The organism is uncultured Roseovarius sp., from assembly GCF_947259555.1.
Taxonomy (GTDB): Bacteria; Pseudomonadota; Alphaproteobacteria; order Rhodobacterales; family Rhodobacteraceae; genus Roseovarius.
This window is the reverse complement of record NZ_CAMYMD010000019.1, coordinates 1-57,671: the sequence shown is the minus strand read 5'-3', so window position 1 is coordinate 57,671 and position 57,671 is coordinate 1. Positions and strand designations below refer to the sequence as shown.

45 protein-coding genes, 1 tRNA gene and 5 pseudogenes (1 of these 51 running past the window's edge) are annotated in these 57,671 nt (G+C 63.4%); 28 read left to right on the top strand and 23 right to left on the bottom strand.

Annotation, left to right across the window (positions count from 1 at the left end; genetic code table 11):
• The 10 genes from Q0X85_RS02945 to Q0X85_RS02895 all read left to right on the top strand — a co-directional run.
• Nucleotides 1-1,261, top strand: the 3' portion of a protein-coding gene (locus Q0X85_RS02945; protein WP_297768762.1) for a PepSY domain-containing protein. The gene continues 149 nt to the left of window position 1, outside the view; 1,261 of the gene's 1,410 nt are visible here — the last part of the coding sequence; its start codon lies beyond the left edge, outside the window; its stop codon occupies nucleotides 1,259-1,261.
• 748 nt (nucleotides 1,262-2,009) lie between these two features.
• On the top strand, nucleotides 2,010-2,513 hold the full coding sequence (gene mraZ / locus Q0X85_RS02940; RefSeq protein WP_297768759.1) for a division/cell wall cluster transcriptional repressor MraZ: 504 nt from the start codon (nucleotides 2,010-2,012) through the stop codon (nucleotides 2,511-2,513).
• A 3-nt stretch (nucleotides 2,514-2,516) separates the two neighbouring features.
• Entirely contained in the window at nucleotides 2,517-3,509 is a 993-nt protein-coding gene (gene rsmH / locus Q0X85_RS02935; protein ID WP_297768756.1) for a 16S rRNA (cytosine(1402)-N(4))-methyltransferase RsmH, read from the top strand.
• Nucleotides 3,509-3,853 carry a cell division protein FtsL gene (locus Q0X85_RS02930; RefSeq protein WP_297768796.1) on the top strand — a complete coding sequence of 115 codons (345 nt, stop codon included), beginning with the start codon at nucleotides 3,509-3,511 and terminating at the stop codon, nucleotides 3,851-3,853. Before rsmH ends, Q0X85_RS02930 begins: the two co-directional genes overlap by 1 nt.
• Entirely contained in the window at nucleotides 3,850-5,634 is a 1,785-nt protein-coding gene (locus tag Q0X85_RS02925; RefSeq protein ID WP_297768753.1) for a penicillin-binding protein 2, read from the top strand. The genes Q0X85_RS02930 and Q0X85_RS02925 overlap by 4 nt, the downstream gene beginning before the upstream one ends.
• Before the next feature lie 19 nt (nucleotides 5,635-5,653).
• Entirely contained in the window at nucleotides 5,654-7,135 is a 1,482-nt protein-coding gene (locus tag Q0X85_RS02920) for a UDP-N-acetylmuramoyl-L-alanyl-D-glutamate--2,6-diaminopimelate ligase (RefSeq protein ID WP_297768750.1), read from the top strand.
• Complete coding sequence (gene murF / locus Q0X85_RS02915; protein ID WP_297768748.1) at nucleotides 7,132-8,568, top strand: UDP-N-acetylmuramoyl-tripeptide--D-alanyl-D-alanine ligase; 1,437 nt, start codon at nucleotides 7,132-7,134, stop codon at nucleotides 8,566-8,568. The genes Q0X85_RS02920 and murF overlap by 4 nt, the downstream gene beginning before the upstream one ends.
• Nucleotides 8,568-9,650 carry a phospho-N-acetylmuramoyl-pentapeptide-transferase gene (gene mraY / locus Q0X85_RS02910; protein WP_297768745.1) on the top strand — a complete coding sequence of 361 codons (1,083 nt, stop codon included), beginning with the start codon at nucleotides 8,568-8,570 and terminating at the stop codon, nucleotides 9,648-9,650. The genes murF and mraY overlap by 1 nt, the downstream gene beginning before the upstream one ends.
• 425 nt (nucleotides 9,651-10,075) lie before the next feature.
• Nucleotides 10,076-11,491 carry a tetratricopeptide repeat protein gene (locus Q0X85_RS02905; protein ID WP_297768742.1) on the top strand — a complete coding sequence of 472 codons (1,416 nt, stop codon included), beginning with the start codon at nucleotides 10,076-10,078 and terminating at the stop codon, nucleotides 11,489-11,491.
• A gap of 769 nt (nucleotides 11,492-12,260) precedes the next feature.
• Entirely contained in the window at nucleotides 12,261-12,683 is a 423-nt protein-coding gene (locus Q0X85_RS02895) for a heme-binding protein (protein ID WP_297768740.1), read from the top strand.
• Nucleotides 12,684-12,703: 20 nt separating this feature from the next.
• Here the strand turns inward: Q0X85_RS02895 and Q0X85_RS02890 are convergent, their stop codons facing one another.
• The 8 genes from Q0X85_RS02890 to miaA form a co-directional block, all read right to left on the bottom strand.
• Nucleotides 12,704-13,153, bottom strand: a complete 450-nt coding sequence (locus tag Q0X85_RS02890) for a carbon monoxide dehydrogenase subunit G (RefSeq protein ID WP_297768738.1) — start codon at nucleotides 13,151-13,153, stop codon at nucleotides 12,704-12,706.
• Nucleotides 13,154-13,181: 28 nt separating this feature from the next.
• A complete protein-coding gene (locus Q0X85_RS02885) occupies nucleotides 13,182-13,937 on the bottom strand; it encodes an XdhC family protein (protein WP_297768736.1) in 756 nt (251 codons plus the stop codon).
• A gap of 1 nt (nucleotide 13,938) precedes the next feature.
• A complete protein-coding gene (locus Q0X85_RS02880; RefSeq protein ID WP_297768733.1) occupies nucleotides 13,939-15,114 on the bottom strand; it encodes a VWA domain-containing protein in 1,176 nt (391 codons plus the stop codon).
• On the bottom strand, nucleotides 15,111-15,989 hold the full coding sequence (locus Q0X85_RS02875) for a MoxR family ATPase (RefSeq protein WP_297768794.1): 879 nt from the start codon (nucleotides 15,987-15,989) through the stop codon (nucleotides 15,111-15,113). Before Q0X85_RS02875 ends, Q0X85_RS02880 begins: the two co-directional genes overlap by 4 nt.
• 68 nt (nucleotides 15,990-16,057) lie before the next feature.
• Entirely contained in the window at nucleotides 16,058-18,475 is a 2,418-nt protein-coding gene (locus Q0X85_RS02870) for an aerobic carbon-monoxide dehydrogenase large subunit (protein ID WP_297768730.1), read from the bottom strand.
• On the bottom strand, nucleotides 18,472-18,966 hold the full coding sequence (locus Q0X85_RS02865; protein ID WP_297768727.1) for a (2Fe-2S)-binding protein: 495 nt from the start codon (nucleotides 18,964-18,966) through the stop codon (nucleotides 18,472-18,474). Before Q0X85_RS02865 ends, Q0X85_RS02870 begins: the two co-directional genes overlap by 4 nt.
• Before the next feature lie 14 nt (nucleotides 18,967-18,980).
• Nucleotides 18,981-19,835: a xanthine dehydrogenase family protein subunit M gene (locus tag Q0X85_RS02860; RefSeq protein ID WP_297768725.1), complete on the bottom strand. Its 855-nt coding sequence runs from the start codon at nucleotides 19,833-19,835 to the stop codon at nucleotides 18,981-18,983.
• Between the two features lie 143 nt (nucleotides 19,836-19,978).
• Nucleotides 19,979-20,866, bottom strand: coding sequence for a tRNA (adenosine(37)-N6)-dimethylallyltransferase MiaA (gene miaA / locus Q0X85_RS02855; RefSeq protein WP_297768723.1), 888 nt, complete (start codon nucleotides 20,864-20,866; stop codon nucleotides 19,979-19,981).
• Between the two features lie 140 nt (nucleotides 20,867-21,006).
• On the opposite strand from miaA, the gene pyrH reads away from it, so the two are divergent.
• The 6 genes from pyrH to rseP are packed head-to-tail and all read left to right on the top strand — an operon-like array spanning nucleotide 21,007 to nucleotide 26,391.
• Entirely contained in the window at nucleotides 21,007-21,732 is a 726-nt protein-coding gene (gene pyrH / locus Q0X85_RS02850; RefSeq protein ID WP_297768719.1) for a UMP kinase, read from the top strand.
• A 48-nt stretch (nucleotides 21,733-21,780) separates the two neighbouring features.
• Nucleotides 21,781-22,344 carry a ribosome recycling factor gene (gene frr / locus Q0X85_RS02845; protein WP_297768716.1) on the top strand — a complete coding sequence of 188 codons (564 nt, stop codon included), beginning with the start codon at nucleotides 21,781-21,783 and terminating at the stop codon, nucleotides 22,342-22,344.
• Nucleotides 22,344-23,087: an isoprenyl transferase gene (locus tag Q0X85_RS02840; protein WP_297768713.1), complete on the top strand. Its 744-nt coding sequence runs from the start codon at nucleotides 22,344-22,346 to the stop codon at nucleotides 23,085-23,087. The genes frr and Q0X85_RS02840 overlap by 1 nt, the downstream gene beginning before the upstream one ends.
• Nucleotides 23,084-23,863: a phosphatidate cytidylyltransferase gene (locus Q0X85_RS02835; protein WP_297768710.1), complete on the top strand. Its 780-nt coding sequence runs from the start codon at nucleotides 23,084-23,086 to the stop codon at nucleotides 23,861-23,863. The genes Q0X85_RS02840 and Q0X85_RS02835 overlap by 4 nt, the downstream gene beginning before the upstream one ends.
• Nucleotides 23,860-25,038 (top strand): 1-deoxy-D-xylulose-5-phosphate reductoisomerase, encoded by a 1,179-nt coding sequence (dxr, locus tag Q0X85_RS02830; RefSeq protein ID WP_297768707.1) that lies wholly within the window; start codon nucleotides 23,860-23,862, stop codon nucleotides 25,036-25,038. Before Q0X85_RS02835 ends, dxr begins: the two co-directional genes overlap by 4 nt.
• Before the next feature lie 3 nt (nucleotides 25,039-25,041).
• Entirely contained in the window at nucleotides 25,042-26,391 is a 1,350-nt protein-coding gene (rseP, locus tag Q0X85_RS02825) for an RIP metalloprotease RseP (RefSeq protein WP_297768705.1), read from the top strand.
• 36 nt (nucleotides 26,392-26,427) lie between these two features.
• On the opposite strand, the gene glp is transcribed toward rseP, so the two are convergent.
• Genes glp through Q0X85_RS02800 form a run of 5 tightly spaced genes read right to left on the bottom strand, consistent with a single transcriptional unit; the run spans nucleotide 26,428 to nucleotide 30,485 of the window.
• A complete protein-coding gene (glp, locus tag Q0X85_RS02820) occupies nucleotides 26,428-27,600 on the bottom strand; it encodes a gephyrin-like molybdotransferase Glp (protein WP_297768702.1) in 1,173 nt (390 codons plus the stop codon).
• Nucleotides 27,597-28,073: a cyclic pyranopterin monophosphate synthase MoaC gene (gene moaC / locus Q0X85_RS02815; protein ID WP_297768698.1), complete on the bottom strand. Its 477-nt coding sequence runs from the start codon at nucleotides 28,071-28,073 to the stop codon at nucleotides 27,597-27,599. Before moaC ends, glp begins: the two co-directional genes overlap by 4 nt.
• Nucleotides 28,073-28,888 carry an indole-3-glycerol phosphate synthase TrpC gene (gene trpC / locus Q0X85_RS02810; protein ID WP_297768696.1) on the bottom strand — a complete coding sequence of 272 codons (816 nt, stop codon included), beginning with the start codon at nucleotides 28,886-28,888 and terminating at the stop codon, nucleotides 28,073-28,075. The genes moaC and trpC overlap by 1 nt, the downstream gene beginning before the upstream one ends.
• Nucleotides 28,885-29,907: an anthranilate phosphoribosyltransferase gene (gene trpD, locus Q0X85_RS02805; protein ID WP_297768694.1), complete on the bottom strand. Its 1,023-nt coding sequence runs from the start codon at nucleotides 29,905-29,907 to the stop codon at nucleotides 28,885-28,887. The genes trpC and trpD overlap by 4 nt, the downstream gene beginning before the upstream one ends.
• Complete coding sequence (locus Q0X85_RS02800) at nucleotides 29,904-30,485, bottom strand: aminodeoxychorismate/anthranilate synthase component II (RefSeq protein ID WP_297768691.1); 582 nt, start codon at nucleotides 30,483-30,485, stop codon at nucleotides 29,904-29,906. Before Q0X85_RS02800 ends, trpD begins: the two co-directional genes overlap by 4 nt.
• A 136-nt stretch (nucleotides 30,486-30,621) precedes the next feature.
• Here Q0X85_RS02800 and Q0X85_RS02795 point away from each other — a divergent pair, with 136 nt between their 5' ends.
• Together Q0X85_RS02795 and Q0X85_RS02790 are read left to right on the top strand one after the other, a co-directional pair.
• On the top strand, nucleotides 30,622-32,133 hold the full coding sequence (locus Q0X85_RS02795; RefSeq protein WP_297768688.1) for a divergent polysaccharide deacteylase family protein: 1,512 nt from the start codon (nucleotides 30,622-30,624) through the stop codon (nucleotides 32,131-32,133).
• 117 nt (nucleotides 32,134-32,250) lie between these two features.
• Nucleotides 32,251-32,745, top strand: a complete 495-nt coding sequence (locus Q0X85_RS02790; protein WP_297768684.1) for a hypothetical protein — start codon at nucleotides 32,251-32,253, stop codon at nucleotides 32,743-32,745.
• Nucleotides 32,746-32,761: 16 nt separating this feature from the next.
• Here the strand turns inward: Q0X85_RS02790 and Q0X85_RS02785 are convergent, their stop codons facing one another.
• On the bottom strand, nucleotides 32,762-33,304 hold the full coding sequence (locus tag Q0X85_RS02785) for a pseudouridine synthase (protein ID WP_297768681.1): 543 nt from the start codon (nucleotides 33,302-33,304) through the stop codon (nucleotides 32,762-32,764).
• Between the two features lie 44 nt (nucleotides 33,305-33,348).
• On the opposite strand from Q0X85_RS02785, the gene Q0X85_RS02780 reads away from it, so the two are divergent.
• Nucleotides 33,349-33,573: a hypothetical protein gene (locus Q0X85_RS02780; RefSeq protein WP_297768679.1), complete on the top strand. Its 225-nt coding sequence runs from the start codon at nucleotides 33,349-33,351 to the stop codon at nucleotides 33,571-33,573.
• 184 nt (nucleotides 33,574-33,757) lie between these two features.
• On the opposite strand, the gene Q0X85_RS02775 is transcribed toward Q0X85_RS02780, so the two are convergent.
• Genes Q0X85_RS02775 through Q0X85_RS02765 form a run of 3 tightly spaced genes read right to left on the bottom strand, consistent with a single transcriptional unit; the run spans nucleotide 33,758 to nucleotide 38,442 of the window.
• Nucleotides 33,758-36,835 carry an efflux RND transporter permease subunit gene (locus Q0X85_RS02775; protein ID WP_297768676.1) on the bottom strand — a complete coding sequence of 1,026 codons (3,078 nt, stop codon included), beginning with the start codon at nucleotides 36,833-36,835 and terminating at the stop codon, nucleotides 33,758-33,760.
• On the bottom strand, nucleotides 36,832-37,920 hold the full coding sequence (locus Q0X85_RS02770; RefSeq protein ID WP_297768674.1) for an efflux RND transporter periplasmic adaptor subunit: 1,089 nt from the start codon (nucleotides 37,918-37,920) through the stop codon (nucleotides 36,832-36,834). The genes Q0X85_RS02775 and Q0X85_RS02770 overlap by 4 nt, the downstream gene beginning before the upstream one ends.
• A gap of 21 nt (nucleotides 37,921-37,941) precedes the next feature.
• A complete protein-coding gene (locus tag Q0X85_RS02765; protein ID WP_297768791.1) occupies nucleotides 37,942-38,442 on the bottom strand; it encodes a LysR family transcriptional regulator in 501 nt (166 codons plus the stop codon).
• A gap of 234 nt (nucleotides 38,443-38,676) precedes the next feature.
• Here Q0X85_RS02765 and Q0X85_RS19770 point away from each other — a divergent pair.
• The 6 genes and pseudogenes from Q0X85_RS19770 to Q0X85_RS02735 all read left to right on the top strand — a co-directional run.
• Nucleotides 38,677-38,844, top strand: a pseudogene (locus Q0X85_RS19770) (hypothetical protein); the annotation flags it as partial.
• 64 nt (nucleotides 38,845-38,908) lie between these two features.
• On the top strand, nucleotides 38,909-39,466 hold the full coding sequence (locus tag Q0X85_RS02755) for an LLM class flavin-dependent oxidoreductase (protein WP_297768671.1): 558 nt from the start codon (nucleotides 38,909-38,911) through the stop codon (nucleotides 39,464-39,466).
• A gap of 336 nt (nucleotides 39,467-39,802) precedes the next feature.
• Nucleotides 39,803-39,892: transfer RNA gene (locus Q0X85_RS02750), tRNA-Ser, on the top strand.
• A 465-nt stretch (nucleotides 39,893-40,357) separates the two neighbouring features.
• Nucleotides 40,358-40,964 (top strand): annotated as a pseudogene (locus Q0X85_RS02745) (transposase); the annotation flags it as partial.
• Between the two features lie 215 nt (nucleotides 40,965-41,179).
• Nucleotides 41,180-41,794 (top strand): FecR domain-containing protein, encoded by a 615-nt coding sequence (locus Q0X85_RS02740; RefSeq protein ID WP_297768669.1) that lies wholly within the window; start codon nucleotides 41,180-41,182, stop codon nucleotides 41,792-41,794.
• Entirely contained in the window at nucleotides 41,791-43,635 is a 1,845-nt protein-coding gene (locus Q0X85_RS02735; protein ID WP_297768667.1) for an adenylate/guanylate cyclase domain-containing protein, read from the top strand. Before Q0X85_RS02740 ends, Q0X85_RS02735 begins: the two co-directional genes overlap by 4 nt.
• Nucleotides 43,636-43,844: 209 nt before the next feature.
• On the opposite strand, the pseudogene Q0X85_RS02730 reads toward Q0X85_RS02735, so the two are convergent.
• A pseudogene (locus Q0X85_RS02730) lies at nucleotides 43,845-44,346 on the bottom strand (IS3 family transposase); the annotation flags it as partial.
• A gap of 207 nt (nucleotides 44,347-44,553) precedes the next feature.
• Between Q0X85_RS02730 and Q0X85_RS02725 the strand changes: the two are divergent.
• The 3 genes and pseudogenes from Q0X85_RS02725 to Q0X85_RS02715 form a co-directional block, all read left to right on the top strand.
• Entirely contained in the window at nucleotides 44,554-45,972 is a 1,419-nt protein-coding gene (locus tag Q0X85_RS02725) for an MATE family efflux transporter (RefSeq protein ID WP_297768664.1), read from the top strand.
• A gap of 136 nt (nucleotides 45,973-46,108) precedes the next feature.
• The gene (locus Q0X85_RS02720; RefSeq protein WP_297768660.1) at nucleotides 46,109-46,732 is read left to right on the top strand and encodes a cyclic nucleotide-binding domain-containing protein; all 624 of its coding nucleotides are present in this window, start codon (nucleotides 46,109-46,111) and stop codon (nucleotides 46,730-46,732) included.
• A gap of 238 nt (nucleotides 46,733-46,970) precedes the next feature.
• Nucleotides 46,971-47,156 (top strand): annotated as a pseudogene (locus Q0X85_RS02715) (transposase); the annotation flags it as partial.
• Between the two features lie 10 nt (nucleotides 47,157-47,166).
• On the opposite strand, the pseudogene Q0X85_RS02710 reads toward Q0X85_RS02715, so the two are convergent.
• The 5 genes and pseudogenes from Q0X85_RS02710 to Q0X85_RS02690 all read right to left on the bottom strand — a co-directional run.
• Nucleotides 47,167-48,549, bottom strand: a pseudogene (locus Q0X85_RS02710) (recombinase family protein); the annotation flags it as partial.
• A gap of 220 nt (nucleotides 48,550-48,769) precedes the next feature.
• Nucleotides 48,770-50,755 (bottom strand): DNA/RNA non-specific endonuclease, encoded by a 1,986-nt coding sequence (locus Q0X85_RS02705; protein WP_297768657.1) that lies wholly within the window; start codon nucleotides 50,753-50,755, stop codon nucleotides 48,770-48,772.
• 24 nt (nucleotides 50,756-50,779) lie between these two features.
• Nucleotides 50,780-54,028: an ATP-binding protein gene (locus Q0X85_RS02700; protein ID WP_297768654.1), complete on the bottom strand. Its 3,249-nt coding sequence runs from the start codon at nucleotides 54,026-54,028 to the stop codon at nucleotides 50,780-50,782.
• Entirely contained in the window at nucleotides 54,025-55,866 is a 1,842-nt protein-coding gene (locus Q0X85_RS02695; protein ID WP_297768651.1) for a trypsin-like peptidase domain-containing protein, read from the bottom strand. The genes Q0X85_RS02700 and Q0X85_RS02695 overlap by 4 nt, the downstream gene beginning before the upstream one ends.
• Nucleotides 55,867-55,875: 9 nt before the next feature.
• The gene (locus tag Q0X85_RS02690) at nucleotides 55,876-57,504 is read right to left on the bottom strand and encodes a S8 family serine peptidase (protein WP_297768648.1); all 1,629 of its coding nucleotides are present in this window, start codon (nucleotides 57,502-57,504) and stop codon (nucleotides 55,876-55,878) included.
• Nucleotides 57,505-57,671 lie beyond the last annotated feature (167 nt).

The window sequence follows — 57,671 nt, the reverse complement described above, 5'->3', positions numbered from 1 at the left end:
CTGGATATCCTGGGTCGACGGGCGCGACGGCGAGCGCACGCCGGTGATCCCGCAAGAGGCGGCGCTCGCCGTCTCCGAGCAGGCCCAGGCGGCCACCGCCGCCATCCCCGGCGGCACCCTCAAGCAATACGTGGCCCCGCGCAGCAGAGATCTGGCGGCGATCTTCCGCGTCGATCTGGACGGCGAGGCCAATATGGTCGTCGTCGATCCCTATACGGCGCAGGTGCTGGAGATCTTCCCGCGCCGCTCCGGCTGGTATGATTTCGCCGACAGCATCCACAGCGATCTGATGCTCGGCGTGACCGGTGACCGGATGCTGGAAATCGCGGCCTCGCTCGGCATGGTGCTCATTGCCACCGGCCTTTACATGTGGTGGCCGCGCGAGGCCGGGTGGCGGGCGGCACTCATTCCCACCTTTGGCCGGGGCCGCGCGCTCTGGCGCTCCCTGCATGGCGTTCTGGGCTTCTGGATTTCCATCGTGCTGGCGTTCTTCCTCGTCTCCGGCCTCGCCTGGGCGGGCATCTGGGGCGAAAAGATGGTCCAGGCCTGGAGCCAGTTCCCGGCCGAGAAATGGGACAACGTGCCGCTCTCGGACGATATCCATGCCAGCATGAACCACGACCGCAAAGAGGTGCCTTGGGCGCTGGAACTCACGCCGATGCCCGCCTCGGGCAGCCATGCGGGCCATGCGGGCGTCGATGCCGAGGGCGGCAGGGCGGTGGATATCGACACGCTCGACGGGCTTGCGCGCGAGATCGGGTTCGACGCTCGCTACCAGCTCAACCTGCCGAACGGTGAGGCGGGCGTCTGGACCATCAACCGCGACTCGATGAACACCGACGACACCGACCCCACCAGCGACCGCACCGTGCATGTGGACCAGTATACCGGCAATATCCTCGCCGATGTGCGCTACGGCGATTATTCGCTGGCGGGCAAGGCGATGGCGGTGGGCATCGCGCTGCACATGGGCACGCTCGGGCTGTGGAGTGTGCTGGCCAACACCGTCTTTTGCCTCTCGGTGCTGTTCCTCTGCGTCAGTTCCGTGGTGATGTGGTGGAAGCGCCGCCCGGTCGGGGCAGGCGGACGTCTCGCCGCGCCACCCTTGCCGCGTGACATGCCGATGTGGCAGGGCGCGGTGCTGGTCGGGCTGGCGGTCTCGCTGGCCTTTCCTTTGGCCGGGCTGACGCTGATCACCGTGCTGGCGCTCGATGTGCTGGTGCTGCAACGCCTGCCCGCGCTGCGCCGTCTGGTCAGCTGATCCTCGCTCCGGTGCGGGGCGGCCAATCCTCGATCATGCGAAACCCCGTCCCGAAAGGGCGGGGTTTCGTCGTTTCTCCGGGATCGGACGGGAGATTGCGGGATCTACGGGAAATCATGGGCCGGATTGCGCTGGGCGGCACAGATGGCGCGCTCATGTCGAATCATTTCCCTGCGATTCAAGGTGGATTCGCCGAGTCAGCCACATGGTCCGCCCTTGCAAGGCCTGTTGATTTGGCCCGGAAAGGGCGGTATTGCTCGTCAAACCAAGCGTGATTGCAAAAAATTTTGGAAATCGTGGGAAATTTGAGGAGCATGATTTTTAGGCCATATATTGTGATACATCTTTCACAGATAACAATATAGGCCAAAAATTTCCCGAATCAGACCACATTATGTTGTTTTGAAAGGGCCTCAAAAGCAACATGATGTATCCACAAGGGCAAAAAAGCATTGCCATGGGACGACTTCCCATAGTATCAATAAACCACGATGAGGACGGGAACACAGAGGGGCAGCAAGACCCCAAAAACTCCCAAGTCAGGTTTCATACAGGCACCCGCTTTCATCGAACAAAGAGATCCGGCGCGCGAGCGAGCAGACATCCCCCCAGGTGGCGCGCGCAGTCGGACACCCCGCTCAAGCGGGACGAGGGCGGCGGGTTGATCAGTGGCAGCAGATCAACCCGCCGTTTCGTGTCTGAGGGGGCAGGTTTTCAGCCGGGGGCGTAACAAGGGACCAACGGGACAGTGGGCCGGATATTCAGAGGCGAGAGTCTCCACAAGGTGGATGGAAAGGGCAGGGTGTCTATCCCGGCTCTCTATCGCCGTGTGATCGAGGCCTCCGACCCGAACTGGACCGACGGCCTCAGCCCCGAACTCATCATCGTCTATGGCGACCACCGCCGCAATTTCCTCGAATGCTACACCGTCGAGGCGATGCAGGAGGTGGACGACAAGATCGCCGCCCTTCCGCGCGGCTCGCAGGCGCGCAAGCATCTCCAGCGCCTCTTTCACGGCCAGAGCTTTCCCACCTCGGTGGACGAGACCGGGCGGCTGGTGCTGCCCGCCAAGCTGCGCCGCAAGATCGACCTCGAAGGCGAGGCGTTCTTCATCGCTGCCGGCGACACCTTCCAGATCTGGAAGCCCGAGACCTACGAGGCCGAGGAGCTGGCCAAGACCGAGGAATGGCTCGACGACTTCCCCGAGGATTTCGACCCGCTCATCCTGCTCGACAACCCGGACGGGGCGTAAGCCATGGCCGCTGCCGCCGCCACATCCCCCGACGCCCCGCATATCCCGGTCCTGCTGCGCCCGCTTCTGGCGGCCGTGGCCCCCGTCACCGGCACCTGGCTTGATGGCACGCTCGGCGCGGGCGGCTATGCGCGCGGGCTGCTGGACGCCGGGGCGGCCCAGGTCATCGGCGTTGACCGTGACCCGCTGGCGCTCGATCTCGCGCGTGACTGGGGCGCGGAATACGGCGACCGGCTGCGCCTCGTGCAGGGCAATTTCGCGCAGATGGACGACTACGCCACCGATCTCGACGGCGTCGTGCTCGATCTCGGCGTCTCCTCGATGCAGCTCGATGAGGCCGCGCGCGGCTTTTCCTTCCGAAACGACGGCCCGCTCGACATGCGGATGAGCCAGTCCGGCCCCACCGCCGCCGATCTGGTCAACGAGACCCCCGAGGCCGAGCTTGCCAATATCATCTTTCTCTACGGCGAGGAGCGCGCCAGCCGCCGCATCGCCAAATCCATCGTGCGATCCCGCGAGGCCGCCCCCATCGACACCACGCTGCAACTGGCCGGGATCGTCGAGCGCTGCCTGCCGCGCCCCAAGCCCGGCCAGACCCACCCCGCGACCCGCACCTTTCAGGCGATCCGCATCGCGGTGAACGACGAATACGGCGCGCTCATCGAGGGGCTGGAGGCGGCAGAACGCGCCCTCAAACCCGGCGGGCAGCTGGCTGTCGTGACCTTCCACTCCATCGAGGACCGGATGGTCAAACGCTTCTTGCAGATCCGCGCAGGCGCCACCGGCGGCGGCAGCCGCCACGCCCCCAAGATCGAACAGCCCGACCCGCAATTCACCCTCAAGTCGCGCAAGGCCATCGTCGCGGACGCGCAGGAACTGGATGAAAACCCGCGCGCGCGCAGCGCCAAGCTGCGCGTCGCAACCCGCACCGGGGCCCCGTCGGGCCACGTTGACCGCAGCGCCATCGGCATGCCGATGCTCAAGGGGGGCAGATGATGCGCAGCCTGCTTTACGTTCTCACCGCTTTGGCCGTGATCGGCCTCGCCTTCTGGGCCTACCGCGAGAATTATCTCACGCAAGAGGCGCAGGCCGAGGCGCAGAAATTGCAACGTGACATCGGCGATGCGCGCGCCCGGCTGCGGGTGCTCAACGCCGAATGGGCCTATCTCAATCGCCCCGACCGTCTGATGGATCTGGTCGAGTTGAACTATGAAAAGCTCGGCCTCATGCCGCTTCAGCCCTATCAGTTCGGCCGGGTCGATCAGGTGTCTTTCCCGGCCCCGCCCGAATTGCCGATCACCAACCCCGTCGATGTCTCGAACTCGGAGCAACAGCCATGATCCGCACGCCGCTGCGTCCGCTCGCCCGTATTCTGGAGGCCCGCAGCCGGGGCGAGAATCCCGACGCCATCGAGCGCGAGAACATCCGCCTGCGGCACGAGGAAATGCGCGACCGCGCGCGCAGACGGGCCGAAGGGCGCCTGCTGGTCCTGGCCGCGGTGTTTTTCGCGGCGTTCACCGTGGTGGGCGGCCGCATGGCCGTTCTGGCCAGCTCCGAGCCGGCAGAGCCGGTGACGAGCGTTGCCGGCGCAAAGATCTTTGCGCAACGTGCCGATATCGTCGATCGCGAGGGGCGCATTCTGGCCACCAATTTCGACACCCATAGCCTCTATGCCCAACCTCCACAGATGATCGACCCGATCGACGCCGCCGACAAGCTGGTCGAGATCTTTCCCGATCTGGAGCGTGAGCGCCTGGTCAAGGATTTCACGGGCAAGCGCAAGTTCTTGTGGATAAAAAAGAAGCTGAGCCCGGAACAAAAGCAGGCGGTGCACGATATCGGCGAGCCGGGCCTGCTGTTTGGCCCGCGCGAGATGCGGCTCTATCCCAACGGTCGCCTGGCCTCGCATGTGCTGGGCGGTGCGAGCTTTGGCCGCGAGGGGGTGCATGCCGCTGAGGTTGTCGGCGTGGCCGGGATCGAGCGATACCTTGATGACCGGTTGCGCGACCCGGCGCGCGCGCACGAGCCGCTCACGCTGTCTCTCGACCTGAGCGTGCAGGCGGCGCTGGAGCGGGTTCTGCATGGCGGCATGAAGATCATGAATGCCAAGGGCGCCGCCGGTATCCTGATGGAGGTCGAGACCGGAGAGGTGGTGGCGGTCGCGTCACTGCCCGATTTTGACCCCAATGACCGGCCCGCGCCGCCCACCCAAGGTAGCCCGAGCGACAGCCCGATCTTCAACCGCGCGGTGCAGGGGGTGTACGAGCTGGGAAGCACGTTCAAGATTTTCGCCGTGGCGCAAGCCGTCGAATTGGGCCTGGTGAACCCCGAGACCATGATCAACACCAAGAGCCCGATGCAATGGGGCAAGTTCCGGATCCGGGATTTTCACAATTACGGCCCCGAGTTGAGCGTCAGCAAAGTGATCATCAAATCCTCCAATGTCGGCACTGCGCGGATTGCGATGCAGATCGGGGGGAAACGGCAAAGAGAGTTTCTGGAGCAACTGGGCTTTACCACGGCGGTGCCGCTCGAGATCACCGAGGCGTCGGGCAGCACGCCGCTTCTGCCCAGGAACTGGTCCGAATTGTCGACCATGACGATCTCTTATGGTCACGGCCTGTCGGTCAGCCCGCTGCATCTGGCGGCGGGGTATGCCACGATCGCCAATGGCGGACGCCGGGTGACGCCCACATTGTTGCATGGCGAGGCGCGCGCGCCCGGCCCGAGGGTGATGTCCGAGGCGACCGCAGGTGCGATGCGGCGCATGTTGCGCCAAGTGGTGAGCGAGGGCACGGCGAGCCTTGGCGAGGTGCCCGGCTACGCGGTCGGTGGCAAGACCGGGACCGCAGACAAGCCCAAGGAACGCGGTGGCGGCTATCACAAGGACAAGGTGATCGCGACCTTCGCCAGCATGTTCCCCGCGCATGATCCGAAATACGTGCTGGTCGTGACGCTGGATGAGCCGGTCGAGACCTCCGGCAGCGAGCCGCGCCGCACCGCTGGCTGGACGGCCGTGCCGGTGGCGGCCGAGATCATCCGTCGCGTCGGACCGCTGCTTGGCCTGCGGCCCGAGATTGAACCCGGCAATCTGGCTGCTATAAGGCAGACATCTAATTGAGCCGGAACGGGGCAGTGCGGTGGGGCAGATCAAGACATTGGCGGAGTTGGGCCTGACGGCGCAGGCCGGGCGACAGGCGCGGATCACCGGCCTTGCGGTGGACAGCCGCGAGGTGAGGGCAGACTACCTGTTTGCCGCCTTGCCGGGCACCAGGATGCATGGCGCGACATTCATAGAATATGCTCTCCAGCAAGGTGCAGGCGCGATCCTGACCGACGCGCCGGGTGCGCGCATCGCGCAGGATGCGCTTGCGGCCAGCACCGCCGCACTGGTCATCGCGGAAGACCCGCGTCAGACCCTCGCCTACGCGTCGGCGCTTTGGTTCGGTGCACAGCCCGAGACGATGGTCGCCGTGACCGGCACCAATGGCAAGACCTCGGTCGCCACATTCACCCGTCAGATCTGGGACCGGTTGGGCTTTGACGCGGTGAACCTGGGCACAACCGGCGTCGAAGGCGCCTATAGCGCGCCCCTGGCGCATACCACGCCAGAGCCGATCACCCTGCACCGGATGCTGGCCAAATGCGAGCTTGCCGGCATCACCCATGCCGCGATGGAGGCGTCGTCGCACGGTCTTGCGCAGCGGCGTCTCGACGGGGTGCGGCTGGTGGCGGCGGGCTTTACCAATTTCACTCAGGATCATCTGGATTACCACGCCAGCTTTGACGACTACTTCGCGGCCAAGGCAGGGCTCTTTGGCCGCGTCCTGCCCGACGACGGTGTCGCGGTCGTCAACATCGACGATCGGCGCGGTGCCGACATGGCCGCGCTGGCCACCGCACGCGGGCAGGACCTGATCACCGTCGGGCGTGAGCCGGGGGCAGACCTGCATCTGTCGGCGCAGAGGTTCGACACCACCGGTCAGGTCCTGCGCTTCGAATGGGAGGACCGCGTGCATCAGATGCGGCTGAACCTGATCGGCGGGTTTCAGGGCGAAAACGTGCTGCTGGCCTGTGGCCTGGCAATCGGGGCGGGCGCGGATGCAGAGCGTGTGTTCGAGACCCTGCCGGCCATGGTCACGGTGCGCGGGCGGATGCAACACGCCGCCACCCGCGACAACGGCGCGGCGGTTTTCGTGGATTACGCCCATACCCCCGACGCGGTCGCCACTGCGATAAAGGCGCTGCGACCGCATGTCATGGGGCGCCTCATTGCAATCGTGGGCGCTGGCGGTGATCGGGACCGGGCCAAGCGTCCCTTGATGGGGCAGGCCGCCGCGGACCACGCCGATCTTGTGATCGTGACCGATGACAACCCACGCTCGGAGGATCCCGCCGCGATCCGCGCCGCCGTGCTCGAGGGCTGTCCGGGTGCGATCGAGGTGGGCGACCGGGCCGAGGCCATTTTGCGCGGCGTTGACATGCTGGGCACGGGCGATGCGCTTCTGGTGTGCGGCAAGGGGCACGAGACCGGGCAGATTGTCGGGGATGACGTGCTGCCATTCGATGATGCCGAACAGTCCAGTCTTGCGGTCACTGTGCTCGACGGGGGCATGGGATGACGCTGTGGTGCGCTGAAGACGCCGCGCAGGCCACGGGCGGTCGCGCCACCGGTGACTGGTGCGCCTCGGGCGTGTCAATCGACACTCGGACCTTGCAACCGGGCGATCTCTTTGTGGCGCTGAGCGCGGCCCGTGACGGACATGAGTTCGTGCAACAGGCGCTGGCCAAGGGGGCCGCGGCGGCACTAGTGAGCCATCTGCCCGACGATGTGGCCGCCGATGCCCCGCTGCTGATCGTCGATGACGTACAAGCCGGTCTGGAGGCATTGGGCCGGGCCGGCCGGGCGCGAAGCGCGGCGCGCGTGGTGGCCGTCACCGGCTCGGTTGGCAAGACCTCCACCAAGGAGATGCTGCGCGACGTGCTCGGTCGTCAGGGCCGCGCACATGCGGCCGAGGCGAGTTACAATAACCATTGGGGCGTGCCGCTGACACTGGCGCGGATGCCGCGGGACACCGAATTTGCGGTCATCGAGATCGGCATGAACCATCCCGGCGAGATTGCGCCGCTCGCGCGCATGGCCCGCCCGCATGTGGCGCTGATCACCACGGTCGCTGCCGCACATCTTGAGGCATTCGAGAACGTCGACGGCATTGCCCGGGAAAAAGCCAGTATTTTCGAGGGGCTGGAGCCGGGCGGCGTGGCCGTCATCAATGCCGATGTCGACACCGCCCCGATCCTGCGCGCGGCGGCAGAACAGGCAGCAGAGCGCGTCATCAGCTTTGGCACCTCTCGCAGTGCCCATCATCGGTTGCTGAATGTCGAACTTCATGACCGCTCGACGGTCGCCAGGGCGCGGGCCTGGCGGACGCCGCTGATCTACAAGGTCGGCGTGCCAGGCCGGCATTTCGCGCTCAACGCTCTGGCGGTGCTGGCGGTGGTGCAGGTGCTCGGCTGTGACCGGGCCGTGGCGATCGCGGACCTGGCCGAGTGGGCCCCGCCAATGGGCCGGGGCACGCGCGAAGAGCTGGTGCTCGATCTCGCGGGCGACGGGATGAGCATTGATCTGATCGACGACGCGTTCAACGCCAACCCAAGCTCAATGGCCGCCGCGCTCGAGGTGCTGGCCGCAAGCCTGCCGCGCGATGGCGTCGGTCGCGTGTCGCGTGGGCGCAGGATCGCGATTCTTGGCGACATGCTGGAGCTGGGCGCAGGCGAGATCACGCTCCACTCGGGGCTGGCCGACCTTCCCTTCGTGGCGCGGCTGGACGAAATCCATTGTGTTGGCCCTCGGATGCGTGCCCTTTGGGAGGCACTTCCCGACGCGCGCCGCGGGCGATGGGCCGAAACCGCAGAGCAATTGGCCCCCAAGGCGCACCGTCTGATAGACGCGGGCGACGTGGTGTTGGTAAAGGGCTCCAAAGGGAGCAAGGTCAGCCTTGTGGTCGATGCGCTGCGCCGCGCGGGCCGGCTGACAGGAAAAGGAAGCGCGTAATGCTCTATTGGCTGACCATCTGGTCCGACGGCGGTGATTTCTTCAACCTCTTTCGCTATATCACCTTTCGGGCGGGCGGGGCGTTCATGACGGCGCTGATCTTCGGCTTCATTTTCGGCCCGCCGCTGATCCTGTCGCTGCGCCGCCGTCAGGGCAAGGGCCAGCCCATTCGCATCGACGGTCCCGAGGGGCATTTCACCAAGGCCGGCACGCCGACCATGGGCGGGCTTCTGATCGTGGGGGCGCTGGTGACCTCGACGCTTCTCTGGGCCCGTCTCGACAATCCGTATGTCTGGCTCCTGCTCTTTGTGACCCTGGCCTTCGGGTTGATCGGCTTTGCCGATGACTATGCCAAGGTCAGCAAGCAGAACGTCTCGGGTGTCTCGGGACGTGTCCGGCTTGGTCTTGGATTTCTGATTGCCCTGATTGCCGCGGTCTGGGCCGGATTTCATCATCCCGACGAGTTGCAGTACCAACTCGCCTTGCCGGTCTTCAAGGATGTGCTGATCAATCTCGGGGTGTTCTTCATTCCGTTTGCGATGTTCGTGATCGTCGGTGCGGCCAATGCCGTCAACCTGACCGACGGGCTGGACGGTCTGGCGATCATGCCGGTGATGATCGCATCCGGCGCCTTGGGGATCATTGCCTATGCCGTGGGCCGGGTCGATTTTACCGATTATCTCGGGTTGCATTATGTGCCCGGGACCGGCGAGATCCTGATCTTCGTGGCCGGGCTCGTGGGCGGCGGTCTTGGGTTTTTGTGGTATAACGCGCCGCCGGCGGCGGTCTTTATGGGCGATACCGGGTCGCTTGCGCTGGGCGGCGCGTTGGGCGCGATCGCGGTCGCCACCAAGCACGAGCTGGTGCTGGGCATCGTCGGCGGGCTGTTCGTGGTCGAGGCCCTGTCGGTGATCATTCAGGTGTTTTATTTCAAGCGCACCGGCAAGCGGGTGTTCCTGATGGCGCCCATCCACCACCACTACGAGAAAAAGGGCTGGGCCGAACCGCAGATCGTCATCCGCTTCTGGATCATCGCGCTGATATTGGCGATGATCGGGCTGGCAACGCTCAAGCTGCGCTAGGGGCGTGGTTTTGGCTTGGAGCGGACCTTGGATCAAAGCACCCGCGCGATACGCGGTCGAAGACCGCCGCGCATCGACGGGCCGCCCCGACGGCACGGCGATTTGGCTGCAACCTGCGCATTGCTTAGATGTTTTCCTGACTTGGCAGGGATAAAGTTCTGCCGAACGAGCGTTGGATCGCCGCACCACGGCCCGTCGATGCGCGGCTCACGTCAATGTCCGCTCCAAGCCAAACCTGGCCGCGCATCAAAGACCACCCGTACAACCCGGTCTCCGTCCCCATTCCCCCGCCTCCCGTCATCCTCGGGCCTGACCCGAGGATCTCTCCGGCAACAGATCCTCCGATCAAGCCGGAGGATGACGCCCTCTTCCCACATCGCCGCAAACGGGTATTGTGAGGCCGAGGGTAGTCGAGCGGGTCGGTGATGTTGGAGTATTGGATTGCCGTAAAGGAGTGGCTGGTCGCCGAGGCCGCTTGGGTCGTGCCGCTTACGGCCATCATAACGGCTCTGGCCGTCTTGATTGGCTGGGTCAAATGGCCCTTCAAACGCGACAGACCCACCCAACTCGCCCCCGAGACCATCGACCAGATCAAGCCGTCACAGGCCAGGGACGGCCCGGCCCTCACCGTCTCCGAATTCATCCGCCTGCGCCGCGAACTCAAGGCCGATCTCGAACAGGAACTGGCCGAGGCCGCAGAGGGAGAAAAGACGCAGCTTCGCGCCCGTATCGCCGAACTCGAATCCCAGATCGCCAACCCGGAAAAATCCCTCGCCGAGGCCCGCAAACGCATCGCCGACCTCGAGGCACTGCTCGACCGCGAGGCCAACCATATCGGCGGCGACCGGATTGCCGAGGCCAAGGCGGCGCTGGAACAGGGCGACTACTCCCTCGCCGACGCCATCTTCGCCGAGATCGAGGCGCGCAACGAACTCGCCATTTCCGAGACCGCCCGCGCCGCCTATGGCCGGGGCGAGGTCGCCGAGGCCGAGGTCCGCTGGCACGACGCCGCCCGCCACTACGCCGACGCGGCACGGCTGAACCCGGGATATGACGCCCTGTTCAAGGCCCGCGCATACGCCTGGCGCGCCGGACATCTCGACGCCGCGCATCGCTACGGGGCAGACCTCGTGGCCCTCGCCCGAACGGACGGCAAGCCGGAGAAGACCGCGGCGGCCCTGAATGACCACGCCCTGACAATCAACGCGCAGGGGCAGTATGCCGAGGCCGAGGGGCTCTATCGCGAGGCGCTACAGATCGGTCGCGCGACCATCGGCGAGGGGCATCCGGACTATGCCACCAACCTCAACAACCTCGCGCTTGTGCTGGAGGCGCAGGGTCGGTATGCCGAGGCCGAGGGGCTCTACCGGCAATCGTCGGAAATAGAGCGCGCGACTATCGGCGAGGGGCATCCGAATTATGCCATCGGCCTCAATAACCTCGCGCTCGTGGTGCAGGCGCAGGGGCGGTATGCCGAGGCCGAGGGGCTCTACCGCGAGGCACTGGAGATCGACCGCGCGACCATCGGTGAGATGCACCCGGAGTATGCTAACCGCATGGGCAACCTTGCGCTCGTGGTGCAGGCGCAGGGGCGGTATACCGAGGCCGAAGGGCTCTACCGGCAATCGTCGGAAATAGAGCGCGCGACCATCGGCGAGGAGCATCCGGACTATGCCGTCGGCCTCAAAAACCTCGCAGGCGTGCTGGTAAAGCTTAACCGCGCAACCGAGGCCCGTCCGCTGCTGGAGCAGGCGCTGGCCATCTTCCGCGCCACGCTCCCCGCCGACCATCCGCATATCGCGGGGGTTCAAAGCCAACTCGCCGTCCTCCCCGACGACTAACCGAGCCTCTTTTTCCCCGTCATCCTCCGGTCAAGCCGGAGGATGACGTCCGTGTCCCGCCCCGACGCCTGACCCAACCGCCCTCTCTTTCCCCGTCATCCTCGGGCCTGACCCGAGGATCTCCCCGCCAGCAGATCCTCCGGTCAAGCCGGAGGATGACGTCTGCACCCGCCGCTACACACGCCCCGTTAACCGCCCCCTCTCCCCACACCCACGCCGTCGCGATACCGTCGCAATACCGACGCGATACAGACAGCCCAAAATCGCCCATCCCCCTTGTTAACCTGACGATTCTGCCCCTTTCGCCGCTCCCCCCGCGCGCCCCGTGCAACCTTTCGTTAACCCGCCTGCGCGGCACCGGATTGCTCCGGAGCCTGGGTTGCACGTGACCGGGGCGGGGCAGGTGACTGGTCTTGCGGACACCGCGCAATTCGCACGCCACGCAGTATCACCACGTCGATGTGCCGGGGCTGCAAGAGGCGCTCAAAGGCTCGGACCCGGCCTCGCGCGCAGATTTCCTCGCAATATCTGGCCAACTGGCTGATTCATGGCGTACGCTCGGCGGAAGAGATCGAGGCGTCACTCCGCCGGATGGCCCCCAAGGTGGACGCGCAAAACGCGGATGACCCGGAAAACCGCCCGATGGTGCCGGAGTTCGACGTGTCGGCCTTTGCAGCGGCGCGCGTTCGATGGCAAGATCGGCCGAGCAGCCCTCGGGCTATACAGAGCCCGCGCGGCGCGGCGTCAAGGCAGCATAAGGGGACTGGCGATGATGACGATCAAGAGGCTGGATCTGGCGGATGCAGGTGTGTTGCTGTCAGGTGCGCGCGCCAAGGCCGCCGAGATTGGCGTGCCGATGTGCATCGCGATCACCGATGAGGGCGGCAATCTGGTCGCGTTCGAGCGGATGGATGGTGGCAAGGTGACCTCGATCACCATCGCCATCGACAAGGCGTTCACCGCCGCGGGCGCCAAGAAGGCGACGCATGAATATGGCGAGGTCAGTCAGCCCGGCAAGCCGGTCTACGGTATCGCCTCGGCCATTGGCGGGCGGCTGATGGTGGTGGGCGGTGGCCTGCCAGTTGAGGTCAACGGCGAGGTTGTGGGCGGCATCGGGGTGAGTTCCGGCACGCCCGCGCAGGACCGCGAGGTGGCCGAGGCCGGGATCGCGGCGTTTATGGCGTCGCTCTGAGGCGTGCGCCCCGGCCGGGCTCAGACTTCGGCCGGGGCCACGGCCTCCTGGAAGTTGGCAAAGAACTTGCTGGCGAGCTTCTTGGCCGTGCTTTGAACGAGCCGGCTACCCAACTGCGCGAGCTTGCCGCCAATATCGGCATGCGCTTCGTAGCGCAGGATCGTCACGCCGTCCTGTTCGGTCAGCGTCACATCAGCCCCGCCCTTGGCGTGTCCGGCAGTGCCGCCATTGCCCTGGCCTTTCAGAGAGAACGCATCCGGTGCGCCGGATGTGTCGAGCGTGACGGTTCCGGTAAACCGCGCTTTGACCGGTCCGATCTTGAGCAAGACACGCGCCTCCATCTCCGTATCGGAATGTTTGACCAACTCTTCGCAACCGGGAATGCTCTGCCGCAAGATGTCGGGATCGTTCAGCGCCGCATACACCCGGTCTTTCGGTGCTTGGATGTTGATTTCATCGGCGAGGTCCATAGCATACTCCTTGATATAAAAGCGAAATTCATGTCTGACGCTGGCCTTGCCTGCGGTGCTTGACGATCTGTGCGAGGATAGAGAGCGCGATTTCCTCTGGCGTGACGGCATCTATGGCGAGACCGGCTGGCGAGTGGATGCGCGCAAGGCTGTCGGGGTCGGCCTCCAGCCTCTTGGAAAGTGCCGCAAATTTGCGATGGCTGGAGACAAAGCCGATATAATCCGCCTCGCTGGCAAGGGCCGTGTTCAGCGCTGCAAGATCGCCTGACCCTTGTGTCGCAATGACTATCATTCGGGCGCTGGTTGGCGCCGGCAATGGGCCCGACTCGGGCGTGGTGATGTCAAATTCAAACGGCTGGGCAAGCGTGGCCAACGCGAGGGCGACGGGCGATGCGCCAAGGATCACCAGTTCAGGACGGGGCAGAACGGGCTCCACGAAAACCTCCATGGCGCCCTTGCTGGGACAGCCGTTGCGCGCGATCTCGCGGCCCTCATGGGTCTGACCGGGGGACAGGCCGTGTTCTCTCAACGCGTCTTCGGGCTGGATCGAGATGAGGCGCGGGGTGGCTTCGGCAATCGCATCGCGTGCGGCGCGACTGATCGCGCTGCGCACACATCCGCCGCCGATCCAGCCCTCCGATATGGTGCCGTCTGCAAGGACAAGCGCGCGCGCGCCGGGCTTCGCGGCAGTAGCACCTACTGTGCGGATCACGGTGGCGATGGCATAGGGTTCGCGAGCGGTTGCAAGACGGTGCGTGGCGAGATCGAGTGTGTCAGTGCCCATGTCACAGACGCTCCAGTTGCGGACCAAGTGCGGCCAGATCGTTCAGCGTCGTCGCGGCGGCGAAATGGTCGAGATGGGGCAGGGCGGCAGCCATGGCGGCTGTCACCGGTTGATATTCTTTCCAGCCTTTCAAAGGGTTGAGCCATAGGATGCGCGCACCGCGCTTGCGCAGGCGGGTCAGGGCATCGACGAGCGCCTCGGGAGTGTCTGTATCGTAGCCATCCGAGAGGATCACCACAACCGAACGGGAATTGACGCAATGGCGCGCCGGTCCCTGGGCGAATTGCGCCAGCGATGCGCCGATTTTTGAGCCGCCGCCAAACCCTTCGGCCAAGAGTGACAGGCGGTTCAGCGCACGAAGCGGATCGGGATCGCGCAGCGCGTCCGATATGCGCAGCAGACGGGTGTGAAAGAGCCAGGCATCCGTGGCGTCATCAGCACGGACAAGGCCTGACAGAAAGGCAAGAAACACTCGTGCATAAATTGTCATGGAGCCCGAGACATCGCAAAGAGCCAGAATCCGCACCTTGCGGTCCGGGCGCTTTTTGCGGGGCAGGCTGAGCGGCTCGCCGCCGGTCGACAGGCTGGCGCGTATGAGACGACGAAAGTGGATCTGGTCGCCCTTGCGTGCGGCGCGGCGGCGTCGCGCACGACGATAAGCGAGGCTGCGTGCGATGCGCCGGGCCACGTCCTCGGCTGCCTTGATGTCCTGCGGGCTCACAAGTTTGCGCATGTCCTCGCGCATCAAGTTGGCGGTGCGGCTGGCGATCAGTTTGCCGGTCCCGTCGCCATGCGCGTCGCCTGCACCGTCGTCCGGGGAATGGACCTTGCCGGGCGCGTTGCTGCTATGGCCCTGCGCGTCGCGGCTGTTTTCACTGTGTTCTCCTTTGCGCGCGGTAGGAGCGGTCTTCTCGCGGACCCGGCCCGCGTTGAGCCAGTAGCTGTCAAAGAGCGCGTCGAACTGTGAGGCCTCACCCGCGTTGCTGGCACAGACCGATTTCAGTGCGCGCCGCGTCTCTTCCGGGTTGGCCGCATTGACATGGGTCAGCGCGGCGAGCGCGGTCTGTGTCTCTCCCACGCCGAGCCGGAGACCATTGCCGCGCAGGTGGTTTATAAAGCCTGCGACGCGCGCTGATGGCCCCGGATCGCGGGCGGCAAAGCGGGTGACGCGGCTCATGCAGCTTGCCCCGCGAGGCGCTGCGCCACTTCGGTCGTAATATTGGCGCGGTCGGCTTGGGTCTTGAGCAGGGTGGCCAAAGCGGCTTGCAGGGCCACGGGGTCGTGAGTCAAATCATTGATCCCGAGCCCGGCGAGCGAGGCCGCAAAATCAAGAGTTTCCGCGATACCGGGTGTCTTTTCCAGATCCTCACGACGGATTTGCTGCACGAAGCTGACGATCTGCCCGGTAAGCTGTCGGTCGAGTCCGGGGCACCGGCTTTGCAGTATCGCAAGCTCTGCAACGCGATCAGGGTAATCGACATGGGCATAAATGCAGCGTCTGCGCAACGCGTCTGAGAGGTCGCGGGTGCCGTTGGCGGTCAGGATCACCATAGGTCGCACAGTGGAGGCTATGGTCCCCAACTCGGGAATTGTGATCTGAAACTCTGACAGGATTTCAAGCAGGTAAGCCTCGAACTCTTCATCGGCGCGGTCGATCTCGTCGATCAGGAGCACGGGGGGCTCCGTTTGCCTGATCGCCTGCAAAAGCGGCCGCTCCAGCAGGTAGTCATCGGAAAAGATACGCGCCTCGACACCCGCGCCTGTCTCCCCGCCTTCGGCTGCGGCGCGGATAGCGAGAAGCTGGCGCGGGTAGTTCCATTCGTAGATTGCCTGTGCGGCATCCAGCCCCTCATAGCATTGCAGCCGGATGAGGCGCGCGGATTTTAATGCGGCGAGCACACGCGCCACCTCGGTTTTGCCCACCCCCGCCGCTCCTTCGAGCAGGAGGGGGCGCCCCAGTGAAAGTGCGATATGCAAAGCCATCGCCAGATCGTCGCCCGCGATATAGCCCTGCGCCGCCATACCCTGTTGCAGATCGCGCCAGTCCGCCATGCTGTCCCGCTCTTTCATTGTTCCTGAAATACGCCGGGGGGCGCGGGGGGCAGCGCCCCCCTCTGCCCTCAACCATGTAGCCCCAGATCATGCGCCGCTTTCCAGATGCGCCAGTGATCATGCGGCATGTGGCTTTGCCGCAGACCAAAGGGGCGCAGCGCGTCATGAACAGCGTTGGAAAAGGCCGGAACACCGCCCACGTTCGGGCTCTCACCCACGCCCTTGGCCCCGATGGGATGATGCGGCGACGGGGTTTCGGTATGGTCGGTGGTATAGTGCGGCGTCTCCCACGTGGTCGGGATGAAGAAATCCATCAGTGTGCCGGTCTTGACGTTGCCCATATCGTCATAGGCAATCTCTTGTCCCATGGCGATGGCGAGGGCCTCGGTCAGACCGCCATGCACCTGCCCCTCGATCACCATCGGGTTGATCCGGGTGCCACAATCGTCAAGCGCGTAGAATTGCCGGATCTCTGCCTCGCCGGTGTCCACGTCGATCTCCATGACGCAAATATAGGCCCCGAACGGATACGTCATGTTGGGTGGGTCGTAGTAGCTGACCGCTTCCAGCCCCGGCTCGACGCCCGGAATGGCCTGATTGTAGGCGGCATAGGCAATATCGGCCATGGTTTTGAAGCGTTCCGGCGCGCCCTTGACGACAAAACGGTCTATGTCGAATTCGACGTCATCGTCGTGTACCTCCAAGAGATAGGCCGCGATCATCTGCGCCTTGGCGCGGATCTTGCGCCCGGCGAGGGCCGTGGCCGCGCCTGCCACTGGGGTCGAGCGGCTGCCATAGGTGCCAAGGCCGTAAGGGGCGGTGTCAGTATCGCCTTCCTCTACCGTGATCTTGTCCGCTGGTATGCCGATTTCAGATGCGAGAATCTGGGCAAAGGTTGTGGCATGCCCCTGGCCTTGGGAAATCGTGCCAAGGCGGGCGATGGCCGATCCGGTGGGATGGATGCGGATCTCGCAACTGTCGAACATGCCCATCCCGAGTATGTCGCAATTCTTGACCGGGCCCGCGCCGACGATTTCGGTGAAATGTGTGAGACCGATGCCAATCAGCCGCCGCGTCTCGCCGCGCCTGAATGCTTCGACGCGTGCGGCTTGTTCGGTGCGCAGGCCGTCGTAATCCACGGCTTTCAGCGCCTTGTCCCACGCGGTTTGATAGTCGCCCGAGTCATATTCCCATCCGAGTGCCGAGTGATACGGGAATTGATCGGCACGGATGAAGTTGATGCGCCTGAGTTCCGCCGCGTCCATGCCGAGCTCGATGGCCAGAATCTCGATCATCCGTTCGATGAAATAGGCCGCCTCGGTCACACGGAACGAACAGCGATAGGCGACCCCGCCGGGGGCCTTGTTGGTATAGACGCCGTCGACGCCCACGTAGGCCACGGGGATGTCATAGCTGCCGGTGCAGATGTGAAAGAAACCGGCCGGAAACTTGGTGGGATCGGCGCAGGCGTCGAACGCACCGTGATCAGCGGTGACATGGGCCTCCAACGCGGTGATCTTGCCCTCCTTGGTGGCCGAAATCCTGCCTTTCATCCAGTAGTCGCGGGCAAAGGCGGTGGCCATCAGGTTTTCCATCCGGTCCTCGACCCATTTGACCGGCAGGCCGGTCACGATGCTGGCGACGATAGAGCAGACATAGCCGGGGTAGACGCCCACCTTGTTGCCAAAGCCGCCGCCGATGTCGGGGCTGACCACGCGGATGTTGTGTTCGTCGATGCCCGAAAGCAGCGACGCCACGGTGCGCACCACATGCGGCGCCTGAAAGGTGCCGTAGACCGTCAGCTTGCCATTGACCTTGTCCATCGAGGCGACGCAACCGCAGGTCTCCAACGGGCAGGGGTGGGTGCGGTGATAATAGATCATTTCCTCGACCACCACATCAGCGCTGCCGATCACCTCTTCGGTGGCGGTCTTGTCGCCCTCTTCCCAGAGGAAAATATGGTTGGCGTGGCGCCGGGGGCCATGGGCGCCGTCAGCACCGGGTTGCAGATCCTCGCGCAGCACGGTGTCGGAGTTGAGAGCCTCGAACGGGTCGGTGATGACGGGTAGCTCCTCATACTCCACCTCCACCAGTTCCACGGCATCCGCGGCGACATAGCGGTCGCGCGCGACGACATAGGCCACCTCTTGCCCTTGAAAGAGCACTTTGCCATCGGCCAGCACCATCTGCTTGTCGCCAGCGAGGGTGGGCATCCAATGCAGGCCCAGAGGCTCCAGATCCTTGGCTGTCAGTACGGCCACCACCCCATCGAGGGCCATGGCCGCAGACGTATCGACAGAGACGACGCGCGCATGTGCATAAGGCGAGCGGACGAAATCGCCAAAGAGCATGCCCGGCAGCTTGATGTCGTCGACGTAATTGCCTTTTCCTTGAGTGAATCGCGCATCCTCGACGCGCCTGCGCGCAGAGCCGATCCCCTTGAGGTTTGCGGTGCGGTCGTCGCGGTCGGGGGTCAGGTCATTCATTGCGCGGCCTCCTTGGCGGTGTTGATCTCGCTTGCGGCGGCAAGCACCGCCTTGACGATGTTCTGGTATCCGGTGCAACGGCAGAGATTGCCTGCCATGCCAAACCGCACCTCTTCCTCGGTCGGGTCAGGGTTTTCCTTGAGCAGTTGTGCTGCGCGGGTGATCATGCCTGGCGTGCAAAAGCCGCATTGCAGCCCATGATGTTCGCGAAACGCCTCTTGCAGCGGGTGCAGCGAGTCGGGTGTGCCGAGGCCCTCGATTGTTGTGATTTCGGCTCCGTCCGCCTGCGCGGCAAAAACCGTGCAGGACTTGATCGAGCGCTCGTTCATCAGGATGGTGCAGGCTCCGCAATGGGATGTCTCACAGCCGATATGCGGCCCGGTGATGCCGAGGTTTTCGCGCAGGACATGAATGAGAAGCGTGCGCGGTTCCGCCAGCAACTCGTGGCGTGTGCCGTTCACATTAAGGGTGATCTGCATCTTTTTGGACATGTGGTTTCTCTCTTTCAGGCGCGTGACCATGCGCGGGCGATCGCGCGCGCCAGGATAATCCCGGCAGTGTGGCGTTTGAACGCGACGGGGCCGCGGTTGTCCTCCGTCGGGTCTATCGCCTCCTGCATGGCGTTGATCGCCGCGATTACAGCGTCCTCGCCACAATCGGTGCCAATGAGTGCCTCGCCAGCTGCCTCGGCCCAGACGGGCACATCCGAGAGGTTGGTCATTGCGATGGAGGCACCTGTGCAATGCTCGCCCTCTCGGGTCAGGATCACTGCTGCGGCGGCTGTGGCGTAATCGCCGATCTTGCGTTTTTGCTTTTGATAGGATTGCCCGCCGTTGGGCGCATCAAAGCTGACAGCGGTCAGGATCTCGTCATCCTCGCGAGCGGTCATGTAGGCCGCTTCGTAGAAATCCCGCGCCTCGATCTCGCGCGCAGCATCGGGACCGGTGACGTGAAACGTGGCCCCGAGACATTGCATGAGGCCGGGCATGTCATTGCCGGGATCACCGTTGGCCACATTCCCCCCGACAGTCCCCATTGCGCGCACCTGCGGGTCCGCGATCTGAAGCGCGGCCTCACGCAGGATGGGGACCAGCGTCGCAAGCCCCTCATGGGCGATGATTTCTTCCTGCGTCACCATCGCGCCAAGCGTGATGCGGTTGCCGTCGACGGTGATCCCGCGCAGGGCGTCGATGGCCTGAAGGTCAATCAGATGCGGCACCTCGGCCATGCGCAATTTCATCATCGGAATGAGGCTGTGACCGCCCGCCACGACTCTGGCTTCGTCACCATGTTCGTGCAAGAGCGCAAGCGCGCCTTGCAAATCATCGGGTCGGTAATACTCGAAAGCGGCTGGAATCATGCGGTCTCCTCCCAAAGACACGGCCAATCGGCCATGCCTTGAATTTGGGCGGTCGGCCTTGCAGCTGTCGCCTCACATGTCCTGAAACCCGCAGTTTCGTGCACGAAATGCGAATTGGCTGCACGAAATGCGAACGCCGCAAGTCAGCCTGATAATGTTTCTGCGGCAACCGTCCGCCATTTTTTCATCCGGGCACGGAACCACGTTCGCTGTCGCTTGGCGTATTGGCGGGTGGCGATGGTGGCGGCCTCGCGGGCGGTTTTGAGCGTGATTTCGCCGTTTAGGTGCGCGATAAGTTCCGGTGCGCCGATGGCTTTCATCGAGGGGCGCGCCGGATCCCAAAGAGGCAGGTTGCTGCGCGCCTCATCGAGCGCCCCCGCCGCGAGCATGGCGTCGAAGCGATGTGCAATACGCTCGCTCAGCCATTCCCTGCCGGCCTCGACCAACAGAGGCGTGCACGCGTCAAGCGGCAAGACGGGCGGCGGCGTATCGTCCTGCCATGCCGCCAATCCGCGCCCGGTAGCGCGCTGCACCTCCCACGCGCGCTGCACGCGCATCGGGTTCAACCTGTCGATCCGGTCGGCTGTGGCAGGGTCGAGCGCGTCGAGCATAACAGTCAGCCCCGCGGTTTTCAGCAGGTGATCGGCCTCCGAGCGTATCCCGGGCGGGGTGGCCGGTATATCGGCCAGCCCTTCGGTCAGCGCCGTGAAATATAGCCCGGTTCCGCCGACGATAATCGGCCTATGCGGAGAATGCAAAAGCGGCGTCACCTCGCGCAGCCAATGCCCGACGGAATACTCGGCAAGCGGTCCGATATGTCCAAACAGCCGATGGGGCTGGGCCGCCTCATCCTCGACACTCGGGCGGGCCGACAGAATACGCCAGTTTTCATAGACTTGTAGCGCGTCGGCGTTCACGACCACGCCGCCTTGCGCCCGCGCGATCATCATGGCGAGGGCGGATTTGCCGCTGGCGGTCGGGCCAGCGATCAGCACCGGGCGGTGCGGGTCGATGTCTGCGAGCAGGCTCATGGGCACGGGTTAGCGCCAATCGCCTGGTTTGGCGAGGCGGTTTGCCGCCTTTTCCATTTTGGCACCGCTTTCTGCGATTGCACCTTGGGCGCATTTGCGACATTTTGCGCGGGATTGAAGAGACGCAGCGGAGATTGCCCATGACCACCCCGGAAAGAGCCAAGTTCAGCCGCGTCATGCTCAAGATTTCCGGTGAGGCATTGATGGGCGATCAGGGGTACGGTCTGCATCCGCCAACGGTCGAACGGGTCGCGCGCGAGGTCAAGATCGTGCATGATCTGGGGGTCGAAATCTGCATGGTGATCGGCGGCGGCAACATCTTTCGCGGGCTGCAAGGGTCGGCGCAGGGTATGGAACGGACCACTGCCGATTATATGGGGATGCTGGCCACGGTGATGAATGCCCTGGCGATGCAGAGCGCGCTTGAAAAGATGGGCGTGTTCTGCCGGGTGATTTCAGCCATCCGCATGGACGAGGTGGCAGAGCCCTATATCCGCCGCCGCGCCGTGCGCCACCTCGAGAAAAAGCGGGTCTGCATCTTTGCCGCCGGCACGGGAAATCCCTATTTCACGACCGATACGGCGGCGACATTGCGCGCCAACGAGATGGCCTGCGAAGCGATATTCAAGGGCACCAAGGTGGATGGGGTCTATGACAAAGACCCGATCAAACACGCAGATGCAACGCGCTTTGACCGGGTCACGTATGACGAGGTGCTGGCGCAGCATCTGGGGGTTATGGACGCCTCCGCCATCGCCCTCGCGCGCGACAATAATCTACCGATCATCGTCTTCTCTCTTGACGAGCCGGATGGATTCAAAGGCATTCTTGCGGGCGAGGGCACCTATACAACCGTCCACGGATAAGGCTAAACAGGACGCAAAGACACGTGCCGCAAGAAGGACCAGGATAAAATGGCGGAAGATTTCGAAATCGACACAGGCGATCTGGAGCGCCGGATGGATGGCGCGATGACATCTTTGAAGGCGGAGTTTGCATCGCTGCGCACAGGCCGCGCCTCGGCCTCGATGCTGGAGCCGGTGATGGTCGACGCCTATGGCCAGAAAACACCGATCAATCAGGTCGGTACGGTAAACGTGCCGGAGCCGCGCATGGTCACGATCAATGTCTGGGACAAGGGCCTTGTCGGCAAGGTCGAAAAGGCCATTCGCGAGAGTGGTCTGGGCATAAATCCGCAGCTCAACGGCACGATCATCATGTTGCCGATCCCTGAACTCAACGAGGAACGGCGCAAGGAGCTGACCAAGGTCGCATCGCAATATGCCGAGCACGCGCGGGTGGCCGTGCGCAACGTGCGGCGCGACGGGATGGATCAGATCAAGAAGGCAAAGGCCGACGGCATGTCCGAGGACGACCAGAAATTCTGGGAAACCTCGGTGCAGGAACTGACCGATCAATACATCAAGCATGTCGACGAAGCCCTTGAGACCAAGCAAGCGGAGATCATGCAGGTCTGATGACGAAGAACGCGCGCATGGCAGGCAAATCACCTCAGGGCGAGGGTCCACGCCACGTGGCGATCATCATGGATGGCAATGGGCGTTGGGCGCAAAAGCGCGGACGCCCGCGTCTCTTTGGTCACCACGCCGGGGCCCGGCGCGTGCGCGAGATCGTGCAATCCTGTCCCGGTCTTGGTGTCAAGTACCTGACGATTTTCGCGTTTTCGACCGAGAACTGGAAGCGAACTCAAACCGAGGTCGCCGGTTTGATGAGCCTCTTTCGGCGCTACATCATGAAGGAAATGCAGGAATTCGTGCGCGAAAATGTGCGTGTGCGCTTTATCGGGGACCGCCCTCGGCTGGATGCCAAGCTGCGTGGATTGATGGACGACGCAGAGAGCATGACTGCCCATTGCACCGGTACCAACCTGACCATCGCACTCAATTATGGGGGCCGCGATGAGGTCTCGCGCGCGACCAAGCGGCTCGCGCTCGACGTCGCGGAAGGGCGGCTCAGCCCTGCGGATGTGGATGAGGAAACCCTGCCAAGGTATCTTGATACCTGTGTTCTGCCGGACCCCGATCTTGTGATCCGCACGAGCGGCGAGGCGCGGATCTCCAATTTTCTACTCTGGCAATCGGCCTATGCGGAATACGAATTCATCGATACGCTTTGGCCGGATTTCACGCCTGATATTTTTGCCGGTCTTCTCGCACAATATGGCACTCGGGACCGTCGCTTCGGCGCCGTATCCGCATGAGCGGGGGCGCGCGCTGGTCCGATCTGATGCCACGTGTGCTGTCCGGGCTGGTGATGATCGCGGTTGGCGCGCTCTTGATCTGGCTGGGCGGCCTGCCGTTCGCCGGGTTTGTCTGCGCCCTCGGCGGCGCAATGATCTGGGAGGCGGCACGGATGTTCAGCGCTCCTGATGCGCTTCGCTCCGGCGCTCTGGCCGCCGCATCACTGGCGCTTGTGCTGTGGTTGCCGGGTATCATGGCGGTACCGGTCCTGCTCGCAGCCGTCATTGTGGCAACTAGCTCTGTCGAGCGAGAGCGCGGACCGTTTTTCGCCCTCGCGCTATGGTCGTTGCTTGGATGCTTTGCGATGGCGACCCTGCGCGCCGATGCGGGTATGATCTGGGTGCTTTGGCTGGTTGCTGTCGTGGTCGTCTCGGATGTGGCGGGCTATTTCGCTGGACGCGCCTTGGGCGGCGCAAAATTCTGGCCGAGCGTCAGCCCCAAAAAGACGTGGTCGGGCACCATCGCGGGGTGGCTGGGTGCGGCGATTGTCGGGTTGATCTTTGCCGCGCCGACCGGAGCTGGGCTTGCTCTCGTAGTGGTTTCGGTGCTGGTCGGTTTTGCGGGGCAGCTCGGTGACATCGCGGAGAGCGCGGTCAAGCGCCTGCGCGGCATAAAGGACAGCTCCGGGCTGATCCCCGGACATGGCGGCGTCCTCGACCGCTTTGACGCGATGCTTGGTGCGGCCCTGGTCGTTCTGGCCCTGCGCGCACTTGGTCTTTTGCCGGGGGTGGCATGAAACGGGTTTCCATTCTGGGCGCGACCGGCTCGGTCGGGCAGAACACGATTGACCTGATCGCGCGCGCGCCCGGCACATACGATGTCGTTGCGCTGACGGGGGGGCGCAATATCGCCCGGTTGGCCGCCGATGCGGTTGCGCTCGGGGCTGATGTGGCCGTGACCGCAGACGAGGCACTATTGCCCGATCTGCGGGATGCGCTTGCCGGGACCAATATTGAGGCCGCAGCTGGCGCGCAGGCGCTGGTCGAGGCGGCTAGCCGCCCCGCACATTGGGTGATGTCGGCCATTGTGGGCGCGGCGGGTCTCGCGCCCGGCCTCGCGGCTCTGGAGGCGGGCGCAACGCTGGCCTTGGCCAACAAGGAGTCGCTGGTCACGGCAGGGCCACTGATGATGCGTACCGCCCGCACGAACCGTGCGACTATACTGCCCGTCGACAGTGAGCATTCAGCCGTCTTTCAGGCGCTTGTTGGCGAGGATGCGGCGGCGGTCAGTCGAGTGATCCTTACCGCGTCGGGCGGGGCGTTTCGGGATTGGCCGCTGGACCAGCTTCAGAGTGCCACCGTGGCCGAGGCCTCCAGCCATCCCAATTGGGACATGGGCCAGCGTATCACGATCGACTCGGCCTCGATGTTCAACAAGGCCTTGGAAATGATCGAAGCGCGCGAGTTCTTTGGCCTGGCACCGTCGCAGATCGAGGTGCTGGTGCATCCGCAATCGCTGGTTCATGCGTTGGTCGGGTTTTGCGACGGCGCTTTGATGGCTCATGTGGGTCCGCCTGACATGCGCCATGCGATCGGTTACGCGCTCAACTGGCCGCAACGTCAGGCGTTGCCGGTCGAGGTGCTGGATCTGGCAGCGGTCGGCACGCTGGAGTTCCGCCCGCCCGACCCGGCACGCTACCCTGCCTTGCGGCTCGCGCGCGGGGTGATGGAGGCGCGCGGCCTCGCGGGGGCGATTTTCAACGCGGCCAAGGAGCGGGCGCTTGATCATTTCATCGCCGGTCACATCGGTTTCACCGACATGAACATTGTAGTCGAAGAGGTGCTGAACGCGCTGACCGACACGCCGGACGCGCGCAATTCGGATCTGACCCTTGATGTGGTGGCCCATATGGACCATTTGGCAAGAGAGCACGCCGACACGGTCGTGGCTGAGCGAACAAATCAAGGATAAAGCGTGGACATTCTGACGTTTCTGCCGCAATTTGGCAATGTTTTCATGACGATACTCGCCTTTGTTGTGGCGCTCTCCGTGATCGTGGCGGTGCATGAATACGGGCACTACATCGTCGGGCGCTGGTCTGGGATCAAGGCCGAGGTGTTCTCTTTGGGCTTTGGCCCGGTGCTGTACTCGCGGATCGACAGGCATGGCACGCGCTGGCAACTGGCCGCTTTGCCCTTTGGTGGCTTTGTGAAGTTTCTGGGCGATTCTGATGCGGCAAGCGGCAAGGATGGCGCGGCGATGTCGCAATTGCCGCCGGAACGTCTGCGCCAGACCATGCACGGTGCGCCGCTTTGGGCGCGCACCGCCACCGTCGCGGCAGGGCCGGTGTTCAATTTCGTGCTGTCGATCCTGATTTTCTCTGCTGTGATGATGACAGGCGGCAAGACCGCTGATCCATTGACGGTGGGCGCGCTCAAGCCCTTGCCGGTCGAGGGGATAACGCTGGAACCGGGGGATCAGGTTCTGGCGATCGAAGGCCAGAGCCTGCCGGACGTCGCAGGCGGAGAGGTCTATGACGACCTGATCGACGGCCTTCCGATGGAGCCGCTGCTCAGCTATGAGATCGAGCGCGATGGCCGACGGCAAGAGGCTTTGGGCCCGCAGCTGATGCCGCCGCTGATCAGTGGGCTGGCTCCGCAATCGGCCGCGTTTGCGGCGGATTTGCGGGCCGGGGATGTGATTACCTCCGTGAATGACATGCCTGTTGTCGCTTTTTCCCAACTCAAGGACGTGGTCGAGGGCTCGAACGGCGCGCCTCTGGCATTGTCGATGTGGCGTCCCGGAGGTGAGACCTACGATGTCACGATCACGCCGCGCCGCGTCGACGAGCCTCAGCCTGAGGGCGGGTTCCAGACCCAGTGGCGTATCGGCATTGCCGGCGGAATGGCGTTCGAGCCGGCAACGGAGCGGCTTGGCCTGTTCGAGGCGATGGGCGATGCGGTGGGCCAGACCGGCGAGATTATCCAAAGCTCGCTCTCGGGTCTTTATCACATGGTCACCGGGGCGATCAGTAGCTGCAATATGTCCGGCCCGATCGGCATAGCACAGGTGTCAGGCGCAATGGCCAGTCAGGGCGCGCAGAGCTTCGTGTGGTTCATAGCGGTACTGTCGACCGCGGTCGGGCTGCTGAACCTTTTTCCCGTGCCGGTGCTGGATGGCGGACATCTCGTGTTCTATGCCTATGAGGCGGTCACTGGCCGCCCCCCGAGCGAGCGGGCGCTGCGTATCCTGATGAGCGTTGGCCTGACGCTGGTGCTGTCGCTGATGCTGTTCGCGCTGTTCAACGACATCTTCTGTCCATAATGGCTGGGAGGTCGCAAACGCGCCGCAAGCCAGGTCTCATAAAGGCAGGTATTCCACCATCTCGCCCGCGCTGCGCGCGGGATCACTGGCGGGACGCACCATCAACGCTTCGGCATTCGCAAGAATTCTCAAGAGAGAACTGTCCTGTTTGTCTTCGGGTCTGATACCGTCCGCCGAGAGCGCGGCGCGCATGTAATGCTCACGTGGCCCGTTTCGGGGCAGGGGGCACGCGAGAGGGGCCGTCTTGCGCGGTGTCGGACACGCGCCAAACCCCAACATGACCCGCAGCATTGGCGCGAGGAAGACGTGCCCGCACACCATCGCCGAGACCGGATTGCCCGGCAGTCCGACCATGGCGGCATCGCCCATGCGGCCGGCCATCAGCGGCTTGCCGGGGCGCATGGCTACCTTGTAAAAGGCGCGGTCCATCCCGAGATCGCCTGCCACTTGGCCCACCAGATCGTGATCGCCCACCGAGGCCCCGCCGATGGTAACGATCAGATCTGCACCATGGGCGAGGGTGAACCCGGCCGTGAGAGACGAAACCGTGTCGCGCGCGATTGGCAGGATACGCGCCTCTGCCCCGAGGCTGTCCAGCAGGGCCTTGAGACCGAACGTGTTGGACGCGATGATCTGGTCGGGTCCGGGGGCCTCGCCCGGCATGACAAGCTCGTCGCCGGTGGACATGAGCGCGATCTGCGGTTTGCGGCGTACCGGGACGTCGGCGATATTCATCGAGGCCAGCAGCGCAATATCCGCCGGGCGCAGGAGGCGCGGCGCGGCGATGCTCTGGCCTTCGCGAAAATCGCAGCCGGCGGGGCGAATATGGTCCTTGGTTCCGATATCGGTGCCGAGCGTGATGGTGTCGCCGCCGCGCGTCACGTCCTCCTGAATGATGACGCGGGTCGCCCCCTCGGGTAGCGGCGCGCCGGTGAAGATGCGCACCGCCTCTCCGGCATTTACAGGCCGGCCAAAACCATGCCCCGCCGCCGCCTCGCCGATGACAGTGAACCGCGCGCCGGGTGTGGCCTCGTCTGCGCGGATCGCGTAGCCATCCATCGCCGAGGCGGCAAAGGGCGGTTGATCGCGCCGCGCCGTGACCTCGCGGGCAAGGATACGGCCCGAGGCCTCGGCCAGCGGCACCTCCTCGATTGCCACTGGCTCAACGAGAGCGAAGAGATGCGAAAGGGCGGCGTCAACCGTGATCATTGCGCCTTATACCGCCCTGATTTACCGCCATCTTTGAGTAATACACGAATGCCGCCGATCTCCATCGCCTTGTCCACCGCCTTGGCCATGTCATAGACCGTGAGCGCGGCCACCGAGACGGCGGTCAGCGCCTCCATCTCGACGCCGGTCTGCCCGGTGGTCTTGACCGTGCCCTCGATCCGCACACCGGGCAGGTCAGGGTCGAGGGTCAGCTCGACTGCCACCTTGGTGACGGGAAGCGGGTGGCAGAGCGGGATCAGATCGGGGGTCTTCTTGGCCCCCATGATGCCGGCGAGTCGCGCAACGGAGAGCACATCACCCTTCTTGGCGCGGCCTTCGGCGATGATATCGTAGGTTTCGGGGGCCATCCTGATATGGCCTTCGGCGACGGCGACACGCGCGGTCACATCCTTGTCGGACACGTCGACCATATGGGCGTGGCCCTGACCGTCAAAATGCGTCAGATCGCTCATCAGATACCGCCTGCCGTCATCGGGTTGGCGAGCAGCGTGCGCGTCGCCTGCGCCACGTCCTCGGCGCGCATCAGCGTCTCGCCAATGAGGAAGCTGCGCGCGCCGTAGCGGGCCATTTCGGCCAGATCCTCGGGGGTGGACAACCCGCTTTCGCTGACGATCAGCCCGTCCGGATCAACGAATTTCGCCAGCTTGCGGGTGGTGTCGAGCGAGGTCTCGAAGGTGTTGAGATCGCGGTTGTTGATGCCGATCATGTTGGATTTGAGCGCGTTGGCCCGGTCCAGCTCCTCGCGGTTGTGCACTTCGATGAGCGCGTCCATGCCCCATCGGCTGGCCGCGTCTTCCAGATCTGCCGCCTGCGCATCCGAGACGCTGGCCATGATGATCAGGATGCAATCGGCGCCCCAGGCCCGCGCCTCGGCGACCTGGTAGGGGTCGTACATGAAATCCTTGCGCAGCACTGGCAGATCACAGGCGGCGCGGGCCTGTTCCAGAAATTCCGGCGCGCCCTGAAAGCTCGGCGTATCAGTCAGAACCGACAGGCAGGAGGCGCCGCCCTCGGCATAGGCCTCAGCCAGTGCGGCGGGGTCGAACTCGGCACGGATGAGGCCCTTGGAGGGGCTGGCCTTCTTGATCTCGGCAATCAGGCCATAGCCGGTCTTGCTGGCCCGAAATAACGCCTCGGCAAACGGCCGCACGGGCGGCGCAGCCTCGGCCTCGGCCTCGATCTCATCCTGCGGGCGCTCGGCCTTGGCGGCGGCGATCTCCTCCAGCTTGTAGGTCTTGATCTTGTCGAGGATGGTAGGGGTGGTCATGCGGCCTCCGATGTGAGTTTCGCCAGAGCGGTGATTTTCGCGCGCGCGGCCCCGCTGTCGATGCTTTCGACGGCCATGGCAACGCCAGCGCGCAGGTCGGGCGCGCGGCCGGCCACGGTGAGCGCGGCGGCGGTATTGAGCAGAACCGCGTCGCGATAGGCCCCGGGGGCGCCGTCGAGCAGCGCCTGAAGCGCGCGACCGTTCTCTTCGGGTGTGCCGCCAAGGATGGCCTCGAACGGATGTACGGGCAAGCCGAAATCCTCGGGATGCAGTTCGACCTCGCGGATGGTGCCGTCTTCCTCCAGCGCGGCGACCCAGGTGAGGCCGGTGATCGTCATCTCGTCGGTGCCGTCCGAGCCATGAACCAGCCATGCGCGCTCTGATCCCAATTGCCCCAACGTCTCGGCCATGGGCCGGATCAGATCGCGCGAGAACGCGCCGGTCAGTTGGCGCTTGACGCCGGCCGGGTTGGTCAGCGGCCCGAGGATGTTGAAGATCGTGCGGGTGCCCAACTCGGTTCGTACCGGGCCGACATGGGCCATTGCGGGGTGATGCATCGGTGCCATCATGAAGGCGATGCCGACCTGCGAGAGCGCGCGCTCGACCACCTCGACCCCCACCATCACGTTGAGCCCGAGTTGCGTCAGGGCATCCGCCGCGCCGGATTTGGACGACAGATTGCGGTTGCCATGCTTGGCCACCGGCACGCCCGCGCCTGCGACGACAATCGCGGTCGCGGTCGAGATGTTGAGCGTGCCCTTGCCGTCGCCGCCGGTGCCGACGATGTCCATAGCCCCCTGCGGCGCGCGCACCTTGTTGCATTTGGCGCGCATCACGGCGGCGGCGGCGGCGTATTCGTCGACCGTTTCGCCCCGGGTGCGCAGGGCCATCAGGAAGCCGCCGGTCTGCGCCGGGGTCGCCTCGCCCTCAAAGAGGATCTGGAACGCGGCTTCGGCCTCTTCCCGGCTGAGCGCGCGGTCGGCGGCGGCCCCGATCAGCGGTTTCAGCCGGTCGCTCATGCCGGAACCTGCATCACGTCGAGGAAATTCTGCAATAGCTTGTGGCCATGTTGCGAGGCGATCGATTCGGGGTGGAACTGCACGCCGTGGATCGGCAACTCGCGGTGCTGCAGGCCCATGATCGTGCCGTCCTCAAGCTCTGCCGTGATTTCCAGACAGTCGGGCAGGCTGTCGCGCTCCACCACCAGCGAGTGATAGCGCGTCGCCTCGAACGGCGAGGGCAGGCCCGCAAACACACCTTTTGCGGAATGTTGAATATGCCCCATCTTGCCATGCACGATCTCGGAATGACGAATGACCTTGCTGCCAAACGCCTGCCCGATGGTCTGATGCCCCAGACACACGCCGAGCAGGGGAATTCCCGCCTCGGCGGCGGCCAGCGTCAAGGCGAGGCAGATCCCCGCCTGATCAGGGTCGCAGGGCCCGGGCGAGAGCAGGATCCCGGCGGGACGCATCGCCATCGCGTCCTGCACATTGAGCGCATCATTGCGTTTGACAACGGTCTGCGATCCCAATTCGCCCACGTAGTGGACGAGATTGTAGGTGAAACTGTCGTAGTTATCGATCAAGAGTAGCATTTTGCGCCTGTCCTCTCGTAAAGGGGGCTGGAGGCCTTGGGCCCGGTCGCGATATACTTGTTCAGGCTTGCGCGGCACCGTCAAGGGGCGCTAGGCCGGATATAAGGTAAAACAGGCGGATACGGGGGCAAAGGCAGTGGCACGCGGAGTTCTGGCGGGAATGATTGCGGGAACGGTTGTTTCGGGGCTCGTGCTCGGGACAGCATCGGTTCTGATTGAGATGCCGGGGGGCGTTGCCCCGGAGGCGGATACCGTGGAGGTCACGCCCGGATCGGGGTTCGATCTGAAGCGCGATGACCGGGAGGCGGCCTTGCCCGAAGTTCAGGGTGGTCCCGAGAGCGGTGGGGTGTCGCAGATCGTGCCTCCCGTCCCGGATGATCTTGCGTCACTTGGCGGCGCGGATACCGCACCCGCGCGCCAGCCTGAGACCGGCACCGCGGACGGGTTGGCCGAAGCCCCCGCCGCAACCTCTGAGAGCGCCGGTGTCGAGGTTGAAAGCGAAAGCCCGGTTCTGCCCAGTCCGCAGGTGCCTGCTCCGGCTGTGCCCGAGGGCGAGGGACGTGTTTCGGTGTCTACCGATCCGGCGCAGCCGCCCGCGCCCGACACGGGCGAAGAGAATGCCGGTCTGACGGCGCCAGACGACACCGCCCCTCAGACAGAGAGCCAGGAGTTGCCGACCCAGGAAGACGCGCGCAGTGCAGTGCCCGTCTTTCCCGAGGAAGAACCCGCGCCAGTCCCCTTGCCAGAGACAACGGGTGATGCGGGCTCGATAGAGCCCGTCGCGCCGGATGAGGGCGCTGTTGCACCGTCTGAAGCGGAGCCGGACACCACCGGCGATGAGCAGGCCAAGACGCTCCCTCCGAGCGGTACGATCGACGACCGTGCGGAGGGCGTAACAACCAGCCGGTTACCGCGCATCGGCGAAGCTGAGCCGGACGCCGAGGAAAGTGCCGATGTCTCGGCACCGCAGGGCGCCCTTGAGCGCAACTCCGTGAGTTTCGAGAATCCCGATGACAAACCTTTGATGGCGATCATATTGATGGATGATGGCCAGAGCCCGATCGGTTTGGAGGCCGTGCAGAGTTTTCCCTATCCCCTGAGCTTTGCGGTGGATGTCGACTGGCCCGGTGCGGCCGAGGCGGCGGCGCGCTATCGCGATGCAGGGTTCGAAGTGCTGGCGATGGCCGATCTGCCCGAGGGCGCGCGGGCCGAGGATACCGAGGTGGCCATGCAGGCATGGCTCGATCAGGTACCTCAGGCCGTTGCGGTGCTGGAGGGCACGGGCAATGGCCTGCAATCGAGCCGTGAAGCGAGCGCTCAGCTTGCACCAATCCTCAAGGAGAGCGGCCACGGTCTGGTGATGCATTCCAACGGATTGAACACGGCCCAGAAACTCATTGCGCGCGAGGGCGTGCCATCTGCCAGCCTGTTTCGTGATTTCGACGGCGACGGGCAGAACGCGGCAGCGATACGCCGGTTTCTGGATCAGGCCGCGATGAGGGCCGGGCAGCAGGAAGAGGGCGTGATCATGCTCGGGCGTCTGCGGGCCGATACGATCAGCGCGCTCTTGCTCTGGGGATTGCAGGATCGCGCAACGAGCGTGGCGCTGGCCCCGGTGTCGGCGGTTTTGACGCAAACAAGCGAGTAGACCTGCTTGCGCGGATCACGGGTCAAGACATCAGCGATCCGCCTTGATCTTGCGAAGGTTGCCGCTTAACCTTCCTCGATTGCAGTGCTGATTGGGAGAGTTAATTTGAATTTCAGTATGATGAAAAGTGGTGTGGTTTTCGTGCTGTCCCTTGCGGCGAGTGCTGCGCATGCCGACATGACTGTCCGCTTGGGCGGCGGGTGGGATGGGAACAAGGTTCCCACTGGTCAACAATGCCGCCTCTTTGGCGGCAAGGGCAGCACACCGCCGATGCGCGTGTCCGGCGTCCCGGATGGCTCTGTTTGGATCATCGCTTACTTCAACGACAAGTCCTATGGGCCGCTATCGCGTAATGGCGGGCACGGCACGATCGGGTATCCGGTCAAGGGGGCCACGACCGATCTTCCGGCGGTGCCGGGAATGACATCCAACCTGCCGAGCGGTGCCCGGGTGATCAAGGCGGCGCGTGCGACTGGTGACTATGCCAGCCCTGGCTATCTGCCGCCGTGTTCGGGCGGGCGTGGCAATCGCTACACTGTCGATCTCAAGGCTATTGATCGAAACGGCAAGGTTCTGGACAGCGTCAGTAATGTCGATATCGGTAAATACTGACGCGGATTTCATGCGCTCAGGCGTCGCGCCACTGGCCTTGGGCGAGGCTCACCAATGACCAGTCACTCACCCGCCAGCGGACAAGGCGCAAGGTCGGGTGACCCACATGCGCGGTCATGCGCCTTACCTGCCGGTTGCGGCCCTCGGATATGGTGATTTCCAGCCAGCAGTCGGGCACCGATTTGCGGAACCTTACTGGCGGGTCACGTGGCCATAGATCAGGTGGGTCGATCCGGCGCACATTGGCGTGGCGTGTTGGCCCGTCCTTGAGCATCACACCATGGCGGAGGGCATCGAGGACCTGGTCCTCTGGTTCGCCCTCGACCTGCACGAGATATGTTTTCTCGGTCTTGAAACGCGGCGATGCGATGCGTGCTTGTAGCTTGCCGTCGTCGGTCAGCAGCAAGAGCCCTTCGCTGTCACGATCAAGCCGACCTGCGGGGTAGACGCCGGGTATGTCGATATAATCCGAGAGCGTGGCACGCGGGCTGTCGGACTTGCCGTCCGTGAATTGCGAAAGAACGCCATATGGCTTGTTGAAGAGAATGAGGCGGGCCATGGCCTTTCTTGCCCGAGCAGTGCGCCCGCCGCAAGCCGATAGCAATGCCGCGCGGGCTTCGGTCGCGGCTCATCAATATCGAGAGGGACGTAGTTTGGAATGATCCGGGTTTTGATCAGATCAAGCATATCGCCTCGGATCTTGCCACGTGCCGGATCAACGAGGCCGGTCCTCTTGAGAACGAGCCGGACGTCGATCTCACGTCCGAGATACTGGCTGTTGATGTCGAGCTTGCGATCAACGTTAGCGATCGAAACAAAATGCTTTAGCCTCATAAGACATGGTATGGGCGCTGGCTAAGGTGGCCGTCAGCGCGGTCGCGCCCTGTGCCATGTCAAATGGCGCCGCGCGCGGCCTCTTACACCATCTCGTAGGGCAGTACCGTATGATCTGGGAGCAATTCTGACCCCTTGAAAACGTTGCGCACTTCACAGGCTGGCCCGAAAAATGTGCTCAAGCTTTTGTTTCGCGCAGCTCTTTTTCGAGGGCATCGGCTGAGGAGGCGCGTGAGCTGGCAAGGCCACTGACCAACGCATAGGCCGCAGGGGTCAGGAAGAGGGTGAAAACGGCAGCCATGCCAAGACCGCCCACGATCACCCACCCGATCGAGGCCCGCGCCTCGGCCCCCGGCCCGGTCCCGAGAATGAGCGGCAGGCCGGCCATTACCGTGCAAATGAGCGTCATCGCGATCGGACGCAGCCGCGCGAGCGCCGCCTCATAGGCCGCATCCATCACCTCGCGCCCCTCGTCGCGCAGCTGATTGGCGAACTCGACCAGCAGGATGCCGTTCTTGGCCATCACCCCGATCAGCATCAGCACCCCGATCTGGCTGTAGATATTGATCGTCGTGCCCGTGAGCAGCAGTGCGTAAATCGCGGCACAGACGCCGAACGGCACCGTCGTCATCACCACCAGCGCGCTCGTCAGGCTCTCGAACTGCGCCAGTAGCACGAGGAACACCACCAGAAGTGCTATTACGTAGGTTGCCGTGAGCGCTGAAGAGGTCTCGTCGAGCGAGGCCGCTTCACCAAGGAAGATGAGGCCGATGCCGGACGGCAGCTGCTCCTGCCCAAGCGCGCGCACCTCGTCGATCACTTCGCGCAGTGTTACCTCTGGCGCCACCGAGGCGTCGATCTCGATGGCGCGACGCTGCTCATGACGGTCAAGCTCTGCCGCGACGCCGCGTTCGTTCAGGGTGACGATCTGGCTCAATGGCACCAGGTCGCCCGCATCCGAGCGGATATTGAGGTTCATCAGGTCGACCGGATCGCGCACCGCTCCTGCGGCGGATTGCAGAAAAATCGGCACCGCCTCGTCGTCGATGGTCAGTTCCGCCACCTCGTCCTCGTCAATGAGCGCGCGCAGCGTTCCTGAGAGCGTCGCCATCGGCACTCGCAGATCCGAGGCGCGCTGCCGGTCCACCCCGATGCTGAGCTGCGGCTGCGTCGCCTGATACTGTATCCGGATCCCCGAGAGCCCTTCGATCCCCGCCAGATCCTGCGCAAAAGCGTCGGCAGCCTCGGCGATCTGCGGATAGTTCGGCCCTGTGAGCGCGATGCTCAGGCCGCCGCCCGATCCGCCGCGCAGCCCCAGACTGTTGCCGCTGCGAATGCGCGGGCGCGCGCCGGGCAGGGCTTCAAGCTCATCACGGATCTCAGCCTCGATATCCGCCTGCGACACATCCCGCTCCTGCCAGGGGACGAGGCGCACGCCGATGCTGCCGCGGTTGAGGTCATAGCGCCCGGTGATCGAATAGAGGCTCTGCGCCACGCCCTGTTCGACATAGGGCCGCAGCATGTCCTCGACCTGCACCACCTGCCTGTCCGTGTAATCAAGCCCGGTGCCGTCCGGCCCCTGCACCCAGACCGAGACCATGCCGCGATCCTCCGGCGGCACCAGCTCCTCGCCCAAACGTTCATAGACAAGAACCGCGCCCCCGGCGATCAGCGTGGCGCCCACCAGCGTCACCAACGGCGCGCGGATCATCGGGCGGATAAGCGCGCCGTAAAGCGCCGCCAGCCGAGTTCCCAGTCCACCAAAGACCCCGCCACCGCGCCCCAACCCCTCCGAGAGCGAGGCCAGCATCGGGCACATGGTCAGCGCGACAAAGGACGAGATCGCCACCGTCGCCGCCAGCACGAAACCGAATTCGGTGAATAACCGCCCGGCATCGCTCGGCAGGAAGGAAATCGGCACAAAGACGGCGATCAGCGTTACCGTGGTTGCGATCACCGCGAAAAACACCTGCCCCGATCCCAGAACGGCGGCGGCGCGGCGGCCCATCCCCTCCTGCCGCCGACGCTGGATATTCTCGGTCACGACGATGGCATCGTCCACCACCAGCCCGGTGGCCAGCACCAGCGCCAGCAGCGTGATCAGGTTGATCGAGAACCCCATCAGGTAGATCCCCGCGACCGATCCCACCAAGGCAATCGGGATGGTCACGGCCGGGATGAGCGTGGCCCCGAGACGGCCGAAAAACACCCAGATCACCGCAATCACGATCACCAGCGCCACGCCAAGCGTCTTGAGCACCTCGGAAATCGCGCCCTTGATGAACACCGCATCATCGCTGGTGACGGCAAAGCCGAGATCTGGAAACCGCTGTTTCAGCCGCTCGATCACGCTGCTCACCTCGTCGGAGATCCGCACCGTATTGGACTGCGCCTGCCGCACGATCCCGAGGCTGACCACCTGCCGCCCATCAAGCCGCGCGACGCTGTCGGGCGTGGCAAGTCCGAAATAGACCCCGGCCACATCCCCCAGCCGCACCCGGTCGCGCAACAGCAACTCCTCGATGCGCGCAGGCTCGGCCACGGTGGCATCGGCGCGCACCAGCACCTCCAGCGGCCCCGAGGAAAAACTGCCCACCGGCACGTCGAACTGCGCCGCGCGCAAGACCTCCGCAACCTCGCCAATCGAAAGGCCAAAGGCCGCCAGCCGGTCCGGCCTGACCTCGACCCGCAAGACCCGCTGCCGATCCCCGAACAAGACCACCTCGGCCACGCCATCGACGGCGGTGAACTCGGTGGCGATGGCATCCTCGACCAGCCGGGTCAATTCCCCGATGGACCGCGCGTCACTCCACACCGCGACATCGACGACCGGATCGGCATCCTCCTCGGATTTCACCACGAACAGATCCTCGACCCCGTCCGGCAATCGCGTCTCGACCCGGCTCACCGCCTCGCGCACGTCATTGGCGGCATTGGCCAGATCGCGATCCGAACTGAACTCCACCCGCATCCGGAAATTGCCTTCTTCCGAAGACGTCCGCACGGCCTCGACCCCGGCAACCCGCGCCACCGCCCCCTCGACCAGGGACGCGACCTCGGCATCGACCGTTGTGGGCGAGGCACCGGGATAATTGGCGCGCACCGACACGATGGGCCGGTCCACGTCGGGCAATTCCCGCACCTCGATGCCAAAGAGCGCGCCGATGCCTGCGATCACGATCAGCAGGCTCATCACCGCCGCCAGCCAGGGCCGTCGAACGCTCAGATCGGAAATGCCGCGGCCGCCCATGCTCATGAGCGGACCGCGTCGGGATCGTTCAGGACCTTGACCTTGATACCGGGGCGCAGCCGCTGCGTACCCTCCACGATGACCCTGTCGCCCTCCGCCAGTGGGCCATCCAAGATCACGAGACCCGCCCGGCGCCGCACAAGCTGCACCGGCACCTGCTCTGCCTTGCCGTCTGTAACGCGCCAGACCTGCAAAGCGCCCCGCGAAAATTGCAGCGCCAGTTCCGGCACCGCCGGATACCTCATGCCGGGCAGATCGAGCCGGATTGAAAACGATGCGCCGGGCCGCAACAGATCACCGGCATTGTCGATGGCCGCCCGCACCCGCGCGGTGCGGGTGTCGGCCTCGACGCGGCTGTCGATGGCCACGACTTCGCCGTCAAAGCTGCGCGCCTCGACGGCCGGGGTGTGCGCGACGATGGCTAACCCGATCCTGACGCGGCTCAAGAGTGCCTCGGGCAGGTCGAATTCCACAAGGATGCGGCTGCGGTCATCATAGCTGGAAATCGCGTCATCGGCGACGATCCTGTCGCCTTCCTCCACGTTGGCCAGCCCCGATACACCGTCAAAGGGCGCGCGCAGTGTCCGGTCGTCCAGATCGGCCCGCGCTTGTTCAACGGCAATTTGGGCGACCTTGTACTCAGTCTCGGCTTCCTCGAACCGCGCGGTCGCGGCGGCCCCGGTGTCCTGCAATGCGCGATAGCGGTCGCGTTCCGATGTGGCGCGTTGTAATCGGGCCTCGGCAAGGGCAAGCGCGAGTCTCTCATCGGTGTCGTCCAGCCGCATCAGCGTGTCTTGTCTCTCAAACTTGCGCCCGGGCAAGATGGCAAGGGAGGTGATTTCTCCGCCTGCTGGTGCCCGCAGCGTGATCGAACGCTGAGCGAAACCGGTACCTATGGCCGAGAACGTCAGATCGTCCCGGGCTGTCTCGACCTGCGAGACAATGACCGGTGCGCCTTGTGCCTCGGGCACCGCATCCGACGATGGCGCGGCTGTATCCGATGCCCATAGTGCCGCCACGTCCGCGCGAAAGTGCCACGCGACAGCCGCCCCGACGATCAGTAGGGCGGAGAGCAGGAGTTGTTTTATCAAACCCGTTCGCGTCAAAAGCGGTCACCTGTCAGCTGCGATCCTGTTATAGCATAGCGTGCAACACCAATCCGTCACGAAACTCTTGCAGGGGCATATTGGAGGTGTCGACAGGTTTTGTTGCCTCAATCTCGCAGGAACGTCGCGCCTTGCGTCAATCGTCCCACCAGGTTCCGGAACCAATTCCAGTCCTGAGCGGCGCTTTCGTTGACCACAAGGCATTTTTGCGCGTGTAGACCGGCGCGTCAGTGACGACAAAGATCCGCCCGGCACGAACGGGACGATCAGCGAGCGCCTCGGACAAGCAGGCGGAGCCGCGATTGTCGAGAATGAATTGGAGCGCCCACCATGAACTGTCAAAATTGATCCGCGCCACAGCCCGGTCATGATGCGCGCATATTGCAAAAGCTTGGCGCCCGCTGGTGTCAGCGTCGCCCCCGATTTGTGACGGTTGAGCAGAGTTTGCCCAATCTCGTCCTCGAGCGTTTTAAGTCGCGCGGTGACGGTGGATTGGGTCACGTTCATCTTTTGCGAGGCGCGAACGAGGCGTCCTGTTTCGCCGGTCGCCACGATCAGTGGATCGATGACCGGTTTTCCGGGATTGCGTGCTGCGGCGCACCCGGAGCCGCCCCACAAATAGACGGAGCATCCGTCTTTTGCTGTGAGCTGCACCAACGGTGCGATCAGGCAGTCACTTGATCGTTCTCGGTCATGTCTGCGACGCGCTGCCCAGCCGAGCCCGGCCTCTGACCTGTCAAGATGGCTGTTATCACCGGGTGCTGCCGCAAACAAAACCGGCCCATGTGGCTGCTACCTGAAGGCGTGCGAATGAAGACCTGCAAGATGCTGATCGACGGGAATTGGGTCGCGTCCTCGGAGGGCGGTACTTTCCCGAGTTTCAACCCGGCGACAGGCGAAAACTGGGCCGCGATACCCGAAGCCTCAGCCTCGGATGTGGACCGCGCCGTGCGATCTGCTGAGTGGCGGAGGGATGGAGTTCGGCGTTCGCTCAGGTGCCTATCAGCGCGAATTCGACCGGATGTTTCCGGGGCTCGATCAAAAGGACAGCTGGCGCTATCTGCAAGAGATGCTGCCGCTGCTCAAAAGGCTACGGGCTGGCGACGTGGCACATGATGGCACCTACTGGCAATTCCCCAGCTCGACATCCTGTCCCAAACCCCTGCAGACGGAGGTTCCGATCTGGGTCGCGGCGCGCTCGCCGATCACCTTTGACTACGCGATCGCGCACGACTGTAACATCATGAGCTGGCCGCTGACGCAGCCATTTTCCGAGGCCGGGAAAGATCGCAGTATGTTGGACGATAGCGGCCGGCGGCTCAATCCGGGCTACTCCGGGAAATTCGCCATGATACGACACACCGTGCACTATGACAGCGGTTCGACTACTGCTATGAGCCACGCCATCGCCGCTGAAATCCCTCGCGCAGAATCCCGCGTTGTGCCGCACCTAAAGCATCTTGGCCTGATCGAACGGCCCGAGCCTTTCTCAGCGCCGTTCTTCGCCTTTCTGGACCGCGTTGTGAGGTGAATATGCGCGAGGCAGCACACAGTGTCATGTAATTCTGTCATGCATGCGCATTCATCCAGTTTTGGCAGGCCCGTCCGGCGTTTTGAAACAGGGCGAGGCTTTGGGCGACAGCGACCAACGCCTCGTGTGGTGCCAGAGTGCATTGAGCATCCGCTTACGAGGTCAGCGTCCGCGACATGCGACCCGGTGATGATGCATGCTGATGTCGGTTTGCCTCTGGTTGTCCAAGATACGATTTCTATGCGGTTCAAGGATCTGGCCGCTCTGACGGAGCTCGCTCAAGTTTTTGAAATTTCGTCTTGTAAACCTCTGGTTTGCCCGGCTATACGCGTCGGCGGAGACGTGGCCGAGTGGTCGAAGGCGCTCCCCTGCTAAGGGAGTAGGCCCGGAAGGGTCTCGTGGGTTCGAATCCCATCGTCTCCGCCACTAAACAACGTTAGTGCATTGAAATTTTGGAACTTATCCTGGATTTTAATTGGGCGTTCCCACACATGTTCCCACATATTATTAATGTATTCCCTGAATGTCTGATCCCGAGCATGGAGAGACATGTCACTCTTCTGGGTTTCGTACGGTGATCAGTTCTCGTTGGCGTTCACTGCTGATCTAGCCATAGCTGCGAAGCGTCGTTAAAACGTCAGTATGGCCAAGGTTTTGGGAGTTTGCGACAAATTCCGCGACCGAGGTGGATGTATTCGCTGCTTGGCGTGCCAGCATGTGCCGAAAGGCATGCGGACCGTAGTTCGGCAAGCCAGCTTGAGAAAATGCATCATTGACGATTTTGCGAACCGGTTCGGTGCTTTTCCATGGGCGGCGCGCGAAGCCTGTTCCTTTGAACCCACTGTTGGCGTGTGCGGCGATGGCTGTCGCGGGGAAAAGTGGGCCCTGAGCCTGGTGCGACATGGTCAATTACCGGAACGGGAAGTGATGACCGGGATCGGTCCGGTGCCAGTGAAAGTGCCGCGTGTGCGGGACCGGGGCGCTGGCGAAGACAAGATCACCTTCACGCCCAGCATCCTGCCCCGGTATCTGCGCAAGGCCAAATCGGTCGAAGAACTGTTGCCGTGGCTTTACCTCAAGGGCGTGTCCACGGGCAATTCTTCCGAGGCGCTGGAGGCGTTGCTGGGCCCGAATGCCAAGGGCCTGTCCGCCAAGACTATCACGCGTGTCAAATCCGACTGGTGGGAGGACTACGAGGCTTGGCAGAAACGCGACCTTGGCGCGCGGCAGTTTCTCTACCTCTGGGCGGACGGCGTCTACTTCAAGGCGCGGATGGCTGACCTCCAATCCGATCGAAAGTACCTTTGCCACCGTCAGGCATCGAACGAAACGCACCAAAGGATGCATGAGCCGCAAGACAGGACTGGCCATGGCCTTCAGGCTGATGATGTCAGCACAGAAGAAATGGCGCAAACTCGACGGTCAAAATCGCCTGCCTGAGATCATTCAGGGGATTGAGTTCCGAGACGGGGTCCGCCAAGTTCAAGCTGCCGCCTGATCAGGCATCACCAACTTTTGGCCATATCTCGCGTGAGCGAGCTTGAAAACGGTCGCAAAATCGGCCAACCTCTCCTCAAGACAACATCACTTGGGAAATGTCGGCTCTATCTCGGATGGGTAACCGTCTGGCTTCGGTTTGGTGCCAAGCTCTTTTGACTCAAGCACTGGCTTCGGTCGACGTCCTGGGACGGCGCCTCACATATGTTTAGAAATATGTTCCGCACAATATGCCTTTCCATTGCACTGGCCTATGCCCCCGGCTTCCCCGTGATGGCGCAGACGGATGTCCGGGGCATCTGCGTTGTTCTTTCTGTCGAGGGCGCCAGCGTGGTGTCGGCGCCGGGCAATGGCCGCCGGGCAGCGGAGGTCGGGCTTGGATTGGGCCGTGGCGCGACGCTGCGCACCGAGCACAATGCCCGCGTTACGCTGCAGTGTGATAGCGAGCTGCGCGTCGTTGTCGGTCCGGCCTCCGAAATCGCGGTCGCGCGCCTCGTGGACGACGCGCAGCAGACATTCGGTATGCGGCTAATGCAGGGTATCGCGGGGTTCTTCTCCGATGGCGACGATACCGGCGAGACCATTCAGATTCGAACACCGTCGGCCGTGGCCGCCGTGCGTTCCACCGAATGGGCCATGCGTGTTACCGAGGGCGCCAGCGCGGTTTTCGCGCGCGAAGGAGCAGTCTTTGTCTTTGGCGAGACCGAAACGGTGCAGTTAGGCCCGGGGGACGGTGTCGATGTCACGGCGGACGGCACAGTCGGTTCAGTTGTCCAATGGGGCCAGCTGCGGATTGACCGCTTTGCTGAGTTGCTGGGGCCCGATTGGTGACAGGCCGCGGCCTAGCCCTTGTACGCTGGGCGCGCGTTGGCCTGTTGGTACTGATCGGCGCCTTGGTCCTCGTTATATGGCATCCGGGTGAAAGAGGCAGGATTGGCGCGGGCATTGAGGGGCGGCTGCTTGATCTGCGCTTTGCGGTGCGGGGGCCATTGCCGCCGTCCGATCCGGTGGCCATCGTGGTGTTCGACGATCTTGCGGTGTCCACACTGGAGGCCTTTCCACCAAGCCGCGCCGATATCGCAAGAATCGTTCGGCAGGCGTTCGCCGCTGGCGCTGAGGTTGTCGCGCTTGACCTGCTTTTGGTGGACCCGCGCGACGATGACCCAACGCTGGCCGAGGCGCTCAAACTGGGGCCCACGGTTTTGGGTGTCGCTGAGGCACGCTCAGAGGCCACCCCATCGGCCTTGACCATTCCTGGTGGATTCGGACTGGTCGTTGGCCCGCGCCCAACGGCGGCCTTGCCCGCGATGGGGCCAGCACCCGGACTGCAAGGTCATGCGGCCGTGGGACATGTCACAGTCCGGCACGACAGCGACGGCATGCTTCGCCGAATGTGGCCAGCTTTGACTGTGCAGACGCCCGACGGGTTGGTTACCGTGCCGGGGCTGGCAATCGCGGCGATTTCAGTACAGCGGTCCCGGCCCGACCTGATCCTATCAGGCGGTTTTCCCGGGGGACGGTTGGAGGGCGCATGGCCCACAGCAAGATTGGACTTGCAGGGTGCGCTGCCACTCAATTTCTACGGCCCCAGTGGAACCATTCCCATCCATTCCGCCGCCGCGTTGTCCGACGCTGACTTGCATGGCAAGATCGTATTTATCGGCGCAACCGCGACGGGCTTTGGCGACCGCCATGCCACCAGTCTTGACGCAACGCTGCCCGGTGTGGAAGCACATGCGACCTTCGCCGGCAACCTGCTCGACGGGCGGGTTCTGCGCCGCGATTTGATGGCCTTGGGTCTCGGCGGGGCACTGGCCGTTACTGTTGCTTTGGCAGGGCTCTTTGCCGGGGGGCTTGCGCGACCATGGCTTGCCTTGCTGGTCAGCGCCCTTTTAGCGGCGGCAACGCTGTCTGCATTGCAAGCGGCGTTCGAAGCGGGCTGGTGGCTCGACGCCACAACCGTGCTGGGGGCGCTTCTGGTGGGACTGGCGGTCGGAGGGACGTTGCGCTTTCTGAACACACGACGTCGTGCGACCAATCTCGCGCGCTTTCAGTCACCGCGCTTGGTCGAAGCCATCGCCTCTCAAACTAACCCGCTGAGTCGTCTTGCGCCTCAGCAAGCAGTCGTCCTGTTCGTCGACGTAGCCGGGTTTACCACGATGGCAGAACGTATGGGGCCCGCTGGCACGGCCGACTTCTTGAGCGCCTTTCACGAACAGGTAGAGGCCGCTGCCGATCCGCTGGGCGGGGCAATTCTGGACTTCTCCGGCGATGGTCTCCTTGTTGTATTCGGCCTTCCCGAACCGGCTGAGGGAGATGCCACGCATGCGCTGGAGTTCGCCGAAAGACTATTCCATGCTGCGGCAAGGGACGGTGTGAGTTTACGCATCGGCGGCCACGCCGGGAAAGTGCAGCTTGGCATTCTTGGTGGAAAGCGACACAGGGTTGTTTCTATCAGCGGCGATGTCGTCAACACGGCCAGCAGGTTGCAAGAGTTTGCCAAATCCCAGGGCGCAGAGTTGGCCATGTCGGATGCCCTGATCGCCAGCGAAAGCCGGGCGCTAGCCTGGGCCGAGACGGCTCAACTGACCCCACTAGCCGATCAATCGTTGCGTGGCCGGAGTTCCACAGAGACGATTTGGATCGGCAGGTGCCGAAGCCCAGCGACGTGACACGCAATGCGATCAAGTCAAAATCGGATCAACACCTTAAACCTGACAGCGATGAAGTAAGAAGCTATCCCCGAAGCCAAAGGACGAGCCCCGAAACACCGACAAATCCGCCGTTAAAGCGGAGTTTCCACCGGTTTCGTGGACGGTTATGGGCTTGGAGATACCAGCCCTTCAGTGGCGGTCCTTTCGTAGTTGATCGGTGACTTGAAGCCCTCCTGGACCAGTAGCCCCTGCAGCATCCGGCTGCCTGCGAACGGGAATTCCATATGCAGCTTGTCGATCCGGTGCGTCAGCTTGAGATCGGCGTCCGACACCGGGCGGGGCTTGTATTAGACACTGCCCCGGCTGATCCCCAGCACCTTGGCTTGGCGGCTGATACTCAGCTTCGCAGTGAGATCGATCATCCTTTTGCGCTCGGCAACAGGCCCGCCTTGCCGAGCGCGCCGGGCAAAAAATCGTTCTCCAGCGTCAACTCTCCGACCTTCGCCTGCCGGGTCTTCACGTCGATCGCCGGTTCCGCCGCGGCCTTCGGGCTGTCGCCGAACACCCCGGTCGCGCCCTCAAGCAACTGGTCACGCACTGCTTGATCTGGTTCGAATGAACGTCGAAATCCTGCGCCAGTGCGATCAGCGTCTTCTCGCCCTTGATCGCAGCTACAGCCACTTTCGCCTTGAATGCCGGGCTGTGATTCCGGCGCGGCCGTCTTGCCATGGTCTTCTCCTTGCTCGGAGCATCATGCCGCCGTTGCACGGAAAATCCACCTATCCCGGCTGTTCAGATTTCCGGAACCACCTCGATGAAACTCTAGGCTACCGGCCTCTGCCCAACCTTTGTACACTCGTCGTGTGCAACGGGGAATTCATGTGGCCCCGGGATGCTCTTGCTGTCGATGACCGGCCCAACTACGAAGGACCTGAGATGACGCCCGGGAAGAACGCCAAATTCACGACCGGCAGCATCATGCGTCACGTTTCGGTTTCATCCTTTACGGCCAGCATCGGCCTGATGGCGATCTATGCGGTCGATCTGATCGACCTGATATTCATTTCGATGCTCGGGTATGAGGAAATGGCCGCCGCCGCTGGCTATGCCAGCGCTCTCATGTTCTTTACCAGCGCAATCAATATTGGCCTGTCAGTCGCAGCCAGCGTTTTGGTATCGCGGTCAATCGGCGAGGATGATGAGTTGGAGGCCCGAGAATACGCCACGAGCACAGCGATGCTCGTTATGGTGATCGGGATCGCCATGCCGCTGATTCTATTGACCAATATTGAGTTTTTCGTAAGAGCTCTCGGTGCCACGGGAGAGGTGGCTGACCTTGCGGCGACCTATCTTTGGATTGTCTTGCCATTCACTTGGGTGTCGGGCCTGTCCATGGTCACAGTCGCGTCGTTGCGATGCTACGGTGAGCTCCGGTTGGCGATGTACCCATCCCTTTTCGGCGCGTTGACCAATGCGGTGCTTGACCCGATCTTCATCTTCGCGCTGGGCATGGGCTTGCCGGGTGCGGCCTGGGCAACGGTGGCGGCGCGCTTCGTGACGCTGGGCCTTGCCCTTTATCCGGCGTTGCGCAAGCACAATGCGTTTGTCCCCCCAAGCGTGCGCTTGCTCTGGCGTGACCTCCAGACGGTGACACATTTCGCCAATCGGGCCGTGCTGGCCAGTGTGGCCACGCCCATTGGCACGGCGATCGTGACCCGAGAAATGTCAAAATTCGGGCCAGAGGCGGTGGCCGGGATGGCCGTGATCGGAAGGATGACGCCGGTTGCCTTCTCCGTAATTTGGGCGCTTTCGGGTGCCATCGGGCCAATCATCGGACAGAATTTCGGTGCCGACCATATTGATCGGGTCAAACGCGCCTATCTCGATGCCATCAAGTTTGTCGCGATCTATGTGCTCTGTATAACCATGATATTGTTTGCCTTCCGTGGCCCGATTGCTGATCTCTTTAATGCCGAGAACCTGACGAGGGAACTGATATACCTCTACTGCTTCCCCCTGGCACTGTCATCGTTCTTCAGTGGCTCGGTCTTTGTGGCGAGCGCGTCATTCAACACGCTGGGCCGCCCGTCTTATTCGATGTGGTTGAATTGGGGGCAGAACACCCTGGGCACTTGGCCGTTTGTCGTCGCTGGAGGGGTCCTGATGGGCGCGCAAGGGGTTTTGATCGGACAGGCGCTCGGTAGCGTAATCTTTGCCTCAATCGCGATATGGTTGGGATGGCGGCTGATAAAGAACCCTCCGCAAGAAAGCATGCGGCACCGGAGCCATAGCGCGCTCTTTGGCCATGGCAGCCTCATTGCCCATACACTCCAGAAGCATGTGGAAGACAAATGATCCTGACCGAGGGACCAAAACCCTGACGCCGACTGAAACTGTACATTTCTGAATGGTAGCGACAACAGGACCGTAGCGTTTGACCAGATCCTTGACATGGTTCCTGGCTCGGCGGGCGCATTAGGAGAATAGGGAAATGGAATTCATCACCACACACCACATGATTGAAGCCGTTGGCTGGCTCGCTGTTGCGTTCAAATTGGCGACGTTCTCCATGAATTCGATGATCTGGCTGCGTGTCCTCGTGATCTTGTCATCGGTCTGCTTCATCATCTATAGCGCTTTGTTTCAGATCTGGCCGCTTCTGGCGATTGAAGTCATCTTGCTCTCCATCAACGCTTATCGCCTCTACGAACTCATAGCGCTTAGCAGATTGGTGACGCATATGACGGACGAGTCCGAACCCGATTTCTCCGCCGCCATGTCTTATGGCAAAAAACGTGTCATCCAGTCGGGCGATTTCCTTTTTGAGAAGGGCGATCCGGTTGACAGCCTTTATTATCTGTCCGAGGGCCTCGTTGAAATCGAGGGTCAGAATGTGACTGTGCCTGCGGGAAAGATTTTCGGTGAGATGGCGTTCTTCAACAGCAGTGCCGCGCGAATGGCAACGGTTCGGTGCGTGGAGGATACGGTTGTTTACGAACTCAACGAGAAGCGCTTTACGCGATTGCAGTATGAAGACCCCAAATTCGCCATGGCCGTGATGCGCCTGGTCACCAGGCGGCTTGTGGCGAATGCCGCGCAAGCGCAGAAGGATTGATTCGGGCAAAGTCAGGTGGAGCCTATTCCCTGATTAAGGGGCGACTTCTGGCGGCGTGGCGCGTCCTACGGACCAGAGAACGGCCCAAGTGTGTTTTCACGTCGAGAGACTTCGGACATAGAGGTGGCTCGGCAAATCTGAACAGATGAGTTAGGTGGATTTTCTGCTCCCAATCCGGCAGCTTTGTCGGGACGAAGGAGCGAATCTATGGACGGCCCTTGCGCAAGGTGTTTTTGGGCGACGGAACCACAGCCCTGCCTTCAAGGCAAAGGTCGCATTGGCGGCGCTGAAGGGCGACAGAACGATGAGCGAGCTGGCGACGCAGTTCGACCTCCACCCAAACCAGATCAAGCAGTGGAAAGATCAGCTGCTCGATGGCGTATCGGATGTCTTCGATGACAAGCCGAGGGCATCATCGCGGGCTGGAGAAAACACTACAACTTTGCTTCATTACGCCCATCTTTCTTTGTTGTTGAAGAAAATAGATTTTGCTGATCCGGGTGCGATACTGCGGGGTGTTTGGGGTTTTGCCGCGCCCGTTTCTTGATCTGTTGTGCCGCCGTTTTTGATAGTTCCGCGCGCTCGAATACCCATGGATCGTCTGCAAGCGGGTGATTGGCTTTGATATCACCTGCTTCTGCTGCCAAGCGCAACGTTCTTGGGGCTACTCCGAGCAGTTTGGCCGCGCCGGAGAGATTGAGCCAGAGATCGAGACCATTGGGTTCGGGCTTGAATACCGGTATTTTGCGGTAGGACCGGAGTGCCGTAACCCGTTCCCTTGTCCAGCGGTTGCCGTTTCCGGTGGCGCAACCGTTCCGGTTCAAAATGCGCGCGATGACATCGTCGCTGGCGATCCGCGCAAGCTGGCGGACGGCTTCGACAATATCCGGTGCTGTTGCGTTGTGCTGTCCGCGACGGCGCTTGGGCAGGCGGATTTCGGTATGGGCGGCCCCGGCCCAATGAACCAGCAAAACGATCTCGGAGGCAATATCATCGAGTTCCGCCACCACTTCCCGGATCACCGTGCGAACGATGCGCTTCCTGAGCTTGGCATCGGTGGTCGGCGCGAACCAGACTTGTTCGAGATCGCTCCCGAGGGCCGTCAGGTCTTCCACCGGCAATGCTGTCCCCCTCGGGGTGTCCGTATCGTGGTGAGCGATCTTATTCTCGACCTCCTGGACATGCGTGAGTGCCCGGTTCCAGCGGGTCTCCAGTTCGGCGGTCACAAGGCGGTTCTCGGGATCGGATGCATCATACTGCCGAAACGCGCGATTTGCCTCGTAGTGCGCGGCCTCAAGGTCGCGACAGAGCGCATCGCGAACCTGATCCCGCTGACGCGCCACTTGCAGGGCGGCAGCCTCCGCCGCGGCGATGGCGCCCGGGCCGACCACCTGCAGGAGTGCGTGTTCAATGGCATCGTCGACTCGCAATTCGCCAAAAGCGATGCAGCGCGCCTCGCCATTATCCAAAGGACCGCGCCAGCAGGAGTAGCGGGGAATATCGTGTTTCTTGCCGGTATAGCGAACCGTCAGCTTGCGGCCACAGCGCCGAAGCCCGGTCAAAAGGGCGGCCCCATGTTTGGCTGCGCCGTGATGCCGGCTCTGAGGGATATTGTCGCTGACCATCTTGCGGATCGCCTCCGCCCGTTCCCAACTCACGTAGCCTTCATGGGCACCCGGCTTCGATGCAACCCATTCGTCGCGATCTTTCCTGCGAATGGCCGATGTCCCGAACCCCGCCGCTATCCGGGTCTTGCCATAGGCATAGGACCCGCCGTAGGCCGGATTGACGATCATGCGGTGGATGGTGGCGTATGTCGGCCGCCGCCAGCCCCGGCCGCACGCCGCGCTACGCCAAAAGGCTCCGCGCGCGGCCTCTTACACCACCCGGTGGGGCACTACCTCGAAACACCAACCACACACGACAACCACAAACGCTGGCCACACTCAAATAAAAGCAGTGCGTAATAAATTCCGTATTTGCCAGTGTTCAATCTCCATCAAACGCACAGAGGCCATCCGACAAATTTCACCACCTTTATGAGCCTGGCTCAGTGTGGTCTGATCCTAGAACAATCTGTTCAAGATAATCGATTTCGATCACCGGTTTTGCGGCAAATGTGGCTTCGCTCTGTGCCAGACGGTTGAGTGGATCGAAATCTCGCAGCGGACCGAAATCATAGCCTGTCATGGCTTCGAGGTCGCGGATGCGGATCTGAAAAGTTTTGTACTCACCGTATTCGAACCCTTCGGTCGCTTCGGTCAAGCCGCCGTCGAGCAGCATGTCCTGAATGAGCTGGCCCTGAGAGAGCATGTAGGCGGTGGCGTGCAGGCGGATGACCTCGTCGGGGCCTGTCGCGAGCATGATCAGCACCTTCCAGAAATGCGTTGGCAACGGCGCGCCGGTCTTGCCGAGTTCCTTGTCCCCGGGCGTGTAGACCGGCCCTGTAAAGACATTGGCGCGAAAGCCGTGGGTGCGGGCGCTTTCGAGTACGTAATTCTCAAGACCGAGCCATTTCGACCACGAGCGATTGAGCGCGCGATGCTGAGGCGCGGCATTGGTATAGTGATAGCTGTCGAGATTGGCGCGCATGGCCTCGTCCTCGGTGCCCCAGTTTGTCGCGTAGCGCCTGACCATGTGGCCTCTGTCTATGTCGGCATGGCCGTAGTCCTCGCGGTCAAGCTGGATGTCGCGGGGGATCCGAAGATCGTGAAACCAGGTTGAATTATGCCGCTTGATCGGGCGGAAGAGCGCGCCGTCGAGATTGAAGGCGGTGACCGCAGGGCCCTTGTTCGGGGCCGAATAGAGCACGCCGAAATGCTGGTAGCGCAATTCGTGCGGGCGGGCGGGCGTGGCGTCGGAGGGCGTGGCAAGCCCGAGGGCGTCGGGCAGGACCGGTAGCGGTACCGAGGCGGCGCGCAGAAAGTCGGGGTCATAGCCCCGGCGGCCCTCGAAATGGCTGGCGTCATGCGTCCTGTCGGCGGCCTCCGTCGTGCCGCTGGCATGGTCGGCGACCGCAGCGGCGTGCGAGTTGCCTGCGAGCAATGCCTTTAGGGTTGAGACGCGCACCGCTGAATTGGTCTTGCGATACGCCCCGGCAAAGTGCAACCCCACCACGGTCGCGCTGTCGAGTGACAGGAGCGGCGAGCCGGAATTGCCGCCCAACGTGGTGCAGTCGTGGCTGAGGATGTCGCCAGTGGCGATCAAGAGCCCCGGCGCGAAGCGTTTCACGTCGTAAAGGCCTTTGAAATACCGCTCCATATGCACATGCGCGTTGCGGGTATCATAGGCGGGATAGCCAACCGTGGCGACCGTTTCCCCGTCCTGACCGTCGGCCCCTGCGAGCGGCAGGGGCGCGATGTGATCCACGTCTGCCGGCTTGTCGATTTCACCGATCGCCACGTCGGCCGAGATGTCGTCGGCAAGATAGGTGAAGCGGTGAATGGCGAAGAGCTGTGCCGGATCGGGTTCGGAATTCGCCTCTTCCCCGAAGTCGATCTGCGCGCCGTATTTGACGTTGCCGGGCCCGTAGGCATAGACGGCATCGCCGCGAAAGGTGCGCTGCGCGACGATCTTGGCGACGTGGCGGTTGGTGACGATGCGCAGCGTGTCGCCCTTGTCCTCGATCACCCATCCCGTTCCGCCCCAGCCTCGGGCATGATTGAGAAACTCGATCCGCCCGATCGAGGGAATGAATTTCTCGACAGCGGTTATATCGCCCGAGATGTTCCCGTCAAAGAAGGCGGAAAGCGTGTCCTTGCCGGTGACTTTGCCGTTCTCGACGATCAGGGGCGGGCGGCGGATGAGTTCGATGATCGCTTCCATGCGGACCGGAGACTCGCCCCGGTTCTGAAGCTGATGGGGTGGGGTCTCGATCATATCCTTGAGGCTGTCGATGCTCAGCCCAAGTTCGTCGATCAGCGGGTTACCCTGCTGTGACGAGGTGAGCACGGCGTCGAGCGTCCCGTCCTGCGCGAAAGTGCCGAGGCGGGCGATGCTTTCCTGAATGCGGCTGTCGGTCATGGGTGTTTTCCTTTGAATGGAGGCTTACTCCAGAGGCGCGAAGACGCGGTTCGGGGGCAAGCGGTGGGCGGCGAGGACGGCCAACGGGGCAGCGGCGATTGCGGTGATGCCCGCATCATGGAACAGCTCAAGAGCGGTGCGCATCGCGTCACGCGGCTCGGCGTCGGGCGGCAGGGCCGCGATCGCCTTGGCGTAGCGTGGACCAAAACGGTTCTCGAGGTGGCGTGCGGCGGCGGGGCCGTCATGCGTGGGGCGCGACCAGAACATGAGCTGCGTGCGGGCGGCTTCAATCGGCGCATCCGACCAGAAGAGCCGCCACGCCCGACCCTGTGTGACGCGGTCGATCGTACGTCTTTTTAACCAGTCCTCGGGTGGCGTGCGCCCGAAACACCACGCGCCGGCGACGGTCCGGCGCCAGCGTTCGAGGGAGTGCGCCAGCATCGGAAGATCCGGCACCGGGTTGAACAACGTAAATCCCTCGATCCACTCGGCGGCGAGGCCCATACCGCGAAACGCCTCGCCCAGTTCCAGTGGCGAGGTAAAGCGATCGGGCAGTGCCTCGGACACGTTGCGCAGGGTCGGGGCAAGGTGTGGGGCGGCCGCGCGGGGCAGGTCGTGGGCGTTGGCGATGAAAGTGGCGAGCGCTCCACGCGGCGCGCGGCGCAATACGGTTGACAGGATACTGGCATAGGGATTGAGGATTGCGAACTCGTAGGACTCGTCCGCCGGATCGACGCCGCCGCCTTGCTCGTGAAAAACGGGATCGGAGACAAAACCGTGCTGGCGGCGCATGCCTGCGCTTACGTAGTGCAGCCGTTCCTCGGCTTCGCGATGCTCGCCACCGTTATGGGCGAGAAGGCCCAGTACGGTGTCCATGTCGTGTCGTTCAAGATCCGAGGCAGGCACCGAACAGAGCAGGGCGAAATCGAGCGCGCCATCCTCTATTCCAATACGCGCGGACTCTGCGCGTGCGGTGAGGATACGTGCGCGCAGGTCCGCGTCGCGCAACCGTTGGACAAGCGCGTCAAAGCGAAACTCTGCCGTCATGTCGAGCAGGACACGCCCTTCGAGCAGCGGCGCGTTCTCCAGCGCGGCGTCCAGAGCGCCATAGGGCTGCACGTCAAAGAGTTTGCGGGCAGAGGACCAGCGCCCGGTCAGCCAGAGATACGCCATCAAGAGCCGACCGGTGCGCGACCCGGCGGGCAGCCAGCCATCGAGCGCGCTCTGAACCACGTATTCTGCTTCACGCAGGTCCGCGCGGGAGAGTGTGAGCTCTAGATCCGAGAGCGCGCGCGGATCTGGCGCGCGCGCGCCATCAGGCAGTGCAGATGCAATTTGAACCCGGTTGCGGTTCGCGTCGAAGCGCACGAATGTATCGCCCGAAGAATCTGCTGCGAAGTCTTGTTCTCTGGAGATAGGTGGCGTCTCGGCCGGGGCTTCCCGCGCGTGTCCGGCCCTGCCGAAATCTGACCGTACCCCTTGGGCCTGACGCAGCGCGGCGCGTGCGGGTTCGGGCAATTCGTCCAGCATGAAGGGATCGAAGCGGCGCGCCAGATCCGCCGGGATGTCGGGCATCGGATTGCCCGTGCGGGTCAGTTGCAGCCGGTGATAGAGCGCCGCGAACGGATTATCCTGACGCTCGAACCACGCGACCGCGCGCCGGTTGATCGCGGTCGTGGTCTCTGGTGCGGCCTCGTAGATCAGCGGAAGAAATGCGCGCCGCACGTCCGAGCGGTGACGCAAGGTGCCGGCACCGCTGTCTTCGGTCACAAGCCAGTGCTGGTCACGCAGGGCATTGAACATGGTGCGAAGCTCACGCTCCGGCATGTCGGGCGCTACGACAGGCGCGATCACCTCTTTCAGAGCGCCGAGATCGACCTCTGCGAGGATCAACCCCTCGGTTGCGAGACCGCGCAGATCCTTTGGCACGCGTGACAGGATTGCGCGGTAGAGATAGCCGCCGACAATGTCGTCCCCCGCATCCTCGGGGATCTCGGTCTCGTCGAAATCATCATGACTGACGGCCTTTGCGGCAAGTTTGAGAAGCAAGGGGTTGCCCTGCGCAAGCTGGTTGATCCTCGGCCAGAGGTCCCTGGGCACGTTGCGTTCCTGTAGCAGTTTATGCACCGCCTTGGCATCGAGGCCCTGAAGTTCAAGGGGCGGTCCCAAGATGCGATCGGCTGCGGGTGCCATGGCGTCGCCCCGACCGGCGGCGATGATGGCGATACGATCGATGCCGGAGGTCGCCAGCCGGTCGAGCCGCTCGAACAGGAGCGGGATACGCGTCTCTCCTTCGGACCGGAGCACTTCGAGCGTGTCGAGAACGACGAGCAGGAGCTTGTCCGCGTCGTTGATCGCTTGCGCTATGGTGTCGAGCAGGCGGGCGAGGGGCGGTTGGCCGGAGGCTGCAACTTGCGCCGCCGTGGACTTGCGGGTCACTGCGACCGCCTCCTGCGTCGCCTCCAGCCGCAGGTCGCGCAGGGCGACGGCGCTGCCGGGCAGGCTGTCGCCCACTTGGCGTGAAATCTCGTCAAAGAAATGCTGCGCATCGAGGATGTCGAGACCCGAGCGATCAAAGTCGAGCCGCACGACGACCGGTTGCTCCTTGAGCCGGGCAAGTTGCAGGGCGCGCTCAAGCACGTGGGATTTGCCGATCCCGGCGACGCCGGAAATATAGATCGCCGTGAGTGGGGCTTCGGATTGCGGGTTGGCGAGGGCCTCGGCAATGCGTTCAAGCTCGGTCTCGCGGCCCACGAAATCATCCCCGACGACAGATTCGGTGCGTTTCTCGGCCGTCAGGCGGTTGAGGAGGCCGCGCAAGGCCAGAAGATAATCAGCGCCGGGCGCATCAGGGCCGGCGCGGTCAAGCGTGCCGGTTATGAAGGCCAGATCGCCGCCGATGTCACCCAGCCCGATCATCCGTTGCAGCGCGGCAGGCGCAAAGACACCGCGACCGAGGCGAGCATCCGCGACGGGCGTATCGAACGACGCGGCGATCTCGGCGCGGGCATTGTCGAATTGCTCGGCGGACAGGATATGGTGGCGCGCGGCGGGGCGCATCGTCCAGCTTTGACCGGCCTTTGATGGTGTCGAGGTATCGGCGCATTCAGGTTGCAGAAGGGCCAGCACGCGCGCCACAACCTGAATGTCGCGCGGCATTCGCCCCGCGTTGGCCCACCGTACCGCATCGGCCGGGGCAAAGCTGTCGTGCAGCGCGCCATACAGGCTGGCGCGTTCGAAGAGCTGTTCAAGGTCGGGGTCGAGCGTCATCATGGCGAACCGACCCCCTGTGTCCGAATTTGCGCGCGCAGGGCCTTGGCCACCATGCCCGCGACAGCAGAGGAATAGACCCCGGCGGTCGAGGAGAGACCTGCCAGCGCTTGCCGGACAGCGGCGTCGATCACGTCTTTTTTCCACCCGAGTCCCAGACTGTCGGCCATCGCTGCCACGGTCTGGAAGACATCTTCGCGGGTGAACTCGCCGATATGTTCCACCAGCAAGCCCGGCTGGCCCTGATCCCGCGCCTCTCGGATCGTTGAATAAAGCCGGTTGCGCAGCGTGAAGGTTTCGAAGCCGGACAGGATCAGGCGCAGATGCCGACGGCTCAGGATCTCCGACACCAGATGCTCCATCTGCACCTGTGCTTCACGCGACAGGCCCGACGGCGGATTGTCGAAATAGATCCAATGGGGCGCGCCCGACTGCGCCGCCGCAGCGTCAAGCCGATTTGCGAGCGTAACCGCGCGGTCACGGGCCTCGGCGGCAAGGCTGGTTTCGTCCGGCCGGACACCGGCTGATGCCAAAAGCGATCGATCGGGGCTGAGCAGACGGGCGTTGACCTCATGCAGCAGATCGTCGCTGATGAGGTCCGTCGAGACCCGATGGATGCGGTCGGGCCTGTCATAGGCGTTGAGATACGCCGTGAGCATGTCGTAACCAAAGGAAAGGCCCGTCGGCGGCAGGGTGGCGTCGATCCGTTTTACCCATATGCCGCGCAGGTTTGGTGCCTTGTTCTCGATCATCGCGGCGAGACCGTCGAAAAAAGTATTGCGACCGATGATGAAATGCCCCTCGGGGCTTTCGTCGGTGGACCAGAGGTAATCGGGGGGGCTGTCACCGTTGATCTGCTCGAGGAAGGCGGCATTCCCCGCGTAACGCTCATAAGGAACGATCCGCCCGCCATTTCCGGCGGTTCGCCCGGCCTGATGATGACCGAGGTAACGAAACTCGCCGGAAAAACCCGCACCGCCCGATGAGCCGCCCTCGGTCGGTGCGGAATGTGGCAGGTACATGTCGTCGGCGGCGGAACGACGATAGGCGGCTTGCGTGTAACCCTTGTCGTCTCCTGCGGGGAAATGCAGGAGCCATAGCTGCCGCGTGCCGGTTTGCGGCGCCGTGGTGCCATCAAGATCGAAATGCCCAAATTTATGCGCCCGCCCGATCGGTTTGAAGAGCCGCAGCAGCGCGACATCGGTATGGGTGGCATAGGCGGAGCGCGGCGCTTTCTGGCCTGCGAGTTCGCGTGCGTGCGGCGGCGAGAGGAACGCGGGCCATGCCGCGTAATCCTTGCCGTTTATGTCCGTGACGAGGATCGAGGCGCGGGACAGGCCATTGCGTTTGAGGTCAAGCCTGCCGAGGTCTTGCAGGGCATCCGCGATCACATGCGCGGCGGTCAGCACGAGGCGGCGACCAACAAGAATACCGCTGCCTTTTTCCACGGGATGCTGGTTTTTGTCAAAGCGGATCGCGATCCGGCATCGGCGGGCATCGGCGACCGAGGAGAATTCCGTCAGCTTATCGGGATTGAAATGAGGGTCTGCGATGGCGTTGGCGTCAACGCTGTCGGACACGGCAAACCCGTCTACCGGCAGGAGTTGCGGCGCGCGGTTGCGCAGCACCGAGATGAAAGCACCCGTCAGGCCGTCGCGCTCCAGCGTCTGAGACAACATTTCGGCCAGGGTGATCTGGTTGTCGCTGGCGATCATCTGGAGAATGTCGAGCGTCATCTTCCATGCGCGGTCGGCGTAGATATCAGCCATCACCGCCTCGACCAGCGCCTGGTGATCCCGCAGCAGCGGGGCCAGCGTGGTGGGGTTGAGAGGCGTCGGCATGCGGGTCTCTTACGGACGACGAAGCGCGGCGCGCAGGGCGGGTCTGGCCAAGAGCTTGTCGGCCAGACCGGGGCTTGCGACGTCAAGGCCACTGAAGGTTTCCGTCTCGGTTGTCTGCGCCGCGCGCTCGCGGGCCTGTGCGCGGTGGCTGAGCCAGATCAACTCACTCGCGTATTCGGCGAGATCGGGGGCTAGGTCGGCCGCCGCATCCGGGGCGTGCCCCGCGAGATGAGATTGCAGGACGGCCAGCGTCGGCGCTGTGCCGGTTGGGCCGGGGGCGGCTGGCGCGGGCGCTTCGGTGCCGGTTGGAAAGGGACACGCCAAGAGCCTGTTCGCGTCGATGAGCCCCGCGCCATAGGCGCCTGCGCCCCCCCATACAGATGGCGGGATGATCCCTTGGGTGAGGCAATGAACGAACATGGCCTGAACGGTGGTCCCCGCCTGCGCTGCCTTGTGGCGCAGGGCCGTGCGCCCGCCGTGATGGGCCACCCACAGCGCGGCAGCCCCCGCGGTCAGCGAGGTCGCGAGCGTCGTGCCCTGAGCCGGGCGGATGCCATGGTCGGGGTCACTCGCCTTGTTCTTGGCCGCCCCCCAGACATTGACGCCGAAATTGGCGATCGTCACTTCGGGGCCGGAGCCGGTCTTGGCCCATGGCGAGAGGTCAGGGTTGAGGGCGGCCACTGCGGTGCATAGACCCTGCGACGCGTAGGCGGCAGGAAACACGACACGCGGCCAGCAGTTGCCGGCGGCACAGACCACGACAAGGCCACGCTCCACCGCGATGCGCAGGGCGCGTTCCGTTGAGGCCACGCGTGTCGGCCCGCCAAGCGCCATGGCAATGACGTCCGCACCTTCGTTGATGGCGTGGGCGATGGCGGACGGGATGGTGGTCTGGGTGAAATTGATCACCGACTTGATCGCGCGGATGGGCAGGATCATGGCCTCGGGGGCCGCCCCGGTTATGCCGCCGCCCGAAGTCACGTCGCCATTCTGATCGACGGTGCCGCGCGACGCGATCACCGAGCAAACCAGCGTGCCGTGTCCGGGATGCTTGAGGATACCGCTTGAAAACCGATCCGAGGCATCGCTGCCGCCTTCGACGAAATTGCGTTGGCCTTGCTGGCGGATCGAGCCGTTCAGTTCCTGATGCGTGGAGTGGCCTGTGTCGATCACCGCAACCGTGCTGCCCGCGCCACGGGTATGACCCCAGGCCGCGAGCGTGCCGATGCGCGGATGCACCCAGCCCCAGGGCAGGCTGTCGTCGCGCGAGGTCGAGCAGGCCCCCGAGAGGCTCTCGGTATCTGCCGCGCCCACGGCCGCCGCACCGATCAGGCTGTCGGCAAGAACCGGGTTGGCCTCGTCCGCCTTGGCCACGGGGCGCAGGGCGCGGGCGAATTCAAACGCCACGGCCTCTTGCCCCTGGCCCGTGATGCCCGCAAAGCGAGCAAAGTGATAGCGGTCCGGGCCGGCCTCGAAGACCGGGTTCACATCCACGTCCACACCGCCAAGCGCGTCGGAGAGGCGCGCGGCAAGGATGTCCGGGGCAACCGGATCACTGAAGACGAATTCAATGACAAGCGCGTCCTCATCCGCGATGGGTACGCCTTGATCGAGTTTGGCATAGAGATCGACGAGCATGAATGGCTCTCCTGCAAAATGGACAATGACGACCGGCGATCGGGAAACGCGCGAAAGTTGGTGATGCCCTGAGGGGCGGCATATCATGGCGGTGTTCAGACGCCGTCAATTCTCTGGTGAGAAAAGGATATGCCACATGTCAAAGACTACCATCACCCAACTGCCCG

Excerpts from the sequence above, each read along its gene's own strand:
- mraY (WP_297768745.1), top strand. The coding sequence starts at position 8,568 with ATGCTCTATTGGCTGACCATCTGGTCCGACGGCGGTGATTTCTTCAAC.
- Q0X85_RS02840 (WP_297768713.1), top strand. The coding sequence starts at position 22,344 with ATGACGAAGAACGCGCGCATGGCAGGCAAATCACCTCAGGGCGAGGGT.
- Q0X85_RS02700 (WP_297768654.1), bottom strand. The coding sequence starts at position 54,028 with ATGATGACGCTCGACCCCGACCTTGAACAGCTCTTCGAACGCGCCAGC.
- murF (WP_297768748.1), top strand. The coding sequence starts at position 7,132 with ATGACGCTGTGGTGCGCTGAAGACGCCGCGCAGGCCACGGGCGGTCGC.
- Q0X85_RS02765 (WP_297768791.1), bottom strand. The coding sequence starts at position 38,442 with ATGAACGTGACCCAATCCACCGTCACCGCGCGACTTAAAACGCTCGAG.
- Q0X85_RS02930 (WP_297768796.1), top strand. The coding sequence starts at position 3,509 with ATGCGCAGCCTGCTTTACGTTCTCACCGCTTTGGCCGTGATCGGCCTC.
- Q0X85_RS02690 (WP_297768648.1), bottom strand. The coding sequence starts at position 57,504 with ATGCTCGTCGATCTCTATGCCAAACTCGATCAAGGCGTACCCATCGCG.
- pyrH (WP_297768719.1), top strand. The coding sequence starts at position 21,007 with ATGACCACCCCGGAAAGAGCCAAGTTCAGCCGCGTCATGCTCAAGATT.
- Q0X85_RS02895 (WP_297768740.1), top strand. The coding sequence starts at position 12,261 with ATGATGACGATCAAGAGGCTGGATCTGGCGGATGCAGGTGTGTTGCTG.
- Q0X85_RS02785 (WP_297768681.1), bottom strand. The coding sequence starts at position 33,304 with ATGGCCCGCCTCATTCTCTTCAACAAGCCATATGGCGTTCTTTCGCAA.
- Q0X85_RS02775 (WP_297768676.1), bottom strand. The coding sequence starts at position 36,835 with ATGAGCATGGGCGGCCGCGGCATTTCCGATCTGAGCGTTCGACGGCCC.
- frr (WP_297768716.1), top strand. The coding sequence starts at position 21,781 with ATGGCGGAAGATTTCGAAATCGACACAGGCGATCTGGAGCGCCGGATG.
- Q0X85_RS02870 (WP_297768730.1), bottom strand. The coding sequence starts at position 18,475 with ATGAATGACCTGACCCCCGACCGCGACGACCGCACCGCAAACCTCAAG.
- Q0X85_RS02725 (WP_297768664.1), top strand. The coding sequence starts at position 44,554 with ATGACGCCCGGGAAGAACGCCAAATTCACGACCGGCAGCATCATGCGT.
- Q0X85_RS02695 (WP_297768651.1), bottom strand. The coding sequence starts at position 55,866 with ATGCCGACGCCTCTCAACCCCACCACGCTGGCCCCGCTGCTGCGGGAT.
- trpC (WP_297768696.1), bottom strand. The coding sequence starts at position 28,888 with ATGACCACCCCTACCATCCTCGACAAGATCAAGACCTACAAGCTGGAG.
- Q0X85_RS02800 (WP_297768691.1), bottom strand. The coding sequence starts at position 30,485 with ATGCTACTCTTGATCGATAACTACGACAGTTTCACCTACAATCTCGTC.
- Q0X85_RS02890 (WP_297768738.1), bottom strand. The coding sequence starts at position 13,153 with ATGGACCTCGCCGATGAAATCAACATCCAAGCACCGAAAGACCGGGTG.
- glp (WP_297768702.1), bottom strand. The coding sequence starts at position 27,600 with ATGATCACGGTTGACGCCGCCCTTTCGCATCTCTTCGCTCTCGTTGAG.
- Q0X85_RS02720 (WP_297768660.1), top strand. The coding sequence starts at position 46,109 with ATGGAATTCATCACCACACACCACATGATTGAAGCCGTTGGCTGGCTC.
- Q0X85_RS02705 (WP_297768657.1), bottom strand. The coding sequence starts at position 50,755 with ATGACCGACAGCCGCATTCAGGAAAGCATCGCCCGCCTCGGCACTTTC.
- Q0X85_RS02740 (WP_297768669.1), top strand. The coding sequence starts at position 41,180 with ATGTTCCGCACAATATGCCTTTCCATTGCACTGGCCTATGCCCCCGGC.
- Q0X85_RS02905 (WP_297768742.1), top strand. The coding sequence starts at position 10,076 with ATGTTGGAGTATTGGATTGCCGTAAAGGAGTGGCTGGTCGCCGAGGCC.
- miaA (WP_297768723.1), bottom strand. The coding sequence starts at position 20,866 with ATGAGCCTGCTCGCAGACATCGACCCGCACCGCCCGGTGCTGATCGCT.
- Q0X85_RS02875 (WP_297768794.1), bottom strand. The coding sequence starts at position 15,989 with ATGGCGGACTGGCGCGATCTGCAACAGGGTATGGCGGCGCAGGGCTAT.
- Q0X85_RS02885 (WP_297768736.1), bottom strand. The coding sequence starts at position 13,937 with ATGGGCACTGACACACTCGATCTCGCCACGCACCGTCTTGCAACCGCT.
- Q0X85_RS02790 (WP_297768684.1), top strand. The coding sequence starts at position 32,251 with ATGATGAAAAGTGGTGTGGTTTTCGTGCTGTCCCTTGCGGCGAGTGCT.
- trpD (WP_297768694.1), bottom strand. The coding sequence starts at position 29,907 with ATGAGCGACCGGCTGAAACCGCTGATCGGGGCCGCCGCCGACCGCGCG.
- rsmH (WP_297768756.1), top strand. The coding sequence starts at position 2,517 with ATGGCCGCTGCCGCCGCCACATCCCCCGACGCCCCGCATATCCCGGTC.
- Q0X85_RS02860 (WP_297768725.1), bottom strand. The coding sequence starts at position 19,835 with ATGATTCCAGCCGCTTTCGAGTATTACCGACCCGATGATTTGCAAGGC.
- Q0X85_RS02835 (WP_297768710.1), top strand. The coding sequence starts at position 23,084 with ATGAGCGGGGGCGCGCGCTGGTCCGATCTGATGCCACGTGTGCTGTCC.
- dxr (WP_297768707.1), top strand. The coding sequence starts at position 23,860 with ATGAAACGGGTTTCCATTCTGGGCGCGACCGGCTCGGTCGGGCAGAAC.
- moaC (WP_297768698.1), bottom strand. The coding sequence starts at position 28,073 with ATGAGCGATCTGACGCATTTTGACGGTCAGGGCCACGCCCATATGGTC.
- Q0X85_RS02755 (WP_297768671.1), top strand. The coding sequence starts at position 38,909 with ATGGAGTTCGGCGTTCGCTCAGGTGCCTATCAGCGCGAATTCGACCGG.
- Q0X85_RS02865 (WP_297768727.1), bottom strand. The coding sequence starts at position 18,966 with ATGTCCAAAAAGATGCAGATCACCCTTAATGTGAACGGCACACGCCAC.
- Q0X85_RS02880 (WP_297768733.1), bottom strand. The coding sequence starts at position 15,114 with ATGAGCCGCGTCACCCGCTTTGCCGCCCGCGATCCGGGGCCATCAGCG.
- Q0X85_RS02925 (WP_297768753.1), top strand. The coding sequence starts at position 3,850 with ATGATCCGCACGCCGCTGCGTCCGCTCGCCCGTATTCTGGAGGCCCGC.
- Q0X85_RS02780 (WP_297768679.1), top strand. The coding sequence starts at position 33,349 with ATGCCGCGCGGGCTTCGGTCGCGGCTCATCAATATCGAGAGGGACGTA.